Origin of the sequence: Bacillus sp. OTU2372 (genome assembly GCF_038440275.1) — a bacterium.
GTDB lineage: Bacteria > Bacillota > Bacilli > Bacillales > Cytobacillaceae > Neobacillus > Neobacillus bataviensis_B.
This window is the reverse complement of sequence record NZ_JASATK010000012.1, coordinates 1-57,671: the sequence shown is the minus strand read 5'-3', so window position 1 is coordinate 57,671 and position 57,671 is coordinate 1. Positions and strand designations below refer to the sequence as shown.

The following is a 57,671-nucleotide window of genomic DNA, read 5'->3' as shown; positions in this document are numbered from 1 at the left end:
ATTGCATTGTAAAAATAATCTATCATAATGACAATATAGGATGTCATTAGTCCTATCACATAAGAAAAAACATTAAAATATTCCGGGTACTTCAAGGCGATTGCTGCTCCAATACCCGCTGTCGCCATCCTTGATAAGGAGCCTAGAGACCGGGGCTTTTTCCCCTCTGATACTTGTTTATCAAACTTCTCAGTCTTCCTTACCAGGAGTAAAAGGTTAAGAAAACCAAAGCATGTCCCTAAAACCAATCCTAAAAAGATCGTATGGTACGTCGTGAAGCCCCAGCCAAGAACATATATGGCCAGCAAGTAGAATATCCATTTCTTTTGCCTGTTGTACATGACTCTGAAATCTGGCATTATTATTTATCTCCTGAATAGAAATGGCGAATTGAAAGAAGCATAGAATAAGTTCCCGCTGCCAGTCCCAAAAGCAATCCGATTATTAAGAAAATTGGTTCGGTACTCCAGTGCCGATCCAGCCATCTGCCGGCAAAAATACCTATGAGAATGGAGCCAACTAACTGGGAGACAATCGCGGACATTAACGCCATTGCTTGGAATGGGTTGCGGTTATTTTGACGCATATGATCACATCCTCACACTGGAGAGAATGTCAAAGGGCAAGTGACAAATACATTCCATAGAAACTATCTTTATATAGATAAATTGACATGAAAACCCTATCATTGACACCCTTTGTTAGCATACAATAGCCACTTGTCAATGTCAATGAATTTACGTGAATTATACCACAATCTACTATTAATAATTTCTGAATCTTTGACACCTTTGTTAACACTTTAATTGTATTGTAAAATTTGAATAATTTTAGGCTAATTTGTGTCTATTTTGTGAACTTTTAATTGAATTTTAATCTAATTCTCATAAATTATTATTTTTTAACACCTGTTTAAGTGCTCTCTTTGGTCATTTTTTAGATAATAAAAGGCTGGAGTGCGCTATCACCCCAGCCTTGGATCTATTCATCCTTCTTTTCGATCATGATCATCCTCTCGATAAAATCCTCTTTACCTGCCTTTTTCGCAAAAACCTTTACTAGATAAGTACCTGACGCCGGCAGCTGCTCTTTCGGGATGATCTTACGAAGCTGCCCCTTTTTCACATTTGTTTCCGTATCTAAGAAGCCGACAAACCGGTAATCCTCCGGGTTAAACAAGGCAATGCCAAACTCCTCAGCCCCACCTGGCAGGTACACCTCATAGCGGTATTCTCCAGGCCTGTCGCCATACACAAAATCAAAGCCCATCACCCTCGGATATCCCGGCTCCTCAAGTACATACAGATAAGGGATTTGAATCAACTCCGAACCTGCCTCGAGCTGGAGAAAACCATCATGGATCTTCCGTTTAAAAACTTGCGGGTCTATTTGTAATTCGATGGTAATTTCTTTAGACTCCCTCGGTCCGAGCGTAAAATATAACGGAAACCGCCAGCTGACACCTTCGACTTGGTGCGGAATTTTAAAAGAATAGCGCTGCGTTTTCTCACCCGTATTTTCTATTTTCAATATGGCCTTATGGCTATTGTTCTCCTCGGTATATTTCCCAAAGCGCAGGCTGCTTGGGGATACGAGCGACGTGGTCTGAATGGCGTCATCTACCTGAATGCGGCCAGCCCCCTGCTCATACGTGCGGTATAAGGCGGTATTGTTTGGTCCGATTGGTTTGGCCGTATTCATCAACGCTGCCTTAATCTGCGCCGGCGTCCACTCCGGGTGCGCCTGCTTAATTAACGCACAAGCCCCCGCCACATGCGGTGCGGCCATACTGGTGCCCTGCAGCGATAAGTAGCCCCCTGGAATCGTCGAGTTGATAGCCACCCCCGGCGCGACAATATCAGGCTTTATTTCCCATGTCCCCGTCACAGGCCCTCGGGAGCTGAAGTCTGCGAGCCGGTCGCGCTCTTCGCTTATTAGAACCCTTGCCGCAACACTATGTTCTTCTAATCTTTTTTGTAAAATCACTCCGTCACCCTGAGCGAGTGCTCCGACAGGGATGTCCATCGGAGCATCGAGGTTGCCCATGAAGCTGCCGCTCAAGTTATTATAAATCAATACCGCTTTTACCCCCGCTTCATAGGCGTTCTTGGCTTTTTCGGTAAACGTTATCGTCCCGCGTTTAATTAGCACCATTTTCCCCTGAACATTGTAGAGGTCCTCTTTACGACCTAAGCCGCCGTCGGCTAATTCGAGCGAGCGGTCAAGTCCCCAGTTTGCTGAACCTTCCAATGGCTGGACACGCATTTTTTTCCGACTTCCTTCTATTATTAACGAAGGGATTTCCATTGTCGGCGTCGATGCCCCCACAGATATCGCCTTTGAGGCCGTGCCAGGGGAACCGACTGTCCATACATCCGGACCAGAATTCCCAGAAGCTGCCACAGCGACAATACCCTTATCAACAGCACGGTTTAAAGCGAGGGAAATCGGCAGATCAGGTCCGTTAATGTCATTTCCTAGGGAAAGGTTAACAACATCCACTTTGTCTTTGATCGCTTGTTCAATCGCGGCGAGTACCTGCTCCGTCGTTCCGCCCCCGCCAGGCCCGAGCGCGCGGTATGCGACAATTTTGGCCTCCGGGGCAACGCCTTTTATTTTTCCATTTGCCGCAATGATTCCGGCGACATGGGTGCCATGGATGGTCGCTTTGCCGACGGCGAGGGTTTCCATCGGGTCTCTGTCATTGTCGACAAGGTCGTGGCCGCCAGCATAATTGCTTTTTAAATCAGGGTGAGTATAGTCGACCCCGGTATCAATGACTCCGACAGTGATCCCTTTGCCAGTAAGGCGTTGGTTGTGATGGTCAAAGATTCGGCGCACTTCTTCCCCGCCAATGATTTTAACGCCCTCTTCTGATTCCGCCTGGTATTTAGCGACAGGCGATACAGCGAGAATGCGCTGTTGTTGACTTAGCCTCAAGATGGCCTCAGGGCTGCCCTCAATCGAAAAACCATCGAGTGCTTCCCGAAAAATCCTCCTTAGTTTTACGTCTTTATAGGGGGTGATAATTTGCTTGATTTCTTGCTCAGATTGCGGTTGTTTTAGTACAACAATCGCTACTTGTGTCGATTTTGGTATGGGCGGGTGGATGAGTACGGTTGAGGTGGTTTGTAAGGTTAGAAGGATTGATATAAGCCATTTCATTCATTGATTCCCCTTTTTCCTCTAGCGTTTTCTTTCAAAGGTGAAAGTATGCAATCGGGATGGAGAAAGTATTGCGTTGTTCGTTTTTTCACTGTTTATATCAAAACAACACCCATAAAAAAAGCCGAGCATCTCTGCTCGACTTTTTTATTTCGTACCAAATAAACGGTCACCGGCATCGCCTAGACCTGGGACGATATAGCCATGGTCATTTAATTTCTCATCTAATGCGGCGATATAAATATCCACATCCGAATGAGCTGCCTTTACGGCCTCAACGCCTTCAGGTGCAGCGATTAAACACATAAATTTGATATGCTTTGCCCCGCGCTTTTTCAAAGAGTTGATCGCTTCTATAGCTGATCCGCCTGTTGCCAGCATTGGATCAACTACGATAAAATCACGCTCTTCTACGTCACTTGGAAGCTTTATATAGTATTCAACCGGCATTAATGTTTCTGGGTCGCGGTATAAGCCGACATGGCCTACCTTGGCAGCCGGGATTAATTTTAAGATCCCATCGACCATTCCAATTCCAGCACGGAGGATTGGCACGATACCGATTTTTTTACCAGAAAGAACCTTTGATTTCGTCGGGCAGACTGGTGTCTCAATATCGATGTCCTCAAGTGACATATCTCTTGTGATTTCGAATGCCATCAGAGTTGCGACTTCGTCAACAAGTTCACGGAACTCCTTTGTTCCTGTATTTTTATCACGTATGTACGTAAGTTTATGCTGAATTAGCGGGTGGTCGAAGACGTATACCTTTGCCACAATAATCGCCCCTTTATCTAAAATTAATCATCGCCTCATTTTACAGAAAAAAAACCCATAGAGCAACTCTTGTCCATATGCTTTGAGGGACAAATAGTAGAGTGAATATTCCCTCTATGAAAGCCTCCCCGAATCGCGGTCAATAAAGGCTTGTTTTAAGTTTTTGGCGGGCAATTTATCCGGGATTTATTTTGAGCAGAAAAAAATGGTCCTCCATCTGTAAGATGGAGGACCATTTCGAAAAAATCTATTAATACTCTGGATATAGGGTGAATTTGTTTGTTAATGCTTCAACGCGTCCACGTGCCTCGTCTAGCTTAGCTTCGTCTTCATGATTTTTCAATGTGAAGGCGATGATAGATGCGATTTCGTCCATATCCTCTAAACCAAAGCCACGGCTAGTAACCGCTGCCGTACCGATACGGATTCCGCTCGTTACAAATGGGCTATTTTGATCATATGGAATCGTGTTTTTATTAACGGTAATGCCGACTTCATCCAAAACATGTTCCGCGATCTTACCTGTTAAGCCAAGGCTTGTCACATCGACCAACAGCAAATGATTATCCGTACCGCCAGATACGAGCTTCAAGCCTTCTTTTTGCAGACTTTCAGCTAGACGGCTCGCATTTGCGATAATATTTGCAGCATATTCTTTAAAGCTGTCCTGCAGTGCTTCACCGAAGGCAACAGCTTTTGCTGCGATTACATGCATAAGTGGGCCGCCTTGGATTCCAGGGAAGATGGATTTATCAATTTTCTTGCCAAATTCCTCTTTGCAAAAAATCATCCCGCCGCGAGGGCCTCTTAGTGTTTTGTGGGTCGTAGTTGTAACGAAGTCTGCGTATGGGACTGGGTTTTGATGCAAACCAGCTGCAACTAATCCAGCAATATGAGCCATATCGACCATTAGATAAGCACCGACTTCATCGGCAATCTCACGGAACTTCGCAAAGTCAATTGCACGTGGGTACGCACTAGCGCCGGCAACGATTAGCTTAGGTTTGTGAGCTAAAGCTTTTTCGCGCACATCGTCATAATTGATGCGGTGAGTGGTTTCGTCCACACCATATTCAACGAAGTTATATTGTACACCACTAAAGTTTACGGGGCTGCCGTGTGTTAAGTGGCCTCCGTGAGATAGGTTCATACCAAGAACAGTATCGCCCTGCTCGAGGATGGTGAAGTAAACCGCCATGTTGGCTTGTGCACCTGAATGTGGCTGAACGTTTACGTATTCCGCGCCGAAAATTTGCTTCGCACGATCGCGGGCAAGATCTTCGACTACATCGACATATTCACAGCCGCCATAATAACGGCGTCCTGGATAACCTTCTGCATACTTATTCGTTAATACAGAGCCTTGTGCTTCCATAACCGCTTCACTTACAAAGTTTTCTGAGGCAATTAATTCAATTTTTGAACGCTGACGTCCTAATTCCTGTTGAATCGCTTGAAAAACCTGATCATCCGCTTGAGACAAATGCTTCATCCTAAATCCCCCTTTTATATTAAACCATTAAAATTCAAAATTCGAAAATTCCTTCTTCATTCTAACATATCTTTCGGAATTTGCCACCCTAAACTCTATAAAAATAGGAGAAAAGGTGACTTCCACCATCAATAACCGAACAATAGCGCTTTCAGTGCCTGTCACCATTAGCACTACGAGCAGCTGGAATTCTCGGTATTTTTTTCATAGACGGCTCGGGCGCCGCCGATTAGTTTTGGACGGGCTTTAGCCAGGGTGACGAGGGCATGTCCGAAGCTTTTTTGCTTGACTCGGACAGGAACGGCGACGTGTTTTAGATGCATGCCGATTAGTGTTTGGCCAATATCAATCCCGGCCTCCGCCTTAATGAATTCCACGACAATCGGGTCTTCTATTTGGCCAAAAGCATAGGTTGCCATCGCACCGCCTGCCGTACGGACGGGAACAACGGAAACTTCTTCATACCCCCGCTCGGCCGCAGCTGAACGCTCCATGACCAATGCCCGGTTTAAATGCTCACAGCATTGAAAGGCAAGTTGAATTCCCGTATTATTCTGAAGATTTTTCAGCTGCCTGTAGATCATTTCAGCCACTTCGACTGTCCCTGAAGTACCAATTCGTTCACCGATGACTTCACTGGTGCTACAGCCAACAACCAGCAGCTGTCCCGGCTTTAGTGCAGCCTGTTCTTGAAAGTCCACTAAAATTGCTTCAAGCTCTATTTCCCAATCACGAATCATAAAACATACCCTTCTTTCAGCCTTGCTTAGAGGTGCGTTTTCTCATACTCGGTTATTTTTCCAATTCGGTTCGCATGACGGCCGCCTTCAAATTCTCCAGTCAGCCAAATCTCAGCAATATCACGTGCCAGTCCTGGCCCAATGACGCGTTCGCCCATCGCGAGCATATTGGAATCATTATGTGCACGCGTTGCGCGGGCACTAAAGGTATCATGTACAAGGGCACAGCGGATGCCTTTTACCTTATTGGCTGCAATGCTCATCCCAATCCCCGTACCACAAATCAAAATACCCCGATCAAACTCACCGCTTGCTACCTTTTCAGCTACAGGCAATGCATAATCCGGAAAATCCACTGATGTTTCACAATCACAGCCAAAATCTACGTATTCAATCTTTAATTCATCCAATAAATTGGCGATTTCCTTACGTATATTGACACCGCCATGATCTGACGCTAATGCCACTTTCATATAAATCCTCCTGTTCCTCTTATCATAAAATTCAAAAAACGAATGGTTGTGTCCTCCCCAACAAACAAGCTTTGCTTTCATCAGCATACTGCCTGTCCAAGGATAATCTGTATTCATTTTGACACACCGACCCAAAAATTTAAAGCAGAAACCTTCATCATCTTAGGTTTTTAAATCCAAAAACAATAGCCCTCTTTTTCATAAGAGAGCTCTACCTTGTTTATTCTTATTTAGTTTTTTCAAAAAAGCTTTACGCCATTCGCCATTCACTGTGATTTAAATTTTTCAATCGCCTTATCAATTAATTTCTCTAATTCGCGATATGTCTCCTCGTACATCGCAAGACTGCCGCCGTATGGATCAACAACATCCTGATTGCCGGTTTCGCCGATATACTCCTTCAAGGTAAACACCTTCATCACTGCCTGAGGAAGCTGCTGCTGAATCGCGAATTTGTGAGAACTCGTCATCGTTAAGATGAGATCGGCCCACTGGGCGGCCTCCGCTGTTAGCATTTGTGAGCGATGATTATGCGGGACTTGATTGTCATCCAGCACTTGTTTCGCATGGGTGGACGCCTCACTGCCGTTTGCCGCATAAATCCCAGCCGACTTTACCTCAACATCAGCAAGTTTTTTATTTTTTAAAATCGCTTCTGCCATCGGACTCCTGCATGTATTTCCTGTACAAACAAACAAGATATGACGCAACCTGAGTCGCCCCCTTTCCTTAGAATTTTACCCTAGAAATGGTTAAATGAACCAGTTTTTTTAAAATAAACCTAAGTAGCGGCCGGCTTTAACTAGGGACCGTTTCCCCATCATCTCTAGTCTAGCATATTTAGAAAAAAGTTTTAAATGATTCATAGTTTCTATTACCAAATTTGTGCAAGCAGCTTTAAACCAAACCCAAGTAGAATGGTTCCTCCTAAAGCCTCGCTATAGGTCCCAAGCCAGCCTTGAACCTTTCTTCCGAGCAAAAGGCCTGCCCATGTTTGTACGGTTGCCGCGATTCCAAAGCACAATAGAACCATAATTGTTTTGGCTCCATAGATCCCTAAGGTCAAACCAACTGAAAAACTATCAAGACTCACACTTAATGCAAATAACAGTAAGCCGAAGCCTACTGGTGTGATTACCTTCGCTTCTTCTTTTTTCATGGTCGACCAAATCATTTGCACACCGAGAACAATAAGGAGCAAGCCCCCGATTATCGTTGCAAAGACGCCGAATTTTTCTGAGAGAAATTTTCCTGCTACGAGACCTAAGAGTGGCATCCATACATGGAATAAGCCAATCGTCAGGCCAATATTAAAAATCTTCCTCAGCCGCAGTTTGTACATTCCCATGCCAAGACCAACCGAGAAGGCATCCATTCCAAGTGCAAATGCCATTATTATTAGTGTTAAAAGTTGGCCAACCATTTCTGACATTCATCTACGCCTCCTTGGACTAACTATCCTAGCCTATGCACGTCCAATCGGAATTAGAAGTGAGATTGGCAAAAGGTTTCCAAGGCAGGACCAAAACCGTAAGCACTTTGAACAGCCCCGATATAGGGCGACTTGTAGACTGGACAGCGAAAGCAAGGACAGAGATTAGTCGCCCTTAATGCGTACAGAAAGCAATAGCTTTCTGTAGCCAAGTATAAGACGCTCAGGGAAAGAAGGCGTTCTTTGTCTTCATTCCCTGAGTGGCTGTAAACCATCGAGGGGCTAGGCGCTGGAGCTGGACGTCGACAGTCCTTTTATTAGCAGTTATCCACAAGCGAGAATTTTATTATTTTCTAAACGTAAAAAACACCGAAGCTCCTCGCGCGGAGGTTCGGTGTTATTCGGTGATAAGCCTATGGCCCGCTGCCTTTTCAAGACGGTTCATGATGGCATGTCCCACGCCTTCATTCGGGAAAATTTCGCTAAAAATAATATCCACTTGCCCCTGGTTGAAGCTTCGTAACGTATCATAGAGAGCGGCCGCAACAGTATCAAGTTCGGTCCTTCTGCCACATGATAGAACCAGTTCAGCCTCATAAAAGCCGCGATTTTCCTCCGTCGTCAACACACCAACCCGGAGCCCTTCCGCTTGCTTCTCTGTTGCTAATTTTTGCAAAAATTCCTTCGGGCCTGCCACCATATAAAGCGGGGCATTTGGCGCGTAATGCTGATATTTCATGCCAGGTGCCTTTGGACGTGCGGACTGATCCTTTAAGGCCGCATCCTCTTCAACTTCGCCGACCACTGCCTCGAGCTGCTCTTTTGTTACGCCGCCTGGTCTTAAGATCACGGGGATCCCAGCGGTACAATCGATAACAGTTGATTCAACACCCACGCCTGTTACCCCGCCGTCCAACACACCAGCAATTTTTCCATTTAAATCATCTAGTACATGTTCAGCCTTAGTCGGGCTCGGCTTTCCAGAACTGTTGGCACTAGGGGCAGCGATCGGCAATCCACAAGATTTCAACAGCGCCAGCGCGACCGGATGATCCGGCATCCTAACCGCCACTGTGTCGAGATTAGCAGTTGCCTTTTCAGACAAAACGCCTTCCTTCTTTTTAAAAATAATCGTCAGCGGTCCGGGCCAAAAGGCATCGATTAATTTTGCCGCCGTTTCAGGGACTTCGGTTACAAATCTACTAAGCTGGCTGCGATCGGCGATGTGAATTATTAACGGATTATCTCCAGGCCGTCCTTTCGCTGCGAAAATTTTAGCGACTGCTTTATCATTTTCGGCATTACCGCCAAGGCCGTAAACAGTCTCTGTTGGCAGGGCGACAACTTCATTTTTTCTTAAAAAATTAGCTGCATCCACAACCTGTGGATTATTTTCAAGATTATCCACATATTTATCCACTTTCCAAACATTTGTGTTCATAGTTATCCACCTTTATTGATGACGAGACTTTTATCGAATTTTGGCGAATTTACACGGAAAAACTCCTATTTGTTCACCTTGTACGTTTGAAAGTATAAAAGAAGGTGGGTATAAATACAAGTTTTATCCACAAATTGTGTATAACTTCTTTGAAAAAGTGGATAACTTTGTGGATTAATCCACAACTAGATAGAAAATTTTAAAAATAATGAGTTATCCACATTTAAAACGTGTCGAATATGCTCAGATGTATAAAATTCTGTGGGTATTGTTTCTCGTTGGATTTTTTGAAAGCCCATTAATTCAAAAAATGGCAAGGCCACACTTTTATTTGTTGCCAAAAACAAGCTTTTCATCCCTTTTTCTTTTGCTAATTGGACCATTTGGTCAAAAAGGATAAAGATTTCTTTATCGGCTTGTCCAGGTGAAACCACCAGTGAACGCAGCATGCCGTGTTCATTGAATGCCTCCATACCAAGTGAACCGCGGATTGTGCCGTCCTCATTTTCTAATAGGAGGAAATAGTCAATCGTTTCTGCGGTTAGTCCATCGGTTCCTAGGTTTGCTCTTGTCAGGAACTCTCGTATATTTTCCAAATCTTCTTGATTAGCTCTGCGAATTAATGACTGCATCCTATCCACCTCGTTTAAAAGATTCTACTCTATTACTATGAAAAACTAGAGATAATAGAACTGCTGGATGCGTAATTTTTATTAGAAAAGCGTAAGGCGCCCACCTATCAGCTTACAAAAAAACCAGTCCGGCGCTGGACTGGTTTAGTTAAACATTTTCTCCCACATTTCCACTACGAAGAACTTTACCTTTACTGGTTCTTCGTCCCTAGCTGTATAAATAGGTTCCTCTTTCTTCGCTGCCTTCTTGGCCTTTTTTACTTCTTTTACATGCTTCTTTGTAATCTGTACTTCCTCTGTTTGTTTTTTCTCGTCTTGTAATTCTACTTCAGGCTTCTTTTCTACTTGGACTTCATCTACCATTGTTTTTTCTACTTGGACTTCTTCTACCGGTTTCTTTGACTCTTGGACTTCCTCTTCCACTTTCTTCTGAATTTGAGTTACTTCTTTCACAGGTTGTTCCACTTCTTCTACTGTTTCAGACTGTTCATCTTCCACTGCTATAGGGGCAGATGTGACGACAGCCTCATCTGTTTTAACATCCTCCTGTTTCTTTTTACTAATGGTTTCAGCTTTTGCCACATGCTTTTCCTCAAAGCCATCGCTTACGGCAACACCATTTGAAAAATCAAGGAAGCATAACGGCGGGTATAATACACACCACCAGTTCGCCCCCTCACCTTTGCCTAACGTAATCAAGATCGCTTGGTATTCCCCGGCTGGATATAAGTACTGGCCATATAATTTAGTTGGAAAGCTAACTTTTCCAAACTCGACCTTTACAGACTGATTGGATCCTTGTTCATGGACTACTTTTTCTGCAATTTCCTGAATTTCCGGAAGCTTGCCATTGATGACCTTCTTTGCTTCGTTCATGGAGGTCAAATCTTGCACCCAAACTGTGATTTGCGCATTAACGGCATCGCGCACCTTGCGTTTGATGGCTTGATCCTCTTCAAAGTCACTGTTTGCCAAAATCCTGAGGCGAATGGCTTCCCCTGGTATGACGATCGAATCCTTTGTTGCTGCTTCAGTCTTTGGCATATATAAATTCAACATTGTTCCCAATGATAAAATGACTAAGTATCCCCAAACTATTAGTTTACCTCTCATCTCTAGCACATCCCCTTTGCCCTTCGATAGTTTCATTTTGGACAAAAAATAAGAATCTTAAACTAGTAAATTTGAAAAACTCTATTAAAATGGGGAGAGCACTGAAAAAGTCCTCAAAATGTAAGTTGTGCATCAAAATTGTCTGTTGATTTCCACTCCAGGCGGCAATCGGTTCGCGGGCGCGTGCCGGGGAGCCTCCTCGGCGCTTAAGCGTCTGCGGGGTCTCCCCTGCCACGTACTCCCGCAGGAGTCTACGCCGCCTTCCGCTCCAATCAACAGAGTTCTTTTACTTAGTCTAAATTAAAAAAGGATGTTAAACCCAAATTGAGTTTAACATCCTTTTATTTCGGCAAAAACCATCCGATCCCTGCCATTAATATCATTAACTATTTCGACACTAACCTTTGGAAAAGTTGTTCGCAACAGCTCTGCTACAGCTTCCCCCTGTCCCATGCCGATTTCAAAACAGACAAGAGCGGTTGGAGCGAGGACCTTTGGCAGCTCCGCCATAAAACGGCGGTAAAAATCCAAGCCATCATCACCAGCAAACAAGGCCCGATGCGGCTCATGCTCTGTTACAACCTCAGACATTGTTTCGATGTCTGCGCGTGGAATATAAGGCGGATTTGATATCACTACATCCAGTTTCTCACCATTCTCCATAAACGGCTGGAGCAAATCCCCCTGTATAAACCGGACATCCGCCCCAAGCCGGGCAGCATTCTCCCGTGCCACCGCAAGCGATCCCTCCGCAATATCAGTGGCCGTCACCTTAATGGTGCCTGTCACCGTTTGTAACGTCTCCGTATTATTATTGGTGCCTGTCACCTTTTTCACCTTTTGCATTGCCGCCAGCTGGTATTCCAGTTTCAACGTGATGGCGATGGCGCCGCTGCCTGTACCGATATCGGCTAAGCGGATTTCTTGGTGGCTGTTGAAGATATCCTTCATGCGCTGGAGTGTTCCATAGACGAGTTCTTCTGTTTCCGGCCGTGGGATGAGGACTTCGTCGTTAACGATGAAAGTCCGGCCGTAGAATTCTTCTGATCCAATTAGGTATTGGACCGGAACACCTTCTTTAACATGCTCCTGCACTGCCTTCTCAAACGCTTCCCAGACGCTTAGCTCTAAATCCTCTCGCATATTGGCAAACAACTGCGCCCGGGACATACCCGTAAAATGCCGGAGTAATAGTTCGCCGGCGTTCTCATCACGCCCCGCCTCAACTAAAAAAGAAGAAGCCCATTTTAGGGCCTCAAATACTTTTTTACTCATTAGATGCCTCTTCTAGTCTTTTTGCCTGTTCATCCATAATCAACGCATCAATGATTTCATCAAGCTTACCCTCAACAATTTGATCCAATTTTTGAAGTGTTAAGCCAATACGGTGATCGGTTACCCGATTTTGCGGGAAGTTGTACGTGCGAATTCGTTCAGAACGGTCACCGGTTCCAACCGCCGATTTACGAACCTGGTCATATTCAGCCTGTGCTTCTTGCTGGAATTTATCATAAACACGGGCACGTAATACTTTCATCGCTTTATCCCGGTTCTTATGCTGGGATTTTTCATCCTGGATTGAAACCATAATTCCAGTTGGAAGGTGTGTCAAACGAACGGCTGACATCGTCGTGTTAACGGATTGTCCGCCGGCGCCGCTTGAAGCAAACGTATCGAATCGGATATCTTTTTCATGAATTTCATATTCAAATTCCTCAGCTTCCGGCAAACAAACAACCGTTGCTGTTGAAGTGTGAATCCGGCCGCCAGATTCAGTTTCCGGAACACGCTGTACACGGTGGGCACCACTCTCAAACTTCAATTTGGAGTAAGCACCTTGACCATTAATCATAAAACTGATTTCCTTATAGCCGCCAAGTCCTGTTGGGCTGGCATCAATAAGGTCCGTCTTCCAACCTTGAGCTTCTGCATACCGGCTGTACATCCGGTAAAGGGTACCTGCAAACAATGCCGCCTCATCCCCACCGGCCGCACCACGGATTTCAAAGATAACGTTTTTGTCATCGTTCGGATCCTTTGGAACAAGAAGGATTTTCATTTTAGCCTCAAGCTCCTCAATTTGGGCCTCAAGCTCATTGACTTCTTCCTTCACCATTTCACGCATTTCGGCATCAAGCTTCTCATCAAGCATTGCCTTTGCATCTTGGAGCTGTTCACGAGCCTCTTTATATTGGCGGTAGGTTTGTACGGTTTCTTGTATATCAGATTGTTCTTTTGAGTATTCGCGAAGTTTTTTTGAATCATTAATAATTTCTGGATCGCTTAAAAGTTCGTTCAACTTTTCATAGCGATCTTCCACAGATTGAAGACGATCAAACACAGTTAATTCACCTCGAGTTTTAGTCCATAACATTCTAATTATAGTATAGGTGAAAACCCCCGTCAAAACCAAATTGAGGGAGAAATTTTTTATTGAGGCCAAGCCCTTTTTTTCATAAAAAAAACATGCCCTAAATCAGAGCATGTTACCTGCGGTCTTCTTGGACGCGTACTTCGATATTATAACGCGGGAGCGCTTTAACCAGCCTCCTATGAAGGCGCGCCTCCGCATCGTTTCTAGCTTTATCAGAAAGCATCCCTTTTTTATAAACAGTTACCCACATGCGGTCACCGTTAAGCCATATAGAGTCTGTTCTAAATTCATTTGTACCCGCAATCACTTGTTTTGCTTTGTTGATATCGTTGCCGTGATTGGTCGCACCTGCTTCACCACCGCTGCCTGTCCGTTTTAGATCAAGGAAGTTCGGGTTTTGATTGGTGATATCGTCTTCTACCATGTGCTGTTTGTTTTTACCGCGATCAGCTGTGGAATCTACATTATTATTACCACGGATGTTCATTTGGTCAGAATTCTTTTTGCGAAGGTTATTGGCATTATCATCCGAACCAAGGTAAGCTCCCTGACAGCCGCTTAATAGAAACATACACATGACACTTACGAGAGACATCCACTTTTTCAGCATTCTTACACCTCCCAATATTATCATGCCCGGCCCTGATGGATTTGAGCGAGAGAAATCTTTCCAAGGCTAAGTTCATTAGGAGGTATAAAGGAGATTCCGCCCCTGTTTTGAACATAATACCGTGAATTTTATAGGTATTTCCGCCGAATCTACCTATAATTCCGCCGATTTTAATCTTAATTCCGCCGAATTCAGCCAGTATTCCGCTCAAACCCGAGTTAATACCGCCAACCAGCCAAACACCGATATCCCACCTAAATCCAGCCACAAAAAAACTGCCTGAGAAATCAACCCTCAGACAGTGTTAACGGTGACAGGCACCAATTATTATTTTTTCACATCATTGCTAACCACGTTATCGGTGACAGGCACCCATTAGCGTGCTGGTACCGGTGATGTTTTTGGGACTTCGTGGTGGTGACGGCAGCGCGGCTCGTATGCTTCAGCAGCACCGACTAATATAACTGGGTCATGGTAGGATGCTGGACGGCCGTCGATCAAACGCTGTGTTCGGCTGGATGGTGAACCGCACACCGTACAAACAGCCTGAAGCTTTGTTACCGACTCTGCTACAGCCATTAACGCCGGCATCTGGCCAAACGGCTCGCCGCGGAAATCCATATCAAGGCCAGCACAAATCACTCGGTGGCCGCTGTCAGCTAACTGCTGAACTACCCGGACAATCCCCTCATCAAAAAACTGAACTTCATCTATTGCAATAATATCAATATCTGCCTCTACATGATGCAGAATCTCAATGGAATGGGAAATAGGCTTCGCATGAAAAGAAGTACCATTATGGGAAACTACAGACTGCTCACTGTAGCGATTATCAATTTTCGGCTTAAACACAGCTATATTTTGCTTTGCAAACTGAGCCCGCCTGACCCGACGAATCAATTCCTCTGATTTTCCGGAAAACATACTGCCACAGATAACCTCAACCCATCCGCTTTGTTTCATTAAATACATAAACGGTGTCTCCTTCCTATAACGAACCCTGTTACGACTATATGGTATATTTTTAGCTGAACTCTCAACTATATTTAAGTATTTTTCCTGCATATCTATGTGAATACTCTAATTTTTTTCAATAAAAAACAGGCAAGCCATAGGTCCTCTTGCCTGTTCCCCGAGTAATTATTGTTGTTGTTGTGACTTAAGGCCGTATTTTTTGTTGAAACGATCAACACGTCCGCCTGCTTCAGCGAATTTTTGACGACCAGTATAGAATGGATGACATTCAGAACAAGTTTCAACACGGATTTCATTTTTAACTGAACCAGTTTCAAACGTATTACCGCATGCACAAGTCACCTTTACCATTTTATAATTAGGATGAATTCCTGCTTTCATTTCTTTTCAGCTCCTTCCGCCCTGAATCATTCGAAACAGAGTTATATAAATGCTTATCTTTTCGAACAAGCACCAATTACATAAAAGACACTGCACCCATTATAACAAGGGTAACCCAATTTTGCAAGTTGGGATTTGTTGGTTTATTTTTGAAAAAGTAACCTATCTCAGGCCCTTTACACGGCTTGTCCTAAGCACAATCCACTACGAACGGCGGCTCTTTAACTCCTCGCTTAATTGAGCGAAAAATTCTTCATTCGACTTCGTCTGGCGTAATTTTTTCAAGAAGCGCTCGGCAAAATCTGGTGAATCAGACATCGATTTGCGAATCGCCCATAATTTATCCAAATGATCCTTCGGAATAAGCAGCTCTTCCTTACGCGTACCAGAGCGGCGAATATCAAGCGCAGGGAAAATACGGCGCTCCGCCAGCCCTCGGTCAAGATGCAGTTCCATATTACCAGTTCCTTTGAATTCTTCATAAATGACATCATCCATCCGTGAACCGGTATCGACAAGTGCCGTAGCAAGAATCGTCAAGCTGCCGCCCTCTTCAATATTACGTGCCGCCCCGAAGAAACGCTTCGGTCGGTGGAACGCTGCCGGGTCAATACCACCGGAAAGCGTACGTCCGCTTGGCGGGATGACCAGGTTATAGGCACGAGCCAAACGGGTAATACTATCCATCAGAATCACAACATCGCGCTTATGCTCCACTAAACGCATCGCACGGTCAAGCACGAGCTCAGCCACTTTAATATGGTTCTCAGGCACCTCATCAAACGTCGAACTGACGACATCACCAGCGACAGAACGCTCAATATCGGTTACCTCTTCCGGACGTTCATCAATTAACAGCACGATTAACTCGACATCAGGATGGTTGGTTGTAATGCTGTTAGCAATTTCCTTTATCAGCATTGTTTTTCCGGCCTTTGGCGGTGCCACAATTAGACCACGCTGTCCAAAACCAACCGGCGCCACTACATCCATAATCCTTGTCGACAGATGTTTTGGCGTTGTTTCCAGCTTCATTTGTCTATCTGGATACAGCGGAGTTAAAGCTGGGAAATAAACACGCTCTTTTGCTGATTCTGGGTCTTCCCCGTTGACCGCTTCCACATGGAGCAAGCCATAATAGCGTTCGTTTTCTTTTGGAGGTCGAACCTTACCGGACACCTTGTCACCGTTACGAAGATCAAAACGGCGGATTTGCGAAGCGGAAATGTAAATATCCTCTGAGCTAGGCGAATAGTTGATTGGCCGTAAAAATCCAAAGCCCTCTGATTGAATGATCTCGAGTACGCCTTCCATGAAGAAAAAGCCCTGTTGTTCGGCGCGAGATTTTAAGATCGCAAAAATTAGTTCTTTTTTCGTTAATTTGCTGTAGTAGGTTACTTTATATTCGCGAGCAAGCTCATAAAGTTCCTTCAGCTTCATATTCTCTAAACTTGAAATTGTTAATTCCATTTGTACACCACTCTTTAAAATTTTTCCAGCAAATCCGCTTGTGTTTAGCGAGAGATTGTCCAGTTAGATAATTATTAGATAATAGAGGAATTGAAAATAGAAGTAGAGAAAGAAATGAATAGGATTGCAGAATATATGCATATTAAAAACAATTACTATTTTACCCTCTGTACAAAAAATTAATCAACTAAAAAATATTTATTCCATTACTGGTAATAATTTCATACCCTTCTCAACTAAATCGAAGAGACTAGATGCAGTCAATCTAGCCTCTTCCACTGTGCTTACAGTGTTAATGGTGCCTGTCACCATTAACCTATTTTACGTGTTTTTAAGGTGTTCGAGCTCTTCTTTTGTCAGTGCTTCCCGCCATACAGTGGCACCGAGACCATTTAGTTTTTCAACTAAATTACTATAGCCGCGGTCAATATGTTCAAGACCGGTTACTTCCGTAATCCCTTCGGCTAACAGACCGGCAATCACAAGGGCTGCTCCGGCACGCAGGTCGCTTGCCTTCACTTTTGCTCCTTGCAGCTGTATAGGACCGTTGATAATCGCTGAACGTCCTTCCACCTTGATATTCGCATTCATTCTTCTTAGTTCATCAATATGTTTAAAACGGGCACCATAAATCGTATCGGTGACCACGCTAGAACCTGAGGCTTTTGTTAATAGAGTCGTAATTGGCTGCTGAAGATCAGTTGGAAACCCTGGATAAACAAGTGTTTTGATATCAACCGCTTTCAAATTGACCGAGCCATCCACATACACTTGATCATCGCTAGTCTCGACACGCACGCCCATTTCTCGGAGCTTGGCAATCAATGATTCTAGATGCTGCGGAATCACGTTATCCACCAATACTCCCTCACCTGCAGCGGCTCCTAAAATCATATAGGTTCCTGCTTCGATCCGATCCGGAATAATAGTGTGCCGGCAGCCATGCAAGGTTTCAACCCCATCAATTCGAATCACGTCAGTACCGGCTCCTTTTATTTTCGCGCCCATGTTCGTTAACAATGTAGCTACATCAATAATTTCCGGCTCTTTTGCCGCGTTTTCGATGATGGTCCGTCCTTTAGCTCGTACAGCCGCCAGCATAATATTAATCGTTGCCCCGACACTGACTACATCCAGGTAGATCCGGGCCCCGCGAAGTTCATCCGCACGCAAATAAATTGCGCCTTGTTCGTTCGTAATTTGCGCGCCAAGTGCTTCAAAGCCTTTAATATGTTGGTCAATCGGTCTTGGGCCTAGATAGCAGCCGCCAGGCAAGCCAATAACTGCCTTCTTAAAGCGCCCGAGCATTGCCCCCATTAAATAATAGGAAGCACGAAGTTTTTTTACTTTTCCGTTTGGCAGCGGCATTGAAATCATCGTTGAAGGGTCAACCGTCATTTCCTCATCAGTCATCGAGACATTCCCGCCGATTTCCTCGAGCAAATCTTTTAAGATTTCCACATCCGAAATGTGCGGTAATCCTTCGATTGTTACGGGTGATTCTGCTAAAATCGTAGCCGGAATTAAGGCAACGGCACTGTTTTTAGCTCCACTTATGCGGACTGTTCCTTTTAACGGATATCCGCCCGCAATTTTAAGTTTTTCCATTACTTGACTCCCTTCTAAGCCCACAAAGGTGTGTGAATGGCTGCCAGTACAGGACTTTTATTTTTAACACAAGCACTTCTGAAGAGCTCTAAGAACCTTCAAACCGTGCTTATCCTTTATTTAAAAAGACCACTGGTACCCAGTGAGGCCGTAGGTATATTTTTCCAACACAAAAAGCCAAATTCCGACAGCTTGTCTATCATTAGTTTACACGAAAATCCTAATTTCATGTATTCATAATAAAAAAAATTATTGTGCTTTGTCCAGCAGCTGTGAGTGATTGTTTTTGTTGTGAAAAATGGAGGGAGTTTTCCAATGGAAAAATCAAGCGTTTTTGCGGTTGCTCCAGTCTTTAAGAAAGCCTTCAATTCCTTTGTCTGTTAATGGATGATGGAACAAACCGATCAATACTTTGTAAGGAATAGTTGCAATGTGTGCGCCTCTTAACGCAGCTTCTGTTACATGGATTGGATTGCGGATGGAGGCAGCAATAATTTCTGTTTCTAAGCCGTGAACTGCAAAGATATCAGCTACTTGCGTGATTAGCTCTAAGCCATTTTGTCCGATGTCATCTAGTCTGCCAAGGAATGGGGATACATAAGTTGCGCCTGCTCTAGCGGCTAATAATGCTTGGTTCGCATTAAAAATCAACGTCACATTCGTTTTGATTCCTGCTTTTGAAAAAGCATGACAAGCTTTGATGCCGTCTGGTGTCATCGGAACTTTTACAGTGATGTTTGGAGCGAGGGCTGCCAATTCTTTTCCTTCGCGGATCATGCCTTCTGCATCTAATGAGATAACTTCCGCACTAACAGAACCTGGAACAAGTGCCGCAATTTCTCTTATACGGTCATGGAAAGAAACACCTTGTTCTTTTGCTACTAGAGATGGATTTGTAGTAACGCCTGAAAGTAACCCAAGTTCATGTACTTCACGGATTTCATCTAAGTTTGCTGTATCAATAAAAAATTTCATCGAATTACCCTCTCCCCTTTCGACTAAATTTTCAGATTATTTTTTTCAAACATAAACCGCCCTTAGGAAGGACGGTTTTCTTTTTTTATGGTTTCGCTCAGGGAAGTCAGAACGACTTAAGCTCTGCCTGATGAACCGAATTCACGCATTTTGCCGATTACAGTTTCTTTGATGGCATCGCGAGCTGGGCCTAAGTATTTACGTGGATCGTATTCGTTAGGTTTTGCCGCTAATACTTCACGAACTGTTCTTGCAGACTCGATTTGATTTTCAGTGTTAACGTTAATTTTTGCTGTTCCAAGAGAAACAGAACGTTGGATGTCCTTTGTTGGAATTCCAGTACCACCGTGTAATACTAGTGGCATACCAGTGAGATTACCGATTTCTTCCATTTCTTTGAAACCAAGGTTTGGTTCACCTTTGTAAGGACCGTGTACAGAACCTAAAGCAGGAGCTAAGCAATCGATACCTGTGCGTTTTACAAGCTCAACACATTCTTCAGCGTTAGCATAAATAATGCTTCCAGAAACGTCATCTTCTTGTCCGCCAACTGTTCCTAACTCAGCTTCAACAGAAACACCTTTTGAATGAGCGTAATCTACTACTTTTTTAGTTATTTCAACGTTTTCTTCAAATGGATGGTGTGAAGCGTCAATCATTACAGATGTAAAACCTGCATCGATGGCTTCTTTACATTTTTCAAAGCTTGAACCGTGGTCAAGGTGAATAGCTACAGGAACAGTTACGTTTAAATCTTCCATTAAGCCTTCAACCATTTTTACAACAGTTTTGAAGCCAGACATATAACGAGCAGCACCTTCAGATACACCAAGGATAACTGGTGATTTTTCTGCTTCTGCTGCCATAAGGATGGCTTGTGTAAACTCCAGGTTATTTAAGTTGAATTGACCTACAGCGTAGCCTTCCGCCTTCGCCTTGTTAAGCATGTCTTTCATTGATACTAAAGGCATTTCTCTTCCTCCTTATATTAGGTTGAATATCATTTTAAACAGGGTCTTCCATAAAAGGTTTTCCCTTCGATTTGCCGATTATGTATAAATCAAAAATGATATACAGCCTGTTAAAGTCATATGTATCATAACAAAAGAAATGAGGAAATGCCATAATTCGAGCATGTTTTTTGAAACTGTCACAATGAAAGCGCACCCATTGGTAATTCTACGTTTTAGGGCTTCCTTTTCCGATTCTTAGTTGGTTTTTTGCGGTATATGTTTGCGAACAGCCGCACGAATATCGTCAATATCGAATGGCTTAGCAAAGTGGGTTAGAGCGCCAAGGTCTTTGGCTTCTTGAATCATATCCAATTCACCATAGGCGGTCATGATGATGACGCGAATCTCTGGCTCGATAACTTTCATTCGTTTTAAAATTTCAATACCGTCCATACCCGGAATTTTCATGTCCAAGAGGACAAGATCAGGTTGATGATTTGTCACAATCTCAAGTGCTTGAACTCCATTTGCAGCCTGAAATGTTTGATACCCTTCTTTTTGAAACACTTCATTTAGCAAGATGCGAATGCCAAATTGATCGTCGACAATTAAAATTTTCTCTTTCATAAACTCCACCTCTTCCTTAGCTCACTTTTTAGACTTCTTTTACTTGTTATATTTCTACCTCTGGAAATAAATATCCTGCCTAAAGTTTCGCATTTATTTGTTATTTTACAATTGTTTTTGGTTACGCCGGAAAAAGCTTATAATAGATAGCGTACAAGGAGGGTTACTATGTTAAAAATGTTTACAACCCAATTAATGGGTATTTTTAAAAAAATAGCTGAAAAAGAAGAGTTTTCGTTTGAGGATGGTGCCCGCCTGCTCGCTCAAGCACCAGCAGGTGACGGTTCGATTTATATTTGGGGTGCGAAAGAAATGAAGGCTGTGGAATTCGAAGCATTAGAAGGCGCAGAGACGTTACGAAGTGCTAAAGTGTTGCAGCTGGATGCTGATTTAAACAGCCTCACTGATGCAGACCGCGTCCTGCTATTTTCTCGTTTTTCAAATGACCGCGCAGCGCTTGAGCTTGCACATATGCTCCGTGAAAAAATGATCCCCTTTGTGGCTGTTTCAACTGTGACCGAGCCCTCTGATGAGGATGTATCACAATTTGCGGATGTCCACATTGATTTGCGGCTAACAAAAGGGCTGCTTCCTGATGAGGTTGGCAACCGCTATGGCTATCCAGCTGGAATGGCCGCTTTGTTTGTCTATCACGGCCTAAAGTTCACGATTGATGAGATTTTAGCGGAATATGAAGAGTAAAATAGGGCCTTAGTGTGCCCTATTTTTTTGATTGGCTGATTTTTTTGGGAGATTGGCTGACCTTTGGAGTTGTATGGCCATTTTTTAGCTGCAATGGCTGATTTCGACAAGACATTGGCTCATTTTCCGGCAAAATTGGCTATTTTTCCGGTTTATTACAAAAATAAAAGCCAGTCCGCAATCAAGGAACTGGCCATAAAACAAAATTATTTTTGAATAGAAGCTTTAATAAAGTCACGGAACAACGGCTGTGGACGTGTTGGTCTTGACACAAATTCCGGATGGAACTGTGACGCCACGAACCATGGGTGATCTTTCAACTCAATAATTTCCACTAACCGGCCGTCAGGACTTGTCCCTGAGAAGATAAACCCGGCTGCTTCCATTTCTTGACGATAGAAATTGTTAAACTCATAACGGTGACGGTGGCGCTCATATACCACTTCATCCTCATAGGCTTCAAACGCTTTTGTCCCTTCCACAAGACGGCAAGGATAAAGACCTAAACGTAAAGTACCGCCCAAATCCTCGACATCCTTCTGCTCTGGAAGAAGGTCAATAATTGGATGTTTCGTTTCAGGCAGGAATTCTGCTGAATGTGCATCATCATAGCCCAGTACATTGCGGGCATACTCAATAGTTGCCAGCTGCATACCTAAACAGATACCAAGGAATGGCTTTTTCTGCTCACGAGCATAGCGGGTTGCTTCAATTTTCCCTTCAATCCCACGGTCGCCAAATCCACCTGGCACAAGGACGCCATCGACATCGTTAAGAAGTTCTGCCACATTTTCACGAGTAACATCTTCAGAATTAATCCACTTAATTTCTACATCTGTATCAAATGCGTAACCGGCATGCTTCATTGCTTCCACAACCGAAATGTAGGCATCTTGAAGTTCAACATATTTACCAACAAGAGCGATACGAACTTTACCAGAAAGGTTTAGGACCCGATCTACAAGTGCTGTCCACTCCGTCATTTCCGCTGCCTGCGTATCTAACTCCAAGTGATCGCAAACAATTTGGTCCATGTTTTGATCTTGCAAGGCAAGTGGAATGGAATAAAGGGTATCTGCATCGCGGCATTCGATGACTGCTTTCGCATCAATATCACAGAACAAGGCAAGTTTATCCTTCATATCCTGAGAAACAGGGAATTCCGTTCTTACGACAATAATATTTGGCTGAATACCAAGACTGCGCAGTTCCTTCACGCTATGCTGGGTCGGCTTCGTCTTCATTTCACCGGCTGCCTTTATGTACGGAATCAGCGTACAGTGAATGTACATCACATTTTTGCTGCCAATATCACTTTTAATTTGACGAATCGCCTCTAGGAATGGCAATGATTCTATATCCCCAACCGTTCCGCCAATTTCAGTAATCACGACATCTGCATTGGTTTCTTTGCCAGCACGGAAGCAGCGCTCTTTGATTTCATTAGTAATATGTGGAATAACCTGAACAGTTGCTCCTAAATAATCGCCGCGGCGCTCTTTTCTTAGGACAGTTGAATAGATTTTCCCTGTTGTTACGTTTGAGTACTTGTTTAAATTAATGTCGATAAAGCGCTCGTAGTGGCCAAGGTCCAAATCCGTTTCCGCACCATCGTCGGTTACGAAAACTTCACCATGCTGGTAAGGGCTCATGGTCCCTGGGTCCACGTTAATGTACGGATCAAATTTCTGGATCGTTACATTTAAACCTCGATTTTTTAATAAACGCCCTAACGAAGCAGCGGTAATCCCTTTTCCAAGTGATGACACTACACCACCGGTAACAAAAATATACTTTGTCATAGAATAGTCCTCCTCCATTTCAGTTTGTGCATTATTCAGGTTGTTTAAGGATATTTTTTTAAAAATTTTATTTCCCTATTGCTCCAAAAACGAAAAAACTCCTTGTGTGGGAGTTTTTTTAGAAAAGCTTCAAGTGCCTTAAACCGGCGGTAAAGCTTCCCATAAAAATAAAAAGCGCTCCTTACTCGCTGCTTGCGAGGGGAGCGCATATTAGTTATATTGATTCGTCCTTTTAAAAGGAGCCCAAAAAAGATAATACAGTTGCTTCAATAAAAAGTCAAGCCGTTTTCTAACTCCAACCAAAAGGTAAACGGCTCTGCTTTAATTAAACTTACAAGTCTTTATCTTCGTCTTCATCAAAAGGTTCTTCTTCTTCTTCGTCCTCTTCATCTAGATCATCATCAAGGACTTCGGCTTCATCAAGCTCAAATTCCTCATCCTCATCATCATCAAGGACATCATCGTCGTCGTCGAATTCATCGACATCATCAAGATCATCTAAGTCGTCGTCATCATCGTCATCGTCAAGAAGATCGTCTTCATCATCGGCAAAGTCGTCAAGATCATCATAATCCTCATCATCGATCTCATCGAAATCTTCAAGTTCGTCTTCCTCAACAACCTTCTTCGCCTTTTTCTTCTTCGGTTTAACAGCCGTGATTACCTCTTCTTCAGCTGTATCAACCGGATACCAAACGCGAAGTCCCCAACGGTTTTCTCCTAATGAAAGAAAACGGCCGTCGATGTTAATATCTGTATAAAATTGTGCCAGGCGAGAACGAATTTCTTCGTCCGATATGTCAGCTGCTGCTTTAATCTCGTTCACTAATTCATGAAAGGAGATTGGCTGCTTGCTATTTTTTAAATATTCATAAGCCATTTCCATGAGGGAAAACTCTTTCAATTCCTCTTTTGAGTATTGTGCTAAACTCACTATTGGCACTTCCTTTCTCTATTTAACGCTCATAGCTTTTGAGTCGGTCAGGACAGTTAGGTTTCTATGTATGAAAAAAATAGTTGAATTTGGATAACTGTCTAGCTCCTGCGTGGAGATTACACACTTTCCACACTTCTAAATTTTTGCATATTCTTCATTATAAACAAATTCTTGGTGTTTATGCTAGTGCAAGCCGATAGTTTCAGTTGATTTTTTGCAGGGGTGGATTAATCCCCCTTTTGGGATTTCTCACGCTTCAACTTTTTCATCTCTTTAATGGAAATATATAAAAAGAAGATTGCCAAGAGCAGGAACGATACCGCACCTAGTTGAAGTTCATAAAGATAGTGTAATGGCCAGGCGAAAATAATTAAAATAACGATTATGTGACGACTCTTCATCTGGACACCTGCCTGTAAAAAACTTCGAAGTTGAATTGCTAGTATGATTATATAAGATAAGAGATGAATTTAATATTATTAAGCAAATATATTTTACCACAAAAATAGACAAGAGTTAAAAGGCACCATGTTCACATGGTACCTTTCACCGTTTCTACCTCTAACATTGTTAAAACTTTGAAAATTGTCTAGCTACAGCGCCTAGGTCAAGGCACTGTAGCTTTTCGTTTTACATATTCCTCCGGTACTGTCCGCCAACCTCATATAACGCCCTTGTGATTTGCCCGAGACTTGCGGCTTTAACGGTTTCCATTAGTTCTGCGAAAATATTACCATTATTCACAGCTGCAGTCTTCAAACGATTTAAAGCAGCCGCCGTTTCGCTTGAATGTGCTTCTTGGAAGGCACGCAAATTACGAATCTGTAATTCCTTCTCCTCTTTCGACGCACGGGCTATTTCCATATTATTCACCTCTTCCATAGACGGCGGATTCGGATTCAAATACGTATTGACGCCAATAATCGGCAGGTCCCCGGTATGCTTCTTCATTTCATAATACATCGATTCGTCCTGAATCTTTCCGCGCTGATACTGGGTCTCCATCGAACCTAGCACCCCGCCGCGGTCATTCAAGCGGTCAAACTCTTGAAGCAATGCCTCTTCCACTAAATCGGTCAGCTCTTCGACAATAAACGAACCTTGAAGCGGATTCTCATTCTTGGTTAACCCATGCTCCTTGGTAATAATCATCTGAATCGCCATCGCCCGTCGCACCGATTCTTCGGTCGGCGTTGTAATCGCCTCATCATAGGCATTTGTATGAAGGGAATTACAGTTATCATGGAGCGCCATTAACGCCTGCAGTGTCGTCCGGATATCATTAAAGTCGATTTCCTGGGCATGGAGCGACCGCCCTGAGGTCTGAACATGATACTTCAGCTTTTGACTGCGCTCATTCGCCCCATACTTATCCCGCATCACGGTTGCCCAAATCCTTCGTGCCACCCGGCCAATCACCGTGTACTCGGGATCTAAACCATTCGAGAAAAAGAACGATAGATTTGGCGCAAAATCATCAATCTTCATGCCGCGGCTCAAATAATACTCTACATACGTAAAGCCGTTCGAGAGCGTAAACGCCAGCTGCGAAATCGGATTAGCGCCCGCTTCAGCAATATGATAACCGCTAATCGACACAGAATAATAATTGCGGACTTGATGGTCAATGAAATATTGCTGAATATCCCCCATCATCCGCAGTGCAAACTCTGTTGAAAAAATACACGTATTCTGTCCCTGATCTTCTTTTAAGATATCCGCCTGCACCGTCCCACGCACCGTCCGCAGTGTATAGGCGCGAACCTCAGCGAACTCTTCGACCGTCAAGCAGCGGCCAAGCTCTGCTTCCTTCTTCAAGACCTGCTGATCAATTGCCGTATTCATAAACATTGCTAAAATAATCGGTGCCGGTCCATTAATTGTCATCGAAACGGATGTTGACGGATGACACAAATCAAAGCCGGCATACAGTTTTTTCATATCATCCAACGTACAAACACTGACCCCGCTCTCGCCGACCTTTCCAAATATATCGGGACGGTAATCAGGATCTTCCCCGTACAGTGTCACCGAATCAAATGCCGTACTTAACCGCTTCGCAGCATCATCCTTTGATAGATAATGGAAGCGGCGGTTCGTCCGTTCCGGTGTCCCTTCACCGGCAAACTGACGTTTTGGATCCTCACCTTCACGCTTAAAGGGAAACACCCCAGCCGTATACGGGAACGATCCTGGGATATTCTCCCGGTACACCCAGCGCAAAATCTCCCCGTAATCTTTATACTTAGGCAAAACCACCTTCGGAATATCGAGGCCTGATAAACTTTTCGATTTTAATACCGTGATAATCTCTTTATCTCGAATGCGCGTAACAAATTTATCCCCCGAATAAGCTGCCTTAGTCTGTTCCCACGACGCAAGAATTTTCCGGGATTCCGACGTCAACTGCGACTCTGTTTCCTGCTTAACTGCCTCTAAAGCAACGACAACTTCAGGCTGGTCTTCAACCGCGGCAATCGCACCCTCAAGCTGAAATAATTTCCGGGCAATATTGGCCTGAGCTTCGGCCTTGCGGTGGTAGCCGCGCACCGTCTCAGTGATCTCTCGTAAATAATAACGCCGGTCCGTCGGAATGATCACATTTTGCTTTTCAGGAACAGCATCTTTGCTAAACGAAGTCACCCAATCGGTTCCAGATTTTTCGTTGATCACTTCCACTAGTGCCGCGAACAAGGCATTCGTCCCCGGATCATTAAACTGACTTGCAATTGTGCCGTATACCGGCATTTCGTCCAGTTCTTTTTCAAACAGCATATGGTTGCGCTGGTACTGCTTCTGCACCTGGCGCTTCGCATCCTCTGAGCCCTTGCGTTCAAATTTATTGATGACAATCAAGTCGGCAAAGTCGAGCATATCGATTTTTTCCAGCTGTGATGGCGCTCCAAACTCACTCGTCATCACATACATCGACACATCACAGACCTCAGTGATTTCTGCATCTCCCTGCCCGATGCCGCTCGTTTCAACAATCACAAGATCAAATCCCGCCGCCTTTGTGACCGCGACCGCATCCTTAATCGCGAGCGATAATTCATTTTTTGAAGACCGTGTCGCGAGACTGCGCATATACACATTCGGTGAGAAAATTGCGTTCATGCGGATTCGGTCACCCAGCAGCGCACCGCCCGTTTTTTGTTTGGTCGGGTCGACGGAAAGAATCGCCACCTTCTTCCCAGGAAATTCATTAATAAAACGGCGAATCAACTCGTCGGTTAATGAACTTTTTCCGGCACCGCCCGTACCCGTGATCCCGACAACAGGGATCCCCTTCTCGAGTGACTTCACCTGTTCAAGAACCTGTTCAGCTGTAGCCGCAGCCTCGTTCCTTTTATCCACATGAAGCTCTGCTAAGGTGATCAGCTTGGCAATAACATTAACGTCACCTGTCGGCAGTTTGGCAATCTGCTCGCCCACATCAGGAGTCAGCGTCGAAAAATCGCATTCCTGAATCATCAGGTCAATCATCCCCTGCAGCCCAAGCGTCCGCCCGTCCTCCGGCGAAAACAGCCGGGCAATCCCGTAGGCATGCAGTTCATCCAACTCCCGCGGGATAATGACGCCGCCCCCGCCGCCATAAATCCGAATATGTGGCGCACCCTTTTCCTTTAACAAGTCATACATATATTTAAAGTACTCGACGTGCCCGCCTTGATACGACGAAATCGCAATCCCCTGGACATCTTCCTGAATAGCGGCGTTGACAACCTCCTCGACCGAACGATTGTGGCCAAGGTGAATCACCTCCGCCCCGCTCGCCTGCAGGATCCGTCTCATAATATTAATTGAAGCATCATGACCGTCAAATAGGCTCGACGCCGTCACAAAGCGGATATGATGCCGTGGCTGATAGTTCCCCATTGTGCTCCCCCTTTTGGAAAAATGAACCTACGCTAACGCTCGCTTTTGATTAACCATTTTCCGGAACTGTTACGGCCCCCGAGACCCCGGTTTGGATGCCTGCTAATAAGACCTCCGTTTGCATTGCAATATACTCCTCAAGCGTAAACAGCTTTCTTAACGCCCAGCGGCGAAATCCCCACATCTGCCCCTGAACGAAAATGTTATGGGCGACGAGTTCAATCTGTTTTTGTGTTAATCTCAATTCCCCGTTCTCGACACATCGGGTCAACAGCTCCTCAAACATCGCGACCATTTCCATTTCCTTTTTAAGTACATATGGCAGGGCGTCCTTGGAAAGTGACTTCACTTCCTGATACATGACAAGCACTTCGGCTTGCATTTCATCCATGACCTGAAAAAAGTCGGCGATTCCAAGCTTCAAGCTTTCCAATGTCCCTTTTTCTACAGCCAAATCTTCTTGAAGCCGTTCACTGACATGATCATAGATGCTGTCACAAACAAGGTAAAGGACGTCCTCTTTTGTCCGAATGTATTCATAGAGTGTACCAATGCTAAACCCGGCTGCTTTGGCGATTTCCCTCGTGGTTGTCCGGTGAAACCCCTTTTGTTTAAAAAGTGCTACCGCCCCTTTAATCATCTGATCGCGCCTTTTTTGTACAAGACGCTCATCTTTGACAGAGGCCTGAACTTCTCTTTTTTTCATCCCCTGTTACCGCCTTTATTTTGTTATCATTCTCGAAATCACGAGACGTTGAATTTCCTGTGTACCTTCATAAATCTGCGTAATTTTCGCATCGCGCATGAAGCGTTCAACTGGATAGTCTTTTGTATAGCCATAACCGCCAAACACTTGAACCGCTTCCGTCGTCACCTTCATCGCCGTATCGCCGGCAAATAGTTTCGACATCGCCGACTCTTTCCCGTACGGTAAGCCATTCGACTCGAGCCAGGCCGCTTGATAGGTTAATAGTCTTGCCGCTTCAATATTGGTCGCCATATCGGCCAGTTTAAACGAGATGCCTTGGTTGGCGACAATCGGCTTACCAAATTGCTGGCGTTCACGTGCATAGTCGACGGCTGCATCAAGAGCTCCTTGAGCAATACCAACGGCTTGAGCAGCGATGCCATTGCGGCCGCCATCAAGCGTCATCATTGCGATTTTAAAGCCATCACCTTCTTCGCCCAGACGGTTTTTTATAGGAACCTTACAATCTTCAAAAATAATTTCTGTTGTCGGCGAGGAACGGATCCCCAATTTCTTTTCTTTTTTACCAACTGAAAAGCCTGGGAAGTCGCTTTCGATAATGAAGGCGGTCGTTCCTTTTTGCTTGTTGACTGGGTCGGTTAAGGCAAAGACCACATAGATGTCGGCCACGCCGCCATTCGTAATGAAAATTTTTGAACCGTTTAAGATGTAGTGATCGCCCTCTAGGCGGGCCGTTGTTTTCATTCCGCCGGCATCTGAACCACTGCCAGGCTCTGTTAGGCCGTAAGCACCGATTTTTGTACCTTCTGCCATGGGACGGAGATAGGCTTGCTTTTGCTCCTCGCTGCCAAATTTATAGATTGGCCAGCCGGCAAGTGAGGTGTGTGCGGATAATAGCACGCCTGTTGATGCATCAACGCGGGAAAGCTCCTCAACAGCGATACAATAGGCAAGAAAATCGCTGCCAATCCCGCCGTACTCTTCTGGCCAGGGAATCCCTGTTAAGCCCAGCTCCGCCATTTTGTCAAAAATCTCTCGGTCGAAGCGCTCTTCTTCATCACGCTCTGCTGCTGTCGGTGCCACCTCGTTGCGCGCAAAATCCCGAACCATTTTACGAATCATTTCGTGCTCTTCAGACAATTTAAATTGCATTTTAATGCCTCCTCTCCCCATTTGGGGCTGATTCTTTGGCTTTATTAACAAAACTTTTGATATATTAACAAAAAGTGCGGACATATTAACAAATTTTTGGTTTTATTAACAAATAAAACGACTATATTAAAAAATTTTTTAGATATATTAACATTTCACACCCAAATCATAGATGTTTACTAATCACAATCCGCTGAATCTCACTCGTGCCCTCATAAATCTCCGTCACCTTGGCATCGCGGAAAAAGCGCTCGACCGGATAGTCCTCCGTATAACCGTAGCCGCCAAAGACCTGAATTGCCTCTGTTGTCACTTCTACCGCTGTTCGCGTCGTAAACAACTTCGCCATCGATGCCTCCAACGTACACTTCAAACCCTTACTCCGTAAATCAGCCGCCCGATAGACTAATAGTTTTGCCGCCTCCACACTTGTCGCCATATCAGCCAGCTTAAAAGCAATCCCCTGCTGGGCAGCAATTGGCTTGCCAAATTGACGGCGTTCCTTCGCGTAGGCAGTGGCTTCTTCAACTGCTGCTTCCGCAATCCCCAGGGCCTGGGTGGCGATGCCAATCCGGCCGACATCTAAGTTTGCCATCGCTATTCTAAAACCTTCCCCCTCTTGGCCAAGCATGTTCTCCGCTAGGACATGCAAGTCCTCAAAGGTTAGCTGGACCGTTCTTGAGCCGTGCAGCCCCATTTTCTTCTCATCTTTGCCGACGATAAAACCAGGGGTGTTTTTTTCAACAATAAAGGCGGCAATCCCTTTTGTACCAAGGGTCTGGTCTGTTGTAGCGAACACAATATACACGTCGGCCTCGCCCCCGTTTGTGATAAACACCTTGGAGCCATTCAGAACGTAATGGTCACCTTTTTTCACCGCACGCGTTTTTAAACTGGCCGCATCCGACCCAGAGCTTGGCTCGGTTAAACAAAAGGCCCCCAAATACTCGCCCGAAGCTAGCTTGGGTATATACTTTTGCTTTTGTTCCTCTGTTCCGAAATACAATATTGGATTTGTACATACCGAGGTATGCACAGACAGGATCACTCCGACTGTAGCGCTTACTTTTGACAGCTCATGAATCGCAATAATGTAAGAGGTAAAATCCATCTCCGCTCCGCCGTATTTTTCGGGAACTGGTATCCCCATCAGGCCAAGTTCACCCATTTTACGAAGGATTTCACGAGGAAATTCCCCTTTTTCCATTTTTTCGATAAAGGGTTTGATTTCCTTCTGAGCAAAATCACGAACCATTTTCCGCATCATTTCTTGCTCTTCTGTAAATGATAGATTCATAATATGTCTCCCCTTCCTGAGGATGAATATTTCGTTTGTGCCAGGGGAATCTTCGATTATGTAATAGCGGCGTAATCCACCTGGTTTATTATCTTATTCATAGCTGTAAAAGCCGCGCCCTGATTTCTTACCGAGCCAGCCGGCTTTCACATATTTACGCAAAAGTGGGCATGGACGGTATTTATCATCGCCAAAGCCTTCATGGAGTGTTTCCATAATGTATAAACATGTATCTAAGCCAATAAAATCAGCTAGCGTTAACGGCCCCATTGGGTGATTCATGCCAAGCTTCATCACTTCATCAATTGCTTCTTTTGTGGCCACGCCCTCGTAAAGAGTGTAAATGGCTTCGTTGATCATCGGCATCAGGATGCGGTTCGAGACAAAGCCAGGGAAGTCATTTACTTCAACAGGCACTTTGCCCAAAGTCTTGGTCATATCTTCAATCACTTGATAGACTTCATCGCCTGTTGCCAGACCGCGGATAATTTCGACTAGTTTCATAACTGGAACTGGATTCATAAAGTGCATGCCGATTACCTTTTCCGGACGGTTGGTGGCAGCAGCGATTTCTGTGATAGGCAATGATGAGGTGTTGCTTGCTAGAATGGTATGTGCTGGAGCAATTTTGTCTAGCTGCGAAAAGATGTTTGTCTTGATTTCCATATTTTCAACAGCCGCTTCGATGACCAGGTCAACGCTGCTGGCGTCGTTAAGATCGGTTGACGAGGTTAGTCTTGCTAATATTTCCTGCTTTTGTTCTTCCGTCATTCGGCCTTTGTCGACGTTGCGGGTGAGATTTTTTTGGATGATTCCTAACCCTCGTTCTATGAATTCCAGTTTTAAGTCGTTTAATACCACTTTGTAGCCGGCTTGGGCACAAACCTGGGCGATACCAGATCCCATTTGGCCGGCGCCAATTACCATAACTTTTGAAACGTTCATTGTTTTCCCTCCGAATCCTTTTTTTAAAAATGTGGTGGCTGTGCGCTATCCGCAAGTAAGGCCGCCTTCTGCAAATTAAACGGTCTTATCCGCAAGAAAAAGGCCATTATCCGCAAATTCAACTAACTTATCTGCAAATAAAGGCCTCATTCCTCAAACTTTACCACCCTACGCCTTTGGTACTTCAATCATCACAGCATCACCCTGGCCGCCGCCTGAGCAAATCGCTGCAATCCCGACACCGCCGCCGCGTCGCTTCAATTCGTGCATCAAGGTAATGATAATCCGTGCCCCGCTCGCCCCAATCGGATGGCCCAGCGCGACCGCACCGCCGTTCACATTGACCTTTTCCGGATCAAGCCCGGCAATCTTTGCACTCGCTAACGCCACTGCCGAAAAGGCTTCATTGATTTCAAACAAATCAACCTCTTCCAAGCTCCGGCCTGTTTTTCTTAACAACTCATTAATCACCAATCCCGGTGTTTGCGGAAAATCCTTTGCTTCGACTGCAATCGCTGCATGACCCAGGATAACGGCCTCCACCTGACGTCCTTCTCGCTCAGCCCGCTCCTCACTCATCAACACAAGTGCCGCTGCACCGTCATTCACTCCTGGAGCATTTCCCGCTGTAATCGTGCCGGTAGAATTAAACACCGGTGCTAATTTGGACAACCGCTCTAAAGAAGTATCCTTGCGCGGGCCCTCATCAACCGAAACCACAACCGGCTCCCCTTTACGCTGCGGCACCTCAACAACCACTATCTCCTCAGCTAATTTCCCGCTCTCAATCGCAGCAATCGCGCGAACATGACTCCGAAGTGCCCACTCATCTTGGGCCTCACGGGAAATCTCCATTTCAGCAGCGGTTCCATTTCCATAAGTGCCCATATGCACACCTGTAAAGCTGCAGGTCAAGCCATCATGAACCATTAAGTCCTTTACAGTTGAGTCTCCCATTCGAAAGCCCCATCTTGCTTTTGGCAAAATATAAGGAGCGTTGCTCATCGATTCCATCCCGCCTGCGACAATTACCTCTTCATCGCCAGCGCGAATGATTTGATCGGCTAACGTCACGCTGCGCATACCGGAAGCACAAACCTTGTTAATCGTCTCCGTCTTGACTTCCCATGGCAGTCCGGCGTGAACAGCTGCCTGCCGGGATGGAATTTGCCCCTGTCCGCCTTGTAACACCGTTCCAAGAATCACTTCCTCCACCTCTTCCGGCTTCACACCTGCACGAATCAGTGCTTCCTTCACCGCAATACCGCCAAGCTGTGATGCGGTAAAGCTGCTTAAACTCCCCCCTAATTTTCCAAAAGGTGTTCGAACACCGCTTAAAATAACCGTTCTGCCCATTTCAATCTCTCCCTTATTCCAATTATTAGTACTAAACAGCCAATTCCCCTTGGCCTGCTTCGACTGAACGCTCGCTCGGGTAAAGAGCGAAAAATATAACGCAATCAAGGAACCGCAGATTCCAACTTACGTTTTTTATAAAAATGAAAGCGTTTTATTATATACCTCTATTTTACATAAAAAAGAGCAGAAGTTGAAATATTTTACACAAAATTATTAAAATTTTGATTTGTAAAAATTCAACTCCTGCGTCAGTTTTAAGAAGCAGCTTTCACTTCACCACAAACGGCTTTTTCAAGTAGCTCAGCCACATCATAAGTAGCTACCTTTTCTTCCACTTCTTTAGCCTTTGTTCCATCAGACAGCATCGTTAAGCAGTACGGACAGCCCGAGCTGATCACGGACGGATTAACGGCAAGGGCCTGTTCCGTCCGGCTGACATTGATGCGGTGGCCGGTTTCTTCCTCCATCCACATCAAACCTCCGCCTGCACCGCAGCACATCCCTTTTTCACGATTGCGTTCCATTTCCACCAGCTGCACACCAGGAATCGATTTTAAAATTTCCCGTGGCGGATCGTACACATCATTGTAGCGTCCGAGGTAACAGGAATCATGGAACGTAATTTTTTCATTAACCGCATGCTTCGGAACAAGTCTTCCATCACGGACCAGCTGATAAAGGACTTCTGTATGGTGGAATACTTCTGCTTCTAAGCCGAAATCAGGATATTCATTTTTGAAAATATTATAGGCATGCGGATCAATCGTGACAATTTTCTTGACCTCAGCCTTTTCAAACTCCTCAATATTTTTGGCCGCAAGCTCTTGGAATAAGAACTCATTTCCTAAACGGCGCGGTGTATCGCCGGAGTTCTTTTCCTTATTGCCGAGGATCGCAAATTTTACGCCAGCTTCGTTTAAGAGCTTAGCGAAAGATAATGCAATTTTTTGGCTGCGGTTATCAAATGAGCCCATTGAGCCAACCCAAAATAGGTATTCAAATTCTTCACCTGCCTTGCTCATTTCCTTTACGGTTGGAATATGAACATCTTCGCGAACCTCACGCCAGTTTTCGCGTTCTTTACGGTTTAAGCCCCATGGGTTGCCCTGACGCTCAATATTTGTCATCGCGCGCTGGGCATCTGCATCCATTTTTCCTTCTGTCAAAACTAAGTAACGGCGCAGGTCGATAATTTTATCAACATGTTCATTCATAACTGGACATTGGTCCTCACAGTTGCGGCAGGTTGTACACGCCCAAATCTCCTCTTCGGTAATCACATCACCAATCAAACTAGGGTTGTAAACAGCGGCAGCAGCCGTTTCCTGAGCACCTTGACCTTGTGCCGCAAGCGCAATCTGGTTTCCTTTTGTATTCGTAAAAGCAAACGTCGGCACCCATGGCTGCTTAGAGGTCACAGACGCACCATGAAAGGTAAGGTGGTCGCGCATTTTGACGATTAAATCCATTGGGGACAGCATTTTGCCTGTCCCTGTGGCGGGACACATATTGGTACAGCGTCCACATTCGACACAGGCATAAAAATCGATCATTTGATGCTGGGTAAAGTCTTCAATTTTTCCAACACCAAACGATTCTTGTGATTCATCCTCAAAATCAACTTTTTTCAATTTCCCCGGTTTATCAAGACGGTTAAAGTAGACGTTGGCCGGACCGGCAATTAAGTGTGCATGCTTGGACTGCGGCACATAGACTAGGAACGTTAACAAGAATAATAAATGCGCCCACCATGCTATGTAGAAAATAACAATAGAGGCGGTTTCATTAATTCCTGAAAAAATTAGCGAGATAAGTGACGCAACAGGTTCTGTCCATGAGGGATCTTCTCCATGCCAAATAATACCCATTCCATTCCCAAGTAAAACAGACACCATTAATCCGCCAATGAATAACAGAACAAGACCTGATTTAAAATTGCGTTTTAGACGGACTAATTTTTCGACATAACGGCGATGAAAGGCCCAAACAACCGCTACAAGAATCATTAAGGTGACGATTTCCTGGAAAAAGGTGAAACCAGCATATAATGGCCCAAGCGGCAGATGGGAGCCTGGCACAAGCCCTTTCCAAATAAAATCAAGCGCTCCGAATTGCACTAAAATAAAGCCATAAAAGAACATGACGTGGATGGCACCACTTTTTTTATCTTTTAATAGCTTCTTCTGGCCAAACACGTTAATCCAGATTTTTTGCAGTCTTTCTTTAACATTGTTATCAAACTCGACTTTCTTCCCCAGCTTAATAAATTCAATCCGCGTTTTGACTACATAAACAAACAGACTAACTGCGTAAGCGGTTACAGTGAGAAACGCAATGAGATTGATCCATAAAAGACCATTCAAGTAAAACGCCCCTTTCTTAGATTCTCCACAATTGTTTGTTGAAAATAGTAAATATTCAGAATTGTACTTATCTCTATTATAAAAATGAATGAGCATTCAGTCAAATGTTTTTTTAAGGTTTACTGGAACTTATAGAAATTCCGGCACTTGGAGAAACTAACTAAACCGAATGGGGGAAAGATTCACGATGAAATTTGTACTCATTTTGAGCGAACTGCTTGTTCTTATCATTATATGGCTTGTCTTAGATTTTAGGTTAGGACGAAGGAAGCATCATTTGATCACAAGCAAAATCGAGACCGGCATCCTCCATGGCGAGTTAGACATTTTTGCGCATGGAAAGGAATTTTTCCGCAGGTATTTTTCCGAGCTTCAAAAGGCCCAAAAACATATCCATATTTTGTACTACATCGTGAAGAATGACAGCTTGGGACAGGAATTTTTCACTATTTTAAAAGAAAAGGCGCAGGTTGGTGTTGAGGTCCGCTTGCTGATTGACCGTCTTGGCAGTTTTACAATTAAGAAAAAGGAAATTAAAGAACTAAAGGATGCAGGCGTCCTTGTAGCGTTTAGTAATCGAGTCAAACTGCCCTTCCTATTTTATTCAGCACAAGTCCGAAACCACCGGAAAATTTCGATTATTGATGGAAAAGTGGGCTTTATGGGGGGCTTTAATATTGGCAAAGAATATATCGATGAAGATCCGAAACTTAGTCCATGGCGGGATTATCAGTTAATTATAACCGGCGAAAGCGTCAATTTTTTGCAAAGTGAGTTTTTGCTGGATTGGAACGAGTATTCGAGTAAGAAGGTGCAAAACGAACCGAGTTATTTTCCCAAACTGCCTAAAGGCAGTATCCGCCATCAATTTAACCCAACCGAGGCCGGACTGCTAGAAGGAATTTTTATTGATTTAATCAAAAAGGCCGACAAATCAATTATCATCGGCACTCCCTACTTTATTCCAAGCGCATCCATTTTTAAGGAATTACTTGCAGGACGGCGGCGCGGCGTTAGTATTACGCTCATTGTCCCCTACACGGCTGATCATATCCTTGTCCAAGAGGCATCTTACCGCTTTTTGAGGAAGCTCCTTAAGGAAGGTGCATTGGTTTATCAATATCAAAACGGTTTTTATCATGCAAAAACCATCCTGATTGACGATAAGATTTGTGATATTGGCACGGCCAATTTCGATAAACGAAGCTTATTTTTAAATAAAGAAATTAATTGCTATATCTATGATCCAGCCTTTATTGAACGTGTGAGGCAGGTTATCAAAAAAGACATCCTTGATTCTAAACTGCTGTCATTAGAGGACCTTAATAAACCAGATCTATGGCGGTCTGTGAAGGAAACGTTGGCAAGAGCTATCAGCCATTTTTTATAAGGGGGAGTGTTGATGATCAAAATTCGATTCGGCTATGTTTCACATGCGATTAGTTTATGGGGTGCCTCCCCTGCACATACTCTAACCTTTACCCGATACAAACAGCTTACTGCCCGAGAGCGCAAAGAAAAATTGCTTGAGGTGACGAAGCTAAATCTTAAGCATACATTAAGGATGCTTTACTATAATCTTGCCCACGAAATTGAATTGTACCGTTTCTCAAGCTCGATTGTCCCCTTGGCGACACATCCAGAGGTGCGCTGGGATTTTACTACTCCTTTTTTAAAAGAATGGCAGGAAATTGGAGACTTAGTAAAACGGAATCATTTGCGAGTCAGTTTTCATCCGAATCAATTTACCTTGTTTACTTCTCCCAAAAAGACGATTACTGAAAATGCCGTAATTGATATGACGTACCATTATCAGATGTTTGAAGCGATGGGGATCGTGAATCAGGCACTTATCAATATTCATATTGGCGGTGCTTATGGGGATAAGGCGGCCGCAGTGTCGCGGTTTTATGAGAACCTGACCACTTTGCCGCCACACATTAAAAAGGTGATGACTTTAGAAAACGATGATAAAACTTACACAGCTGAAGAAACCTTAACTGTATGTATGAAAGAGGGAATTCCGTTGGTGTTCGATTATCATCATCATATGGCCAATCTTAGTGAGGTACCACTTGAGGAGCTGCTGCCTCAGATTTTTGATACGTGGTCAACTGTCGAAGCTGTTCCGAAAGTCCATATTTCTTCACCAAAAAATGAGAAGGAGTTCCGCTCCCATGCTGATTTTGTTGATCCGGAATTCATCATGCCGTTTGTGAATTTACTGCGTGAACTCAACCGGGATATCGATTTTATGATTGAGGCCAAGGCAAAGGATCAGGCAGCCTTAAAATTAGTCGAGGATTTAAGCAAATTGCGTGGATTTAAGCGAATCAGCGGGGCCAGCCTTGAAATAAAGTGAAAGAGTCTCCGTTTTCTTTGGAGACTCTTTTTTACTCTTCAATTAGATTGAGGACGGGAACATCTCTTTCATTCTCTGGATCTTGTCGTGTATAAATACGGGCCATTTTGGTATTTTCGTCGACATGTTGAATAATGACTGAGGTTCCATCATAGGTGACATTAATCATATCGGCTGATTCTAGTATTTCCTTCGCTCTTCCAACATTCATCTGCTAGGTTCACTCCCTACTCAAATTTCTATCTTTAATATTTGCATTTTTTTGGAAGCTATTCATCTTTTTAAAAATTAAAACCCGGCTAATGTTCCCAACTAGGGAAGTATTACGCCGGGCTTCTCACTGATTATTGCATATATCCTTGACCGGAATTGTTTGAAATATCCTGTCTTACCTGCTGGGCATCTGTTCCGGCAAAACCCCCAAATTGCATGCCGCCCCCTTGTTGACCCATTCCCATGTTAGTTAATTGTTGTAGTCCTTCATGAATTTGCTGAAGTGATTGTTGAGCTTGCTGAACTGCTTGATACAATCTTCTATGTGGCATATAAGATCCCTCCATTTATGTTTTCATCAAACAGCTTTAGTATCTCTCCGTACTCTTCCACCATTCTCATAAATTTATAATTTTTACCATAAAAAAGAGCCCCTAGTATAGTTACCTAACACTAGAGGCCTTTTGTAATCTACATTTTCTCTGGAGCCGAAACGCCAATTAGCGCAAGCGCATTTTTAAGCGTAATTTGCACCGATTTAACCAAAGCAAGACGCGCCTTTGTACGGGCTGGATTATCGCTATCAAGCACCTTGTCCGCATTATAAAAACTGTGGAAGGCCGACGCTAATTCTAAGATATAATTTGTGATCCGGTGCGGCACACGCTTCAGTGCGGCCTCACCGACAGCAGCCGGGAACTCGCCAATTTTCTTTAATAGGTCAACTTCCTTTTCAGAGCCAATTAACGAAAAATCGGCATCCTCATCAACGCTGATTCCCTGCTCCCCGCCGGTACGAAGGATACTGGAAATCCGTGCATGAGCATATTGAGCATAGTATACTGGATTTTCGTTTGATTCGGACACAGCCAAATCCAAGTCAAAATCCATATGGGTATCCGAACTGCGCATCGCAAAGAAATAACGTGTCGCATCGAGGCCAACCTCTTCGACCAAATCACGCATCGTTACCGCTTTACCGGTACGCTTACTCATCTTCATTTTTTCACCATTTTTATAAAGGTGAACTAATTGAATTATTTCGACCTCTAGGGCCTCGCGGTCATATCCTAAGGCCTGGATGGCCGCCTTCATCCGAGGAATATAACCGTGGTGGTCAGCACCCCAAATATTGATTAATTTTTCAAAACCGCGCTCAAGTTTGTCCTTGTGGTAAGCAATATCAGGCGTTAAATAGGTATAAGAGCCGTCTTGCTTAATAAGCACACGGTCTTTATCATCGCCGAAATCAGTTGAACGCAGCCATGTTGCTCCATCCTGCTCATAAATATAGCCGCTTTCACGCAGCGCTTCGAGTGCTCTATCAATTTTTCCATTTTTATAAAGGGAAGTTTCAGAATACCACACATCAAAGCCGACACGGAAATCTTCTAAATCCTTCTGCAGCTTGCCCATTTCATATTTCAAACCATACTCACGGAAAAATTCGAAACGTTCCTCTTCTGGAACATTTACATACTTATCGCCAAACTCTTCAGCCAAGGTTTTACCAATCCCGATAATATCAGCACCGTGATAGCCGTCCTCCGGCATGTCTTTCTCGAGGCCAAGCGCTTGGAAATAACGGGCTTCTACGGATATCGCTAGATTATTAATCTGGTTGCCGGCATCATTAATATAGTATTCACGAGAAACATCGTAGCCAGCCTTCGCCAGGATATTGCTAAGCGAGTCACCAACGGCCGCACCGCGGGCATGTCCAAGGTGCAGGTCCCCGGTTGGATTCGCTGAAACAAACTCAACCTGAACTTTTTGTCCATTGCCAGTCGTCGTTTCTCCGTAGTTGTCTCCAGCTTGAAGAACGGTCGGAATTAAATCTGTTAAATAAGCATTATTCATATAAAAGTTGATAAATCCAGGACCTGCCAGCTCAATTTTTTCAATCGAGGCCTTCGTACGGTCAAAATTGTCCACCAATGCCTCGGCAATCACTCTAGGTGCCTTTTTCGCGACCCGTGCAAGCTGCATCGCCATGTTGGTTGAATAATCACCGTGAGCCTTTTCCTTTGGGATCTCAAGAATGACATCAGGGATCTGTTCTTCTGAAGCTAGGCCTGCCTTCAGCACTGCCGCTTTGATTTCTTCTTTTAGTTTTGTTTGTACCTGTTCTACTATATTCATATTTCATCCTCCTGAAAGGTTATCTCCATATGGTATGTGCCAGCAGGTGAGCCCTGCATCGTGAAATCATAAAGAATATCAATCAGACCTTTTGAAGCCCTGAGTCTTCTTGTCATCGTCATCGTTTCAAATACCCCAAACGGCATCTCATAGCTGCCTCTTAGTTTTTTATGTAACTTGAATGGCAGACGCATCTTGACCGCTCCGCCTCTTAAAATCAGTGCTTCGTCCGGTGCCACCTTAACAATGGTGCGGACTGTGCCTTCTTCTAGCACTTCCTCATATTTAAGAAATGAAGCTCCTTCTTTCTCAAAATAGCGGCCAAACACCTTCAACTCAATCGTCTCTGAGCCTTCTTGCTGGTGAATCGTCGTTTTCACATTAATCTTCATTGGAATCTCTGTACTAGACAAACTTGACAAATCTAACACTTCCTTTATTAAAAAGGAATTTATCATCCTCTTTAAATCATCATCCTAATCATCATAATTAACCTAAGTACATAAATGCATACTTTTCCTATTATAAACTTAGATAACCAACAAATCAAAAAATGCCCGCCCCGCACAGGGACAGGCACCAAAAACAATGGTATCAGGCACCATAAACTATCAAAACACCGTGGAAATACAATAAAAGGTGACAGGCACCGTTTGCACTGTTACCACTTATTTTACCCAGCCAAGGATCATTTCGCGGATCAGTTTGCTGGCGGTGTTGGCTGTTTGTTCTGATGGATCATAGATTGGTGCAACCTCTACTAGGTCACCGCCCACAACGTTTACCTCAGAACGGGCAATTGCATGGATGGATGCCAGCAGTTCTTTTGAGGTGATTCCGCCTGCATCGACGGTTCCTGTTCCTGGCGCGTGTGCAGGGTCTAAGACATCGATGTCGATGGTCACATAAACCGGACGGCCTGCCAGTGTAGGCAGGATTTCCTTTAGTGGCTCAAGGACTTCAAATTTAGAAATATGCATGCCATTTTCTTTCGCCCACTGTAACTCTTCCTTCATGCCGGAACGGATTCCAAAAGAATAAACATTTTTTGGCCCAATATGTTCCGCTATTTTCCGAATTGGCGTGGAATGTGATAACGGTTCTCCTTCGTATTCCTCGCGCAGGTCCGTGTGGGCATCAAAATGGATAATCGCTAAATCCGGATACTTTTTATACATAGCCTTCATAACCGGCCAGGATACAAGGTGCTCACCGCCCATGCCAAGCGGGAACTTGCCAGCCTCTAGAATCTGATCAACAAATTCTTCAATTATATCAAGGCTGCGCTGTGCATTACCAAATGGAAGTGGAATGTCACCGGCATCAAAATATTTTACCTCTTCCAGCTCACGGTCAAGGTAAAAACTATACTCCTCAAGACCAATGGACACTTCACGAATACGGGCAGGGCCAAAACGTGAACCTGGGCGGTAGCTCACCGTCCAATCCATTGGCATTCCGTATAATACAACCTGACTTTCTTCAAAATTCGGGTGACTTTTAATAAAAACATTCCCCGAGTAGGCCTCATCAAAACGCATGCTACTATCCCTCTCTTTTATGTATTTCAAGTTCACAAAGGAATTTTGTGACTGTTTGTTTGTTTTATCGACCCTGATAGGAACAATTATTATTTTTTGTGACCGTCAGACGCCGTTCAACATAACCGCTGGTCATAATAAATAATTATACTGACCAAAACACCGCTCTTCAGGAAGGAATGGGTACAATTCCACTTACTTTAATAGATCCCCCACAAACTTAGGTAACACAAATGCTGCCTTATGCAGTTCTTTTGTGTAATATTTCGTTTCAATATCATGGAAGCGGTCCTCTCTAACCTCAAGCGGATCATATTTCTTTGAACCGATCGTAAACGCCCATAGACCACTTGGGTATGTTGGAATATTGGCCACATACAAACGGGTAATCGCAAAAATCTCTCTTACATCGCGCTGAACATTTCGAATTAAATCCGCTTTAAACCACGGATTATCCGACTGTGCCACGAAGATACCATCTTCCTTTAACGCCTTCGCAATCCCCGCGTAGAATCCTTTTGTAAAGAGGTTCACCGCAGGACCTACCGGTTCGGTTGAATCTACCATAATCACGTCATACTCATTGTCACTTTTTGCAATGTGCATAAATCCGTCATCGACACGTACATCGACACGCGGATCATCAAGCTTGCCGGCAATTTCTGGAAGGAATTTCTTTGAGTACTCGATTACTTTTCCATCAATATCCACTAGGGTTGCTTTCTTTACACTTGGGTGCTTTAGGACTTCGCGGATCACTCCCCCGTCTCCGCCGCCGACCACGAGCACGTTCTCTGGGTTTGGATGGGTGAATAATGGTACGTGTGCAACCATTTCATGGTAAACGAATTCGTCTCGAACCGATGTCATCACCATGTCGTCTAACAACAGCATGTTGCCCCACTCTTCAGTTTCTATCATATCGAGCTTTTGAAATTCAGTTTGTTCTGTATGTAAGGTTTTGTTGATTTTCATGGTGATCCCAAAGTTTTCAGTTTGCTTTTCTGTAAACCAAATTGACATGACCAACTTCCTTCCATTTCGCATATAGTCCAGCGGCCGCATGAACTAAGAGCACAGGCGCTTCCGCTTTTTTCTTATGCTACCCAAACTATTGAATTACAAACATAAGAAAAAGTCTAGCAAAATTTAAAGAATTTTTCCATGAATGTTTAAAATGACTCTATTTTTTCAATACTATTACTATCTAATTTTAAAAAAGCTGGAAATAGGGGTGGTGGACATAATGGAAATCATGACTGATCAAGGGTTTCGAAAGACAATCAAATATTTGCGGGCATTCATCATCATCAGTTTGATAGGCATGATTTGTATGCTCATCCTCTTTGCCGGCGTTCTTGGCTATGCAAAAATACTAGGCCCACCGCCACTTGCTGTCCCGCAATCGACGTTATTTTTCGCTGACAATGGCACCTTGATCGGTGAAAGTAACAGCGGTCAAAAGCGCTACTGGGTCAATATGAAGGATATTTCGCCGGATTTAGTCAATGCCACTGTCTCCGTCGAGGATAAAAACTTTTACCATCATCACGGCTTTGATTTTAAACGAATTGCCGGAGCTGTTGTCGCCGATGTTCAAGCCTTTGCCAAAGTGCAGGGGGCGAGCACCATCACCCAGCAATATGCACGGAACCTGTTCCTTGAGCACGATAAAACCTGGAAGCGTAAGCTGACCGAGGCGTTTTATACCATTCGCCTCGAGATGAACTATTCCAAGAAGGACATTCTTGAAGGCTATTTAAATACCATTTATTACGGCAACGGCGCCTATGGGGTGGAAGCGGCCAGCCAATATTATTTTGGAAAAAAGGCTTCCCAATTAACCCTTGCCGAGGCAAGCATGCTCGCGGGAATACCAAAGGGTCCGGGGATCTACTCACCGCTCGCCAACATGGAGAAAGCCAAAACCCGTCAGGCGATTATTTTAAAAACAATGGTTGAAAACGGCTATATTTCTAAAAAGAAAGCAGAAGCAGCAGCACGGGCACCGCTTAGATTAGAAGGCGTTCACACCACACATAAAGTTAAAGTGGCGCCTTATTTTCAGGATGCCGTCCGGAATGCTCTCAAAAACCAGCTTCATTTAGATGACCGAACGATCGCCCTAGGAGGGTTAAAGGTTTACACAACGCTTAATATAAAGCAGCAGGAAGCAGCTGAAAGGCAAATCAAAGAAAAGGTAGCCAGCTCCTCTGAAATTCAAGTCGGTCTTGTCGCAATGGATCCGAAAACCGGCGATGTCAAAGCAATGGTTGGCGGCCGGGATTATGAAAAAAGTCCATTTAACCGTGCCGTTCAAGCAATCAGGCAGCCTGGCTCAACCATTAAGCCCTTGTTGTATTATGCTGCCCTTGAGCATGGCTTTACCCCATCGTCAACGATGCGGAGCGAGTATACAACGTTTCATTTTGATAATGGTCAGGCCGATTACACACCACATAACTTTAATAACAAATATGCAAATGGGGAAATCACGCTTGCCCAGGCTCTTGCCGTGTCTGACAATATATTTGCCGTCAAAACACATTTATTTTTAGGCGAAGATACCCTAATTGAGACAGCAAAAAAATTCGGTTTGTCTACAAAAATGGCGGAGGTGCCGTCACTTGCTTTAGGTACCTCCGGAGTCCGTATGATTGATATGGCCAATGCTTATAGCATGCTTGCAAACGGAGGAAAACAAGTTCATCCCGAGCTAATTACAAAAGTGGAAGACTATAATGGAAATGTAATTTTTGAAAAAGACGAGCATCATGAACGGGTTTTAAATGCAGCTCGTGCGTACGTCATGACACAAATGTTAACGGGGGTTTTTGATTCAAAGTTAAACGGCTATGCTAAGGTAACCGGAAGCACGGTTAGCAAAAATATCACTCGGCCGTATGCAGGAAAATCCGGCTCAACGGAAACGGACAGCTGGATGATTGGCTACTCGCCTCAGCTGGTTACAGCTGTCTGGGCAGGCTATGACGTCGGAAAGCCTATTGAAATGGTTGCCGAAAAAACATACGCCAAGAAAATTTGGGCCAATTTTATGGAGGATGCCCTAAAAGGGAAGCCGGTTAAGGCATTTAAAGCACCAAAAGAGGGTGTAATCGGGCTGTACGTTGATCCGGATAACGGAAAACTGGCGACAAAGGATTGCCCTGTCCGCCGATTTACGTATTTCGTCAAAGGGACCGAGCCAACCGAATATTGCACTGATCACTTAAAGAACGCTCCTCACGGCAACAAGAAGAATACAGAGGAGAAAAAGGTACCTTGGTATAAGAAAATAATGCCTTGGGAATAGAAAAGCAGAAGGCCCGGTTAGCGACTTTTTAACTGGGCTGAACGTTTTTCGAAGTCAAGTTTTTACTATACTTATATGAGAAAATAGAAAAGCTCCGGATTGCTCCGGAGCTTTTCTTGTCCTAGTTTTACAGTGCTTTCACACTGACTATATCTTACCTTATTTTTAGAAAAAACTTCAAGAATTTAACTTGCATATTTTTCTAAAAAAATTATTCTCCTAGGAGTCCCTTCTTTAGTTCCTCAGTAGAGTTCTCCCATAATACCTCGTTGTGTGCACGCAAGAAATCTGCCAATACCTTTTTAGAAGGGTCATCCATCACATCGACGATAATATGACGCTTAAGGGATTTATCCATACGGTTGACATGCTCCGGCAAAGATTTGTAGCCACGGCGGATTTCACGGTCAACGGTCATATAGCAAGCAGTCACACCTGCATAATAAGGGCCTTCCTCATTGCGGTCAATCGTTACCCAAACCAGCCAATAAGGCTTACCATTCGGAACTTCTTCTTTATTTGGCAAAAATTTAATCCCTTTTTCCACGGCACTGCGGGCATGCATGGCGCCGATATCAATCTCGGCCTCGCCTGCCTCAATATCAATAAACACCGGTGATACATTATCAAGGCTCAATGCCCCTTTTCCAAATCCTTTATGACCATCCATCGGGTCACTTTTTTTGATAATATTAAAACCAAGTTTTTTCTTATTTTCTTCCATTAAAATATAACCCTCCTAAAAAAACAGTGTATAGAAGAAATTGCTTAATCCTTCCCTTACCCCTGGGACGACGAAACTAAAAATAGGCTGTATGGTAAATTGGTCGAGCGGGGTAATCACGAGAATTAAAAAAATCAGCATTCCGTACTGTTCGTATTGTGTCATTTTCGCACGAACATGATGAGGCGCAAGGTCCTCTAGTATTCTGTAGCCATCGAGCGGCGGAAGTGGAATCAGATTGAAGATGAACAAAACGATGTTTAAATTAATAAAAATCATTAGGAATTCATCAAAATGAGCAGAAGACGTTACATTGAAACGCATCAAGCCATATCCGACAATAAAACCGAGCGAGGCTAGGATAAGATTTGAAAGTGGGCCAGCTGCTGAAACTAGGATGCCGGCAAGACGCGGCTTTTTAAAATAAAAACGATTAACTGGTACCGGACGTGCCCAGCCAAATCCCGCCAGGAAAATAAGGATTGTTCCAATCGGATCTAGATGCTTAAACGGATTTAGGGTAAGGCGGCCTTGTTTTTTGGCCGTATTATCGCCAAATTTATAGGCAACATATGCATGGGCAAATTCATGAAACGTGAAGGCAAAAATTAAGGTAATCGCCACATAGGGAATTAACCGCAGTGGGTAGGCCAAGTGGAATCCATCCATTTCATTTCTCCTTCCTTAGTATAAACCGCTAAGAGGAATGGCTAAACCATGTTTCATTTGAACCATTCCTTCTGTATTTCTTTAAGTATAACTGATACCGCTTGTAAAAAGAAAATCAAAAGTGCGCACTATATTGCACTTTTCATGGGTTTGTGAAACACTACTAGTAGTTCATTTAAAAGGAGGAAAGAAAGATGCCATATGTAACAGTTAAGATGCTTGAAGGACGCAGCGAAGACCAAAAACGCGCATTGGTTGAAAAAGTAACTGACGCCGTCAGCGAAACAACAGGTGCCCCAAAAGAAAAAATCACCGTCTTCATCGAAGAAATGAGCAAAAACCACTACGCAGTAGCCGGCGTCCGCGCAAGCGATAAATAAAGTAGACACCGTGAAATTACTAGAAATAGGAGCAACGGTGACAGGCACCATGTGAAGTTTTCACAATATTGCTTCTTCTATCCACCAAAAAAACCGCCTGGGTTCGGTCTTCATCATGACCTAAACCCGGCGGTTTTGAATTTTATTGAACTTTACCTTTTAGGGTTTCAATGTATTGATAGGCCTCATCAATTTCATCTATTGTGTAGCGCTGACTTGCCTTTAAAGTGAACACTTTATCGGCAACTTCTTCTTTTGTGAGATTATCAAAATACAAAACGGTTGAAACTAGCTCGAGGAATCTAGCATTTTGCTCGTTCATATCAATAAAGCAATCCTCTAAACACGGCATCTCCACTTCATTTAAGCTTAAAAACTCTTTCCCCGAGTCTGTCAGCGTATAGCGATATTGGTAGTATCCGCCCTTCTTCTCTTTTACCTCATTTAAAAATCCCATATTACAAAGTTCTTCTACTCTGGTCGTTAATTCCTCTGAATAGGGACCATAAAAGTGAAACTGGAATCGCTCCTGAAAAGGGAAATCTACCTTCTTCGCAATATATATCATCTTCTGCAGCTTTTTTCTCCCAGTAATCTCACCAGAAACCAAAATCGCCTGCATCAGCTTAGCATGATCTTTTAACAACATTCGTCATCTCCTACTCCATCTAAACAGATCTCTATCGGTGTCAGGCACCATTTCTCATATTTTTACTATGCTAAGATCTCTAATGGTGTCAGGCACCATTTCTATTCCAATAGGGCACGCATTTGCTTTTTAAGTTCACTTTGGTTGGAATCGTCTACTAGGAAGTCAGCCGGGTAATAGAGTTTATGGTCCGTTCTCCTCTTTCCGGAAATGGCATCGACGATTTCTGATTCACGGGAAAGCTCTCGTAATTCCCCATTTTTCATTAACAAATGAATCGGCAGCCGTTCTTCCTCCTCGCCTGGACGATAGAAGTCATAAGGCAAGTCCGATGATGAATCAACCACCAAATAATAGTCAGGATCAATTCCCGCTTTTTCAAATAAAACGGTTAATTCAGCAAGTTTTTTATATTCCTTAGCAGGGTCAAATTCCGCATACTTAAATAGATTGCGGTTAACAAAGCGGCGGCAAAGGTCGCTTATTATCGGATCCTGCTCTTCCTGCCAGATCTGAAAATAATAAAAACACACAGACTCATCCAATTTTAAATAGTCTTCTAATGTCACTTGCTCTTTGAACAAAGATGTAAAGTGGATCGGCTCAAGCTTAAAAGAGTAGTTATTCTCATATAAATACTTGGCGCGGTGAAGGATTTTCGTTAAAATCACTTCCGCAGATCGAGAGACAGGATGGAAGTATACCTGCCAGTACATCTGATAGCGGCTCATAATATAGTCCTCAACCGCATGCATGCCGCTTTTTTTAATCACGACCTGCTCTTCTCTAGGGCGCATTACCCGTAAAATCCGTTCCATATCAAATTGACCGTAGCTGACACCGGTAAAATAGGCATCCCGCTGCAGGTAATCCATCCGGTCGGCATCAATCTGACTGGAAATCATACTGACAACAAGCTTTTTTGCAGAGGTTTTGGCTATGACCTCAGCAACCTGCGTCGGAAAATCAGGGCTAACCCTTTGAAGAATCTTATTGACTTCTGTATTTCCTAAAATGATTGCACGGGTTAAGTCTTCATGGTCAAAATCAAATACTTTTTCAAATGAGTGGGAAAATGGGCCATGCCCAAGGTCGTGGAGAAGCGCCGCACATAGTGTAAGCAAGCGTTCGTCATTGTTCCATTCCGGTCTGCCGGCAAAGACATCGTCTATCATACGGCGGACAATTTCATAAACTCCGAGAGAATGGTTAAATCTGCTGTGTTCTGCACCGTGAAAGGTTAAAAAAGTTGTTCCGAGCTGCTTAATCCGGCGCAGACGCTGAAATTCTTTTGTTCCGATTAGATCCCAAATCACTCGGTCTCGGACATGGACATAGCGATGAACGGGGTCTTTAAACACTTTTTCTTCCGTTAACTTTTCAGCCGAATATTGCATGGAATACCCTCTTCCTCAAAACAAATGCTTACTTTCCTACTGCCAATCGGCCAGTGAAATCATTATTCCTATTATATACCAAAAACCAACAAAATTCCGCAGGATTTTTCGACATCAATAGGTGTCAGGCACCATTTACAATACACAGAGATTACCAATGGTGACAAGCACTATTTCTACTATTAACAGGTGATAAAGGGTGTCAGGCACTAGTACTAAAAAGAAAAAATCACCTTTGGTCTAGTGGGACGGAGGTGATTATCTTATTCTTGATCTATTCTTCAGCCGCAGCTTTACTTAATCTTTTTATTTACCTTCTCCATTAATTCCTCTTCTGTTAATGCAGCAACAGGGCGGTTGTTAACGAAGGCAAAAGTCTTTTTCCGGCCGGGGCCGCAATAGGATTGGCAGCCAATTTTGATTTCCGCATCCGGGTCAATTTCTTTCAAACGAGGGATCAATGTCTTTAAATTAACGGCCTGGCAATCATCGCAAACGCGAAATTCATTGGACATTTCATCCACCCCTTTCTATCGGCAATCTATTATCTACTCACTATTTTATCCAATTAACACCATTAGTAATTTGCTAAATACAATTATCTTACAAACCGTCTAACTCCATAGGTCATTTTACAGGTTCTTTTTTTTCAATGCAAGCTGAAATCATTAGTAACTCTTGTCAAACACTCTTGAATCTTTTAGTTAAAAAATCTACTATCCTTGTATTCATTTTGGTATAAACCCTGAAAAACTTGTCCATCCTAAGACTAGAACTTTAAAATATCGTCAGTCAATGGAGCTGACAAATTGGAAAATTCATTTAGGGAGTTGAAAAATATGAAAGTTCGTCAAGATGCATGGACAGATGAAAATGACTTACTTTTAGCTGAAACTGTTCTTCGTCATGTAAGAGAAGGCAGCACCCAGCTAAATGCTTTCGAGGAGGTAGGGGATAAACTTAACCGCACCTCGGCAGCCTGTGGCTTCAGATGGAACGCAGTCGTCCGCCATCGCTATGAAAAAGCATTGCAATTAGCGAAAAAGCAACGCAAACAAAGACAAAGAGTGTTAGGCAAAGACCAAGGCGGCAAGAAAAAGCTGCTCTACAATCCACCAGTTCCTGCTACAGATGAAATAGAAACACTAGCACCACTGCATATGGAAATGCCGATGGAAACAACCATTGACATGCCGGAAATGTCAGATATGCCAGATATGCCAGATATGCAGACAGAAATCGCTGCTGAAACCTATGTGAAACCAGCAGCACCTGCAGTACCAAGCTATCGAACCGCTGCAGCAACTGGAGGACTTTCACTTGATGCCGTTATCTCTTATTTGCAAAACTTTCATCATGCCAATCTGCAAAATGAAGCACTAAAAAGTGAGAATGAAAGATTGAAAAGAGAAATGCTTGAGTTAAGAAAGCAAAACGAGGAAATGGCCGCGAAGATCGAAGGGCTGGAGCAGAATACCGAAACCATTCAGGAAGATTACGAGACGCTGATGAAAATCATGAATCGTGCCCGTAAACTTGTATTGTTTGAAGAAGAGGAAAGACCCGCTACTAAATTCAAAATGGACCGTAACGGCAACCTCGAAAAAGTAGCCGAGTAAGCATCTTTCCAGAGAATTATTGGGAGAAGAGGCAAAGCGCAGCAGCACTTAATATAGAAAGCCGTAAATCTACCGAAAAGATTTACGGCTTTTTTAAAAGATAAGAATGTATATAAGTTTTTGACTTTGAGAATTGTCTAGCTCCAGCGCCTAGCCCCTCGATGGTCTACAGCCATTCCGTCCAAAAGGTTAAAAAGCAACCTTTCGGACGGCTCGTCTTATGCTTGGCTACAGAAAGCTATTGCTTTCTGTACGCATTAAGGGCGACTAGTCTCTGGCCCTCATTCGCCGGCCAGTCGACAAGTCGCCCTATATCGGGGCTGACCAAGGCGCTTCCGCTTTTCTTATAAGGAAATTGCCCATTTAACGCCAGATTAACCTTTTAAATTCACCATTTCAGCAATTTTTTCATTTCGGTCAACGACACGTTGATAGTACCCCGGAAACAAACTAAGCTCAAACTCATTCAGCTGCCCAGCATACAAATAATCACTATTCATTTTTAACTGCTTAAGTAACCGCAGCATCACATCGGAGATCGTCAATTCAACACCGAATAATTCCGACAGCGAGGCCATCACCGCAGGAACAACCTCCGGATAAACAAATTTCGTTTCCATCTCTTTTTTTGCAAGCTGGTAAAATCCCCTTACCAGTTCAGCCCGCTTTGAGCCGCTCCCATTGACGCACAAATAAATCTGCACCGCTACTCCACGTTTTAAACGCCGCTGCGAGATCCCGGCAAACTTTTTCCCGCCGATACTTAGGTCATAACTTCCCGGGCAATAAGAGCCAACAATTTCCCGGGCCTCAATCGGCTGCGGAAAATCGGCAAACATCTGTTTGATCAGCTGCCACATGACATCATAGCCGCGATTGATATCAATCCCTTTTTCAACCTCTGGAAAAATTAACGAGATATTGAGGACCCCCTCATCAAGCACAACCGCTAACCCCCCGGAATTCCGGACAATCGGCTGATAGCCCTGAGCAGTCAAAAATTGAATGCCCTCCTGCAAAAATGGCAATCTCGTATCCTGTATCCCTAATACCACCGTATTATGGTGCACCCACGTTCGTGCCGTTGCCGGTGCCTTGCCTGCACCCACAGACGCGCATAATGTATCATCCGTTCCAAAAGATTGTAATGCTTGAAAATGAATCCCAACCGCCGACTGGTCGATGATCCGCCATTCGTACTGGCGCAGTAAACCTTCCATTTTTGTAACTCCTTAATGGTTTAATAGGCTTATTTTATCAAAAAAAAGGGAATTTAAACAGCCTGGCCAGGTTCACTCCTTTAAGACCCTAGAAAAAAGAGCCAGCCCTTCTTGGACCAGCCCATTCTTTATTATAATCCTTGTGCAGCCGTAATTAACGCAAGCTTGTACACATCTTCTTCGTTACAACCGCGGGATAGATCATTTACAGGTGCATTTAACCCTTGTAAAATCGGACCTACCGCTTCAAATCCGCCTAAACGCTGTGCAATTTTATAACCGATGTTTCCTGCTTCAAGGCTTGGGAAAATAAACACATTGGCATCCCCTTGCAGCACAGAACCAGGTGCCTTGCTTTTTGCAACAGAAGGAACAAACGCGGCATCAAACTGGAATTCTCCGTCCAATACAAGCGATGCATCGCGGCGTTTTGCTTCTGCCACTGCCTCCGCGACACGCTCAGTTTCCGGTGATTTAGCTGAGCCTTTTGTAGAAAAGCTTAACATCGCAATCCGCGGCTCGATATCAAACATTTCCGCTGTTTTTGCACTCTCAATCGCAATCTCCGCTAAATCATTGCTGTCTGGAGCAATATTAATCGCACAATCAGCAAATACATATTTCTCATCTTCACGAACCATGATGAACACACCGGACGTTTTCTTCACGCCTGCTTTAGTTTTAATAATCTGCAGCGCAGGGCGAACCGTATCGGCCGTAGAATGAGCCGCACCGCTGACAAGACCGTGTGCTTTATTTAAATACACAAGCATGGTGCCAAAATAATTTTCGTCCAGCAAAATTTTGCGGGCATCCTCTTCCGTTGCCTTTCCTTTGCGGCGGTCAACGAATGCAGCTACTAACTCGTCCATTCCTGCATATGTAGCAGGGTCATAAATTTCTGCAGACTCCAAAGAAACGCCAACCTCGTTTGCCTTTGCCTGCACTTGTTCAATGTTCCCTACCAAAATAGGTGTAATTAAATTTTCTTCAGCCAAACGGCTGGCTGCACGAATAATCCGCTCATCTAATCCCTCTGGAAAAACAATCCGCAAATTACGGCCAGAAATCTTTTGTTTTAAACCTTCAAATAAATCACTCACGACAATATCCTCCCTTAGAAAAACTACCTCTTCTAGCATACTTTACCAAGGTGAAATTTCAAGCAATGTACGTCACAGGTAGCGGTTTCATTAAAAAGTTTTTGTTTTCAAAAAATTACACTCTCACTCTTACTATTTACCCTTTTTTATAAAAATATCCACTTCTCTACATTTAGGGTTTTATTAAGGCGGCACTTGGTCAAACTATGATATAGTTAAGATTGGAAATAAGAAGAATGATTATTTAGGAGTGATTATAATGAGTGAAGCAGCACAAACGCTTGATGGCTGGTATTGCCTTCATGATTTCCGTACCGTTGATTGGACAACTTGGAAAATGCTTCCGAGTGATGAGCGCGAGGCCGCCATTCACGAGTTTTTAAGTCTTGTTGAAAACTGGAACGAGACACAAGCACGCAAAGAAGGCAGTCATGCTTTATATACAATCGTCGGTCAAAAGGCTGATTTTATGATGATGATCCTTCGTCCAACGATGGAGGAACTAAACGAACTCGAAACCCAATTCAATAAAACAAAATTAGCAGAGTTTACGATTCCTGCTCATTCCTATGTATCCGTTGTTGAACTCAGCAACTATCTGCCAGCAGGTGAGGACCCATACCAGAACCCGCAAATCCTTGCACGCCTTTACCCAACATTGCCAAAAGCCAAGCATGTCTGCTTCTATCCAATGGACAAGCGCCGTCAAGGCAATGATAACTGGTACATGCTGCCGATGGAAGAGCGCCGCAGCTTGATGCGCAGCCACGGTATGATCGGACGTACATATGCTGGCAAAGTAAAACAAATCATCACCGGTTCTGTTGGCTTCGACGATTACGAATGGGGTGTTACCCTCTTCGCAGAAGAAGTGCTCCAATTTAAAAAGCTCATATACGAAATGCGTTTTGATGAAGTCAGCGCCCGTTATGGTGAATTTGGTGCCTTCTTCGTTGGCAATCTGCTAGAGGAAGAACGCGTACCAAGATTCCTTCACGTTTAAATTAGAAAGCTTCAGTGCCTTGATTCGGCGCTGAAGCTAGACTGTTACCGAGGTTCAATAATTATTTTTTTTTTAAAGTTCTCGAGGCTTTGGCTTCGAGAACTTTTTTCTGTTTTAAACAGCAGTTCATTCAGTCATAATTCAATCTTTTTTCTCATACTTATTAAACAGCGAGTCTCAAGATTAAGCTCCGAAAGTCTCATCAAAAAGAGGTGAGAAAAGAGCCAAAAAAACTGTCACGATTTTGGGTTCAAAGGAGTATGAATAGAATTGTTAGGTCATTCGTCTATCCACAATACTATTGAATGAGTTTTATAGGAGGGAAAAAGATGAGCCAATATTACAATCCACAAGGATTCCAGCCTTATACAGGGGCGGCCGGCCAGCAGGGTGCACAGCCAATCGCAGGCGGGCAAGGCTTCATGCCTGGTCAACAAGGTTTTCCACAATTTCCGCCGGCAGGAGCCGGAAGTGTTCCAACAGCACCGCCCCAAGGCGCTGCATCAGCACCTGGCATGCTGCCAATCGAACAGTCATACATTGAAAATATTCTCCGCTTGAACAAAGGAAAATTAGTAAGTGTATTTGCAACATTTGAAGGAAACAATCAATGGAATGCCAAAGAGTTTAAAGGAATCATTGAAGCAGCCGGTCGAGACCACGTAATCTTAAGTGATCCGCAAGTCGGCACACGATACCTCATTCCTATGGTAGCTGTCGACTATATTACCTTCTCCGAAGAAATTGAATATGAATATCCATACGGTGCCGGACCTTCTTTAGGAACATACCCGCCAAGATAAATAGAGCAGGCGCGGGAAGCTGGATAATAAAACAGGCATTGGGACTTTTCCCAATGCCTGTTTTTCCTATTAAAAGTTCTTTACTGCTCCAACGATCATTAACACCCAAGCCGCCAAAAAGCAAACCCCGCCAATCGGTGTAATCGCTCCTAAAACTCCCACCTTTGTTAAGCTTAAAAGATACAAGCTGCCGCTAAAGAAAATAATCCCCACGAGCATTAACCACCCGGACCAATTAAAAAGGGAGCTCATTGGCACTTTGCCGAGAAGCAGCGCAATAATAAGAATTCCGGTGGCATGGAACATTTGATACGTAACACCCGTTTTCCAAATCTCTAAATAATGGGCATCCAGTCTGTCCTTTAGACCATGTGCACCGAACGCTCCGAGCGCCACCGCCAAAAAGGCATTAATGGCCCCAACAATAATAAATGCTTTCATATCAAAATTCCCCCATCTTAAAAATCAAATAGTGAATCTCCGTTTGCCTCATCATCCATTTCAATCTTTTTAGGCTGCTGTAAGGACGGGCCTTGCTGAAATACTTGTTGATTCATTAATGGCTGTCGATAAACCTGCTGTGTGATTACCGGCTGAGCTGTTGCTGCAGCAGGCTTCATACTCATCTGCTTTTCATCTAGTATGAGTTCGCATAATATTTTAATAGAGTAAATCTTTTCCCGCAAGTTTTCTTCCTTTGCGCTAGTTTTTGCTAATTTTAATTCCTCTTCTATTTTGGCCAGTAATTTCTCAACAGATATATTCATGTGCGACACCTCTAAGTTCAATCTCATATTTATTCTACATGATTATCGGCTATTTTACGAAAAAATAGACCTTATCCGCTATTCGACATGTTTCACGTGAAACATGTCATATTCTAGGTGGAATATCCACCCATTAAGGGCAATTAAGAAACCAAATACCATATTTTGTAGAATAAGTTGGGGGTTTTGTAGAATCACTAGTTCTTGGCGTAGAATTATGCCTACTTTTGTAGAATCCAACCTTATTTTTGTAGAATTCCCTGTCAAACCACTTTAAAACCCGAACCATTCCTGGCCCGGGCTCCCTTTTAACCTAATATTCTTTGATAGATTGACTTGGCGTGGATCAAATCTTTTGTTCCATGGATGAGCGCGCGGCCATCTTGAAAAATAACCATCCGTTCTGCGCCCATTTCAACCGATATCAAGTATGGATTGCCTTTAACTTGGTAACCTAGCTGATTTAGTTGTCCCGCAAGCTTCTCGAGGGAAACATCTCCATAACTAGACGGCCGGATCTGCACGGTGTCGCGGCCGCACAGGACGGAGGTCTTGGTCATGTTTTCTTGGTTCAAATAAGGATAGGACCGCTCCTCGCCGCACGACAAGCAGCCGGGAAATTTAGCTTTGGACATTTTTAGGCTTGTGTATTGATTCCGCCATAAATCAAAGCTGACAAAGGTAGTCCGGACTGCTTCCCAGTCCTCGACCAGCATCTTCAAAGCCTCAGCGGTTTGTTGGGCGATGACCATTTGCACAGTGGGCGATATAATTCCTCCCGTATCGCAAGTCATTCCCTGAAGCGGGATGGTCCGCAGTAAACAATTCAAACATGGAGTTTTCCCGGGGATAATCGAAAAACTCATCCCAAAGCTGCCGACGCAGGCACCATAAATCCACGGAATATTGTATTTCTGGGAAACATCGTTCATAACCATCCGGGTTTCAAAATTATCGGTCGCATCCATCATCAAATCAATACCAGCAACCAATTCTTCCAGCAGCTCCGGGGTAGCGTCGCCGATTATTGCCTGTATCTCTACATCTGAGTTAATTGCCCGGAGCCGTTTCTCCGCTGCAGCCGCTTTTGGCAGTTTTTCCGCTACATCCTCTTCGGTATAAAGTTGCTGGCGCTGAAGATTGCTCTCTTCCACATAATCTCTGTCAACGATGGTTATTTTTCCGACTCCAGCCCGAGTTAACACCTCCGCGCTCCCGGAGCCTAAGGCCCCTGCCCCAATGATGAGGACATGCTTCTGCCTAATCTTTGTTTGTCCTCCCTTTCCGATTCCAGAAAAAAGGACTTGCCGTGAATAGCGCTCATTCATAAAATCCCCCCCAATCGATAAGAAAAACTCGCCTTACTTGAAGTGCACCAAAATT

Annotated in this window: 57 protein-coding genes (1 of these 57 running past the window's edge); 8 read left to right on the top strand and 49 right to left on the bottom strand. The window is 43.9% G+C overall.

The annotated features are described in order from the left end of the window. From AAHB15_RS18305 to AAHB15_RS18195, 23 genes are all read right to left on the bottom strand, one after another. Positions 1 to 359 carry the 5' portion of an ATP synthase subunit I gene (locus tag AAHB15_RS18305; protein ID WP_335573582.1) on the bottom strand. Its footprint begins 16 nt before the window's first position, so 359 of the gene's 375 nt are visible here — the first part of the coding sequence; it begins with the start codon at positions 357 to 359; the stop codon falls past the left edge of the window. A gap of 2 nt (positions 360 to 361) precedes the next feature. Continuing rightward, on the bottom strand, positions 362 to 586 hold the full coding sequence (locus tag AAHB15_RS18300; protein ID WP_144566032.1) for an AtpZ/AtpI family protein: 225 nt from the start codon (positions 584 to 586) through the stop codon (positions 362 to 364). A 395-nt stretch (positions 587 to 981) separates the two neighbouring features. Next, positions 982 to 3,165 (bottom strand): S8 family serine peptidase, encoded by a 2,184-nt coding sequence (locus AAHB15_RS18295; protein WP_342043034.1) that lies wholly within the window; start codon positions 3,163 to 3,165, stop codon positions 982 to 984. Positions 3,166 to 3,312: 147 nt separating this feature from the next. Then, entirely contained in the window at positions 3,313 to 3,942 is a 630-nt protein-coding gene (gene upp, locus AAHB15_RS18290; RefSeq protein ID WP_335573584.1) for a uracil phosphoribosyltransferase, read from the bottom strand. A 250-nt stretch (positions 3,943 to 4,192) separates the two neighbouring features. Further along, positions 4,193 to 5,434, bottom strand: coding sequence for a serine hydroxymethyltransferase (glyA, locus tag AAHB15_RS18285; protein ID WP_335573585.1), 1,242 nt, complete (start codon positions 5,432 to 5,434; stop codon positions 4,193 to 4,195). Positions 5,435 to 5,607: 173 nt separating this feature from the next. Next, on the bottom strand, positions 5,608 to 6,174 hold the full coding sequence (locus tag AAHB15_RS18280) for a TIGR01440 family protein (RefSeq protein WP_342043033.1): 567 nt from the start codon (positions 6,172 to 6,174) through the stop codon (positions 5,608 to 5,610). A gap of 26 nt (positions 6,175 to 6,200) precedes the next feature. After that, the gene (rpiB, locus tag AAHB15_RS18275; RefSeq protein WP_144566038.1) at positions 6,201 to 6,647 is read right to left on the bottom strand and encodes a ribose 5-phosphate isomerase B; all 447 of its coding nucleotides are present in this window, start codon (positions 6,645 to 6,647) and stop codon (positions 6,201 to 6,203) included. A 266-nt stretch (positions 6,648 to 6,913) separates the two neighbouring features. Further along, positions 6,914 to 7,357, bottom strand: coding sequence for a low molecular weight protein arginine phosphatase (locus tag AAHB15_RS18270; protein ID WP_335573587.1), 444 nt, complete (start codon positions 7,355 to 7,357; stop codon positions 6,914 to 6,916). A gap of 164 nt (positions 7,358 to 7,521) precedes the next feature. After that, positions 7,522 to 8,079, bottom strand: coding sequence for a manganese efflux pump MntP (locus AAHB15_RS18265; protein ID WP_342043032.1), 558 nt, complete (start codon positions 8,077 to 8,079; stop codon positions 7,522 to 7,524). Positions 8,080 to 8,476: 397 nt separating this feature from the next. Then, on the bottom strand, positions 8,477 to 9,520 hold the full coding sequence (locus AAHB15_RS18260) for an L-threonylcarbamoyladenylate synthase (RefSeq protein WP_342043031.1): 1,044 nt from the start codon (positions 9,518 to 9,520) through the stop codon (positions 8,477 to 8,479). 185 nt (positions 9,521 to 9,705) lie between these two features. After that, positions 9,706 to 10,152 (bottom strand): GNAT family N-acetyltransferase, encoded by a 447-nt coding sequence (locus AAHB15_RS18255; protein WP_335573590.1) that lies wholly within the window; start codon positions 10,150 to 10,152, stop codon positions 9,706 to 9,708. Between the two features lie 144 nt (positions 10,153 to 10,296). After that, entirely contained in the window at positions 10,297 to 11,265 is a 969-nt protein-coding gene (gene spoIIR, locus AAHB15_RS18250; RefSeq protein ID WP_335573591.1) for a stage II sporulation protein R, read from the bottom strand. A 330-nt stretch (positions 11,266 to 11,595) separates the two neighbouring features. Continuing rightward, on the bottom strand, positions 11,596 to 12,540 hold the full coding sequence (gene prmC, locus AAHB15_RS18245) for a peptide chain release factor N(5)-glutamine methyltransferase (protein ID WP_342043030.1): 945 nt from the start codon (positions 12,538 to 12,540) through the stop codon (positions 11,596 to 11,598). Further along, positions 12,533 to 13,606 (bottom strand): peptide chain release factor 1, encoded by a 1,074-nt coding sequence (prfA, locus tag AAHB15_RS18240; RefSeq protein ID WP_098527756.1) that lies wholly within the window; start codon positions 13,604 to 13,606, stop codon positions 12,533 to 12,535. The genes prmC and prfA overlap by 8 nt, the downstream gene beginning before the upstream one ends. A gap of 145 nt (positions 13,607 to 13,751) precedes the next feature. Beyond that, positions 13,752 to 14,249, bottom strand: coding sequence for a hypothetical protein (locus AAHB15_RS18235; protein WP_335573593.1), 498 nt, complete (start codon positions 14,247 to 14,249; stop codon positions 13,752 to 13,754). Then, positions 14,164 to 14,517 carry a hypothetical protein gene (locus AAHB15_RS18230; protein ID WP_335573594.1) on the bottom strand — a complete coding sequence of 118 codons (354 nt, stop codon included), beginning with the start codon at positions 14,515 to 14,517 and terminating at the stop codon, positions 14,164 to 14,166. Before AAHB15_RS18230 ends, AAHB15_RS18235 begins: the two co-directional genes overlap by 86 nt. 107 nt (positions 14,518 to 14,624) lie before the next feature. Then, positions 14,625 to 15,221 carry a thymidine kinase gene (locus tag AAHB15_RS18225; protein ID WP_098527754.1) on the bottom strand — a complete coding sequence of 199 codons (597 nt, stop codon included), beginning with the start codon at positions 15,219 to 15,221 and terminating at the stop codon, positions 14,625 to 14,627. 168 nt (positions 15,222 to 15,389) lie between these two features. Further along, positions 15,390 to 15,605 carry a 50S ribosomal protein L31 gene (gene rpmE, locus AAHB15_RS18220; protein ID WP_144566047.1) on the bottom strand — a complete coding sequence of 72 codons (216 nt, stop codon included), beginning with the start codon at positions 15,603 to 15,605 and terminating at the stop codon, positions 15,390 to 15,392. A gap of 204 nt (positions 15,606 to 15,809) precedes the next feature. After that, on the bottom strand, positions 15,810 to 17,075 hold the full coding sequence (gene rho / locus AAHB15_RS18215; protein WP_098527752.1) for a transcription termination factor Rho: 1,266 nt from the start codon (positions 17,073 to 17,075) through the stop codon (positions 15,810 to 15,812). A gap of 321 nt (positions 17,076 to 17,396) precedes the next feature. Then, entirely contained in the window at positions 17,397 to 18,683 is a 1,287-nt protein-coding gene (locus AAHB15_RS18210; protein ID WP_098527751.1) for a UDP-N-acetylglucosamine 1-carboxyvinyltransferase, read from the bottom strand. A gap of 324 nt (positions 18,684 to 19,007) precedes the next feature. Further along, on the bottom strand, positions 19,008 to 19,658 hold the full coding sequence (gene fsa, locus AAHB15_RS18205) for a fructose-6-phosphate aldolase (RefSeq protein WP_335573595.1): 651 nt from the start codon (positions 19,656 to 19,658) through the stop codon (positions 19,008 to 19,010). Positions 19,659 to 19,774: 116 nt separating this feature from the next. Then, positions 19,775 to 20,629, bottom strand: a complete 855-nt coding sequence (locus AAHB15_RS18200) for a class II fructose-bisphosphate aldolase (RefSeq protein WP_335573596.1) — start codon at positions 20,627 to 20,629, stop codon at positions 19,775 to 19,777. A gap of 237 nt (positions 20,630 to 20,866) precedes the next feature. Beyond that, positions 20,867 to 21,238 (bottom strand): response regulator, encoded by a 372-nt coding sequence (locus AAHB15_RS18195; RefSeq protein WP_098527748.1) that lies wholly within the window; start codon positions 21,236 to 21,238, stop codon positions 20,867 to 20,869. Positions 21,239 to 21,406: 168 nt separating this feature from the next. Between AAHB15_RS18195 and AAHB15_RS18190 the strand changes: the two genes are divergently transcribed. Then, on the top strand, positions 21,407 to 21,940 hold the full coding sequence (locus AAHB15_RS18190; protein ID WP_335573597.1) for a DUF2529 domain-containing protein: 534 nt from the start codon (positions 21,407 to 21,409) through the stop codon (positions 21,938 to 21,940). A 206-nt stretch (positions 21,941 to 22,146) separates the two neighbouring features. On the opposite strand, the gene AAHB15_RS18185 is transcribed toward AAHB15_RS18190, so the two are convergent. The 10 genes from AAHB15_RS18185 to AAHB15_RS18140 form a co-directional block, all read right to left on the bottom strand. Beyond that, the gene (locus tag AAHB15_RS18185; protein ID WP_335573598.1) at positions 22,147 to 23,742 is read right to left on the bottom strand and encodes a CTP synthase; all 1,596 of its coding nucleotides are present in this window, start codon (positions 23,740 to 23,742) and stop codon (positions 22,147 to 22,149) included. Positions 23,743 to 24,073: 331 nt separating this feature from the next. Next, positions 24,074 to 24,676 carry a DNA-directed RNA polymerase subunit delta gene (rpoE, locus tag AAHB15_RS18180; RefSeq protein ID WP_342043029.1) on the bottom strand — a complete coding sequence of 201 codons (603 nt, stop codon included), beginning with the start codon at positions 24,674 to 24,676 and terminating at the stop codon, positions 24,074 to 24,076. Between the two features lie 230 nt (positions 24,677 to 24,906). After that, a complete protein-coding gene (locus tag AAHB15_RS18175) occupies positions 24,907 to 25,080 on the bottom strand; it encodes a hypothetical protein (RefSeq protein ID WP_335573600.1) in 174 nt (57 codons plus the stop codon). A 229-nt stretch (positions 25,081 to 25,309) separates the two neighbouring features. Further along, positions 25,310 to 28,558, bottom strand: coding sequence for a fused isobutyryl-CoA mutase/GTPase IcmF (gene icmF / locus AAHB15_RS18170; protein ID WP_342043028.1), 3,249 nt, complete (start codon positions 28,556 to 28,558; stop codon positions 25,310 to 25,312). 49 nt (positions 28,559 to 28,607) lie between these two features. After that, positions 28,608 to 29,264 (bottom strand): TetR/AcrR family transcriptional regulator, encoded by a 657-nt coding sequence (locus AAHB15_RS18165; protein WP_098527743.1) that lies wholly within the window; start codon positions 29,262 to 29,264, stop codon positions 28,608 to 28,610. A gap of 15 nt (positions 29,265 to 29,279) precedes the next feature. After that, the gene (locus tag AAHB15_RS18160; RefSeq protein ID WP_335573602.1) at positions 29,280 to 30,419 is read right to left on the bottom strand and encodes an acyl-CoA dehydrogenase; all 1,140 of its coding nucleotides are present in this window, start codon (positions 30,417 to 30,419) and stop codon (positions 29,280 to 29,282) included. A gap of 166 nt (positions 30,420 to 30,585) precedes the next feature. Beyond that, complete coding sequence (locus AAHB15_RS18155; protein WP_342043027.1) at positions 30,586 to 31,716, bottom strand: acyl-CoA dehydrogenase; 1,131 nt, start codon at positions 31,714 to 31,716, stop codon at positions 30,586 to 30,588. Between the two features lie 93 nt (positions 31,717 to 31,809). Beyond that, entirely contained in the window at positions 31,810 to 32,661 is an 852-nt protein-coding gene (locus AAHB15_RS18150; protein WP_335573604.1) for a 3-hydroxybutyryl-CoA dehydrogenase, read from the bottom strand. A gap of 168 nt (positions 32,662 to 32,829) precedes the next feature. Continuing rightward, positions 32,830 to 34,017, bottom strand: coding sequence for an acetyl-CoA C-acetyltransferase (locus AAHB15_RS18145; protein WP_335573605.1), 1,188 nt, complete (start codon positions 34,015 to 34,017; stop codon positions 32,830 to 32,832). A gap of 257 nt (positions 34,018 to 34,274) precedes the next feature. After that, positions 34,275 to 36,383 carry a (Fe-S)-binding protein gene (locus tag AAHB15_RS18140; protein WP_335573606.1) on the bottom strand — a complete coding sequence of 703 codons (2,109 nt, stop codon included), beginning with the start codon at positions 36,381 to 36,383 and terminating at the stop codon, positions 34,275 to 34,277. A 187-nt stretch (positions 36,384 to 36,570) separates the two neighbouring features. Here AAHB15_RS18140 and cls point away from each other — a divergent pair, with 187 nt between their 5' ends. Then, positions 36,571 to 37,773: a cardiolipin synthase gene (gene cls, locus AAHB15_RS18135; protein WP_342043026.1), complete on the top strand. Its 1,203-nt coding sequence runs from the start codon at positions 36,571 to 36,573 to the stop codon at positions 37,771 to 37,773. Between the two features lie 15 nt (positions 37,774 to 37,788). Further along, positions 37,789 to 38,745 (top strand): UV DNA damage repair endonuclease UvsE, encoded by a 957-nt coding sequence (gene uvsE, locus AAHB15_RS18130; protein WP_335573623.1) that lies wholly within the window; start codon positions 37,789 to 37,791, stop codon positions 38,743 to 38,745. Between the two features lie 31 nt (positions 38,746 to 38,776). Here uvsE and AAHB15_RS18125 read toward each other — a convergent pair whose 3' ends face one another. The 6 genes from AAHB15_RS18125 to speE all read right to left on the bottom strand — a co-directional run bounded on the left by AAHB15_RS18125 (position 38,777) and on the right by speE (position 43,664). Next, entirely contained in the window at positions 38,777 to 38,956 is a 180-nt protein-coding gene (locus tag AAHB15_RS18125) for an H-type small acid-soluble spore protein (protein ID WP_335573608.1), read from the bottom strand. Positions 38,957 to 39,089: 133 nt separating this feature from the next. After that, positions 39,090 to 39,290 (bottom strand): hypothetical protein, encoded by a 201-nt coding sequence (locus tag AAHB15_RS18120; RefSeq protein ID WP_342043025.1) that lies wholly within the window; start codon positions 39,288 to 39,290, stop codon positions 39,090 to 39,092. Positions 39,291 to 39,429: 139 nt separating this feature from the next. Then, positions 39,430 to 41,100, bottom strand: a complete 1,671-nt coding sequence (gene argS, locus AAHB15_RS18115; protein ID WP_335573609.1) for an arginine--tRNA ligase — start codon at positions 41,098 to 41,100, stop codon at positions 39,430 to 39,432. Continuing rightward, a complete protein-coding gene (locus AAHB15_RS18110) occupies positions 41,097 to 41,531 on the bottom strand; it encodes a DUF1934 domain-containing protein (RefSeq protein ID WP_446715885.1) in 435 nt (144 codons plus the stop codon). Before AAHB15_RS18110 ends, argS begins: the two co-directional genes overlap by 4 nt. Before the next feature lie 237 nt (positions 41,532 to 41,768). Continuing rightward, positions 41,769 to 42,641: an agmatinase gene (gene speB, locus AAHB15_RS18105; protein ID WP_144566066.1), complete on the bottom strand. Its 873-nt coding sequence runs from the start codon at positions 42,639 to 42,641 to the stop codon at positions 41,769 to 41,771. A gap of 195 nt (positions 42,642 to 42,836) precedes the next feature. Next, positions 42,837 to 43,664: a spermidine synthase gene (gene speE / locus AAHB15_RS18100; protein ID WP_335573611.1), complete on the bottom strand. Its 828-nt coding sequence runs from the start codon at positions 43,662 to 43,664 to the stop codon at positions 42,837 to 42,839. Between the two features lie 223 nt (positions 43,665 to 43,887). Between speE and AAHB15_RS18095 the strand changes: the two genes are divergently transcribed. Further along, entirely contained in the window at positions 43,888 to 45,954 is a 2,067-nt protein-coding gene (locus AAHB15_RS18095) for a transglycosylase domain-containing protein (RefSeq protein ID WP_335573612.1), read from the top strand. 211 nt (positions 45,955 to 46,165) lie between these two features. On the opposite strand, the gene AAHB15_RS18090 is transcribed toward AAHB15_RS18095, so the two are convergent. After that, a complete protein-coding gene (locus tag AAHB15_RS18090) occupies positions 46,166 to 46,678 on the bottom strand; it encodes a YwhD family protein (protein WP_335573613.1) in 513 nt (170 codons plus the stop codon). A 15-nt stretch (positions 46,679 to 46,693) separates the two neighbouring features. Then, the gene (locus tag AAHB15_RS18085; protein WP_335573614.1) at positions 46,694 to 47,347 is read right to left on the bottom strand and encodes a site-2 protease family protein; all 654 of its coding nucleotides are present in this window, start codon (positions 47,345 to 47,347) and stop codon (positions 46,694 to 46,696) included. Positions 47,348 to 47,541: 194 nt separating this feature from the next. Here AAHB15_RS18085 and AAHB15_RS18080 point away from each other — a divergent pair, with 194 nt between their 5' ends. Further along, positions 47,542 to 47,727, top strand: a complete 186-nt coding sequence (locus AAHB15_RS18080; RefSeq protein ID WP_144566071.1) for a 2-hydroxymuconate tautomerase — start codon at positions 47,542 to 47,544, stop codon at positions 47,725 to 47,727. A gap of 142 nt (positions 47,728 to 47,869) precedes the next feature. On the opposite strand, the gene AAHB15_RS18075 is transcribed toward AAHB15_RS18080, so the two are convergent. The 3 genes from AAHB15_RS18075 to AAHB15_RS18065 form a co-directional block, all read right to left on the bottom strand. Beyond that, entirely contained in the window at positions 47,870 to 48,373 is a 504-nt protein-coding gene (locus tag AAHB15_RS18075; RefSeq protein ID WP_144566200.1) for a YwgA family protein, read from the bottom strand. 104 nt (positions 48,374 to 48,477) lie between these two features. Then, complete coding sequence (locus tag AAHB15_RS18070; protein ID WP_335573615.1) at positions 48,478 to 49,773, bottom strand: HD domain-containing protein; 1,296 nt, start codon at positions 49,771 to 49,773, stop codon at positions 48,478 to 48,480. 293 nt (positions 49,774 to 50,066) lie between these two features. Then, positions 50,067 to 50,288, bottom strand: coding sequence for a DUF1450 domain-containing protein (locus tag AAHB15_RS18065; RefSeq protein WP_007087472.1), 222 nt, complete (start codon positions 50,286 to 50,288; stop codon positions 50,067 to 50,069). 324 nt (positions 50,289 to 50,612) lie between these two features. On the opposite strand from AAHB15_RS18065, the gene AAHB15_RS18060 reads away from it, so the two are divergent. Then, positions 50,613 to 51,392 carry an RsfA family transcriptional regulator gene (locus AAHB15_RS18060; RefSeq protein ID WP_335573616.1) on the top strand — a complete coding sequence of 260 codons (780 nt, stop codon included), beginning with the start codon at positions 50,613 to 50,615 and terminating at the stop codon, positions 51,390 to 51,392. 374 nt (positions 51,393 to 51,766) lie between these two features. Here AAHB15_RS18060 and AAHB15_RS18055 read toward each other — a convergent pair whose 3' ends face one another. Next, positions 51,767 to 52,612, bottom strand: coding sequence for a lipoate--protein ligase family protein (locus AAHB15_RS18055; RefSeq protein ID WP_335573617.1), 846 nt, complete (start codon positions 52,610 to 52,612; stop codon positions 51,767 to 51,769). Between the two features lie 131 nt (positions 52,613 to 52,743). After that, entirely contained in the window at positions 52,744 to 53,715 is a 972-nt protein-coding gene (pta, locus tag AAHB15_RS18050; RefSeq protein ID WP_098527723.1) for a phosphate acetyltransferase, read from the bottom strand. Positions 53,716 to 53,974: 259 nt separating this feature from the next. On the opposite strand from pta, the gene hemQ reads away from it, so the two are divergent. Beyond that, positions 53,975 to 54,718 (top strand): hydrogen peroxide-dependent heme synthase, encoded by a 744-nt coding sequence (gene hemQ / locus AAHB15_RS18045; protein ID WP_342043024.1) that lies wholly within the window; start codon positions 53,975 to 53,977, stop codon positions 54,716 to 54,718. A gap of 329 nt (positions 54,719 to 55,047) precedes the next feature. Next, positions 55,048 to 55,521, top strand: a complete 474-nt coding sequence (gene gerQ / locus AAHB15_RS18040) for a spore coat protein GerQ (protein WP_335573619.1) — start codon at positions 55,048 to 55,050, stop codon at positions 55,519 to 55,521. Between the two features lie 69 nt (positions 55,522 to 55,590). On the opposite strand, the gene AAHB15_RS18035 is transcribed toward gerQ, so the two are convergent. The 3 genes from AAHB15_RS18035 to AAHB15_RS18025 form a co-directional block, all read right to left on the bottom strand. Beyond that, the gene (locus AAHB15_RS18035) at positions 55,591 to 55,962 is read right to left on the bottom strand and encodes a DUF423 domain-containing protein (RefSeq protein WP_098527720.1); all 372 of its coding nucleotides are present in this window, start codon (positions 55,960 to 55,962) and stop codon (positions 55,591 to 55,593) included. 17 nt (positions 55,963 to 55,979) lie between these two features. Then, entirely contained in the window at positions 55,980 to 56,288 is a 309-nt protein-coding gene (locus AAHB15_RS18030) for a YwdI family protein (RefSeq protein ID WP_335573620.1), read from the bottom strand. A gap of 308 nt (positions 56,289 to 56,596) precedes the next feature. Continuing rightward, positions 56,597 to 57,616: a thiazole biosynthesis adenylyltransferase ThiF gene (locus AAHB15_RS18025; protein WP_335573621.1), complete on the bottom strand. Its 1,020-nt coding sequence runs from the start codon at positions 57,614 to 57,616 to the stop codon at positions 56,597 to 56,599. Positions 57,617 to 57,671: the final 55 nt, after the last annotated feature.

Coding starts and splice junctions, on each gene's coding strand:
- AAHB15_RS18300 (WP_144566032.1), bottom strand. CDS start 586: ATGCGTCAAAATAACCGCAACCCATTCCAAGCAATGGCGTTAATGTCC.
- AAHB15_RS18295 (WP_342043034.1), bottom strand. CDS start 3,165: ATGAAATGGCTTATATCAATCCTTCTAACCTTACAAACCACCTCAACC.
- glyA (WP_335573585.1), bottom strand. CDS start 5,434: ATGAAGCATTTGTCTCAAGCGGATGATCAGGTTTTTCAAGCGATTCAA.
- AAHB15_RS18280 (WP_342043033.1), bottom strand. CDS start 6,174: ATGATTCGTGATTGGGAAATAGAGCTTGAAGCAATTTTAGTGGACTTT.
- rpiB (WP_144566038.1), bottom strand. CDS start 6,647: ATGAAAGTGGCATTAGCGTCAGATCATGGCGGTGTCAATATACGTAAG.
- AAHB15_RS18265 (WP_342043032.1), bottom strand. CDS start 8,079: ATGTCAGAAATGGTTGGCCAACTTTTAACACTAATAATAATGGCATTT.
- AAHB15_RS18260 (WP_342043031.1), bottom strand. CDS start 9,520: ATGAACACAAATGTTTGGAAAGTGGATAAATATGTGGATAATCTTGAA.
- AAHB15_RS18255 (WP_335573590.1), bottom strand. CDS start 10,152: ATGCAGTCATTAATTCGCAGAGCTAATCAAGAAGATTTGGAAAATATA.
- spoIIR (WP_335573591.1), bottom strand. CDS start 11,265: ATGAGAGGTAAACTAATAGTTTGGGGATACTTAGTCATTTTATCATTG.
- prmC (WP_342043030.1), bottom strand. CDS start 12,540: ATGAGTAAAAAAGTATTTGAGGCCCTAAAATGGGCTTCTTCTTTTTTA.
- AAHB15_RS18235 (WP_335573593.1), bottom strand. CDS start 14,249: ATGCTGAAAAAGTGGATGTCTCTCGTAAGTGTCATGTGTATGTTTCTA.
- AAHB15_RS18225 (WP_098527754.1), bottom strand. CDS start 15,221: ATGTATTTAATGAAACAAAGCGGATGGGTTGAGGTTATCTGTGGCAGT.
- rpmE (WP_144566047.1), bottom strand. CDS start 15,605: ATGAAAGCAGGAATTCATCCTAATTATAAAATGGTAAAGGTGACTTGT.
- rho (WP_098527752.1), bottom strand. CDS start 17,075: ATGGAATTAACAATTTCAAGTTTAGAGAATATGAAGCTGAAGGAACTT.
- AAHB15_RS18210 (WP_098527751.1), bottom strand. CDS start 18,683: ATGGAAAAACTTAAAATTGCGGGCGGATATCCGTTAAAAGGAACAGTC.
- fsa (WP_335573595.1), bottom strand. CDS start 19,658: ATGAAATTTTTTATTGATACAGCAAACTTAGATGAAATCCGTGAAGTA.
- AAHB15_RS18200 (WP_335573596.1), bottom strand. CDS start 20,629: ATGCCTTTAGTATCAATGAAAGACATGCTTAACAAGGCGAAGGCGGAA.
- AAHB15_RS18195 (WP_098527748.1), bottom strand. CDS start 21,238: ATGAAAGAGAAAATTTTAATTGTCGACGATCAATTTGGCATTCGCATC.
- AAHB15_RS18190 (WP_335573597.1), top strand. CDS start 21,407: ATGTTAAAAATGTTTACAACCCAATTAATGGGTATTTTTAAAAAAATA.
- AAHB15_RS18185 (WP_335573598.1), bottom strand. CDS start 23,742: ATGACAAAGTATATTTTTGTTACCGGTGGTGTAGTGTCATCACTTGGA.
- AAHB15_RS18175 (WP_335573600.1), bottom strand. CDS start 25,080: ATGAAGAGTCGTCACATAATCGTTATTTTAATTATTTTCGCCTGGCCA.
- icmF (WP_342043028.1), bottom strand. CDS start 28,558: ATGGGGAACTATCAGCCACGGCATCATATCCGCTTTGTGACGGCGTCG.
- AAHB15_RS18165 (WP_098527743.1), bottom strand. CDS start 29,264: ATGAAAAAAAGAGAAGTTCAGGCCTCTGTCAAAGATGAGCGTCTTGTA.
- AAHB15_RS18160 (WP_335573602.1), bottom strand. CDS start 30,419: ATGCAATTTAAATTGTCTGAAGAGCACGAAATGATTCGTAAAATGGTT.
- AAHB15_RS18155 (WP_342043027.1), bottom strand. CDS start 31,716: ATGAATCTATCATTTACAGAAGAGCAAGAAATGATGCGGAAAATGGTT.
- AAHB15_RS18150 (WP_335573604.1), bottom strand. CDS start 32,661: ATGAACGTTTCAAAAGTTATGGTAATTGGCGCCGGCCAAATGGGATCT.
- AAHB15_RS18145 (WP_335573605.1), bottom strand. CDS start 34,017: ATGGGCAGAACGGTTATTTTAAGCGGTGTTCGAACACCTTTTGGAAAA.
- cls (WP_342043026.1), top strand. CDS start 36,571: ATGAAATTTGTACTCATTTTGAGCGAACTGCTTGTTCTTATCATTATA.
- AAHB15_RS18125 (WP_335573608.1), bottom strand. CDS start 38,956: ATGAATGTTGGAAGAGCGAAGGAAATACTAGAATCAGCCGATATGATT.
- AAHB15_RS18120 (WP_342043025.1), bottom strand. CDS start 39,290: ATGCCACATAGAAGATTGTATCAAGCAGTTCAGCAAGCTCAACAATCA.
- argS (WP_335573609.1), bottom strand. CDS start 41,100: ATGAATATAGTAGAACAGGTACAAACAAAACTAAAAGAAGAAATCAAA.
- speB (WP_144566066.1), bottom strand. CDS start 42,641: ATGCGTTTTGATGAGGCCTACTCGGGGAATGTTTTTATTAAAAGTCAC.
- speE (WP_335573611.1), bottom strand. CDS start 43,664: ATGTCAATTTGGTTTACAGAAAAGCAAACTGAAAACTTTGGGATCACC.
- AAHB15_RS18095 (WP_335573612.1), top strand. CDS start 43,888: ATGGAAATCATGACTGATCAAGGGTTTCGAAAGACAATCAAATATTTG.
- AAHB15_RS18090 (WP_335573613.1), bottom strand. CDS start 46,678: ATGGAAGAAAATAAGAAAAAACTTGGTTTTAATATTATCAAAAAAAGT.
- AAHB15_RS18085 (WP_335573614.1), bottom strand. CDS start 47,347: ATGGATGGATTCCACTTGGCCTACCCACTGCGGTTAATTCCCTATGTG.
- AAHB15_RS18080 (WP_144566071.1), top strand. CDS start 47,542: ATGCCATATGTAACAGTTAAGATGCTTGAAGGACGCAGCGAAGACCAA.
- AAHB15_RS18070 (WP_335573615.1), bottom strand. CDS start 49,773: ATGCAATATTCGGCTGAAAAGTTAACGGAAGAAAAAGTGTTTAAAGAC.
- AAHB15_RS18065 (WP_007087472.1), bottom strand. CDS start 50,288: ATGTCCAATGAATTTCGCGTTTGCGATGATTGCCAGGCCGTTAATTTA.
- AAHB15_RS18060 (WP_335573616.1), top strand. CDS start 50,613: ATGAAAGTTCGTCAAGATGCATGGACAGATGAAAATGACTTACTTTTA.
- AAHB15_RS18055 (WP_335573617.1), bottom strand. CDS start 52,612: ATGGAAGGTTTACTGCGCCAGTACGAATGGCGGATCATCGACCAGTCG.
- hemQ (WP_342043024.1), top strand. CDS start 53,975: ATGAGTGAAGCAGCACAAACGCTTGATGGCTGGTATTGCCTTCATGAT.
- gerQ (WP_335573619.1), top strand. CDS start 55,048: ATGAGCCAATATTACAATCCACAAGGATTCCAGCCTTATACAGGGGCG.
- AAHB15_RS18035 (WP_098527720.1), bottom strand. CDS start 55,962: ATGAAAGCATTTATTATTGTTGGGGCCATTAATGCCTTTTTGGCGGTG.
- AAHB15_RS18030 (WP_335573620.1), bottom strand. CDS start 56,288: ATGAATATATCTGTTGAGAAATTACTGGCCAAAATAGAAGAGGAATTA.
- AAHB15_RS18025 (WP_335573621.1), bottom strand. CDS start 57,616: ATGAATGAGCGCTATTCACGGCAAGTCCTTTTTTCTGGAATCGGAAAG.